The organism is Bacteroides sp. MSK.20.82 (assembly GCF_019052485.1).
Lineage (GTDB): Bacteria > Bacteroidota > Bacteroidia > Bacteroidales > Bacteroidaceae > Bacteroides > Bacteroides thetaiotaomicron.
In genome coordinates this window covers 1-56,885 of the sequence record NZ_JAHQUN010000003.1, presented here as the reverse complement: position 1 = coordinate 56,885, position 56,885 = coordinate 1, and the positions used below count along the sequence as shown (strand labels likewise).

Annotated in this window: 60 protein-coding genes, 1 pseudogene and 1 riboswitch (1 of these 62 running past the window's edge); of the genes and pseudogenes, 38 read left to right on the top strand and 23 right to left on the bottom strand. The window is 49.5% G+C overall.

Translation table 11 applies throughout. The annotated features are described in order from the left end of the window. The 7 genes in view from KTR07_RS04435 to KTR07_RS04405 are tightly spaced (at most 37 nt apart) and all read left to right on the top strand, a layout consistent with a single transcriptional unit that may run on beyond the window. Window positions 1–75, top strand: the 3' portion of a protein-coding gene (locus tag KTR07_RS04435; RefSeq protein ID WP_004320479.1) for a DNA N-6-adenine-methyltransferase. The gene continues 408 nt to the left of window position 1, outside the view; the window shows 75 of its 483 coding nt (coding positions 409–483); the start codon falls outside the window, past its left edge; its stop codon occupies window positions 73–75. A gap of 7 nt (window positions 76–82) precedes the next feature. Beyond that, window positions 83–1,234, top strand: a complete 1,152-nt coding sequence (traM, locus tag KTR07_RS04430) for a conjugative transposon protein TraM (protein WP_005680011.1) — start codon at window positions 83–85, stop codon at window positions 1,232–1,234. A gap of 11 nt (window positions 1,235–1,245) precedes the next feature. Beyond that, the gene (locus KTR07_RS04425; RefSeq protein ID WP_004320483.1) at window positions 1,246–2,031 is read left to right on the top strand and encodes a site-specific DNA-methyltransferase; all 786 of its coding nucleotides are present in this window, start codon (window positions 1,246–1,248) and stop codon (window positions 2,029–2,031) included. Window positions 2,032–2,068: 37 nt separating this feature from the next. Beyond that, window positions 2,069–2,920, top strand: coding sequence for a conjugative transposon protein TraN (gene traN / locus KTR07_RS04420; protein WP_004320485.1), 852 nt, complete (start codon window positions 2,069–2,071; stop codon window positions 2,918–2,920). After that, complete coding sequence (locus tag KTR07_RS04415; protein WP_004320486.1) at window positions 2,917–3,429, top strand: hypothetical protein; 513 nt, start codon at window positions 2,917–2,919, stop codon at window positions 3,427–3,429. Before traN ends, KTR07_RS04415 begins: the two co-directional genes overlap by 4 nt. A gap of 25 nt (window positions 3,430–3,454) precedes the next feature. Beyond that, window positions 3,455–4,111 carry a hypothetical protein gene (locus KTR07_RS04410; RefSeq protein ID WP_004320488.1) on the top strand — a complete coding sequence of 219 codons (657 nt, stop codon included), beginning with the start codon at window positions 3,455–3,457 and terminating at the stop codon, window positions 4,109–4,111. A 28-nt stretch (window positions 4,112–4,139) separates the two neighbouring features. Then, window positions 4,140–6,326 (top strand): type IV secretory system conjugative DNA transfer family protein, encoded by a 2,187-nt coding sequence (locus KTR07_RS04405; RefSeq protein ID WP_004320491.1) that lies wholly within the window; start codon window positions 4,140–4,142, stop codon window positions 6,324–6,326. Between the two features lie 87 nt (window positions 6,327–6,413). Here the strand turns inward: KTR07_RS04405 and KTR07_RS04400 are convergent, their stop codons facing one another. Then, window positions 6,414–7,628 carry a PDDEXK nuclease domain-containing protein gene (locus KTR07_RS04400; protein WP_004320495.1) on the bottom strand — a complete coding sequence of 405 codons (1,215 nt, stop codon included), beginning with the start codon at window positions 7,626–7,628 and terminating at the stop codon, window positions 6,414–6,416. Window positions 7,629–7,776: 148 nt separating this feature from the next. Between KTR07_RS04400 and KTR07_RS04395 the strand changes: the two genes are divergently transcribed. Then, complete coding sequence (locus tag KTR07_RS04395; protein WP_008782490.1) at window positions 7,777–7,959, top strand: hypothetical protein; 183 nt, start codon at window positions 7,777–7,779, stop codon at window positions 7,957–7,959. Window positions 7,960–8,048: 89 nt separating this feature from the next. Then, a complete protein-coding gene (locus tag KTR07_RS28610) occupies window positions 8,049–8,171 on the top strand; it encodes a Fic family protein (RefSeq protein WP_004320497.1) in 123 nt (40 codons plus the stop codon). Between the two features lie 102 nt (window positions 8,172–8,273). Here KTR07_RS28610 and KTR07_RS04385 read toward each other — a convergent pair whose 3' ends face one another. The 8 genes from KTR07_RS04385 to KTR07_RS04350 form a co-directional block, all read right to left on the bottom strand. Next, the gene (locus tag KTR07_RS04385; RefSeq protein ID WP_004320499.1) at window positions 8,274–8,654 is read right to left on the bottom strand and encodes a hypothetical protein; all 381 of its coding nucleotides are present in this window, start codon (window positions 8,652–8,654) and stop codon (window positions 8,274–8,276) included. Window positions 8,655–8,687: 33 nt separating this feature from the next. Beyond that, window positions 8,688–8,960 (bottom strand): hypothetical protein, encoded by a 273-nt coding sequence (locus KTR07_RS04380; RefSeq protein ID WP_004320500.1) that lies wholly within the window; start codon window positions 8,958–8,960, stop codon window positions 8,688–8,690. 7 nt (window positions 8,961–8,967) lie between these two features. Then, the gene (locus KTR07_RS04375; RefSeq protein WP_004320502.1) at window positions 8,968–9,243 is read right to left on the bottom strand and encodes a hypothetical protein; all 276 of its coding nucleotides are present in this window, start codon (window positions 9,241–9,243) and stop codon (window positions 8,968–8,970) included. A gap of 442 nt (window positions 9,244–9,685) precedes the next feature. Next, window positions 9,686–11,413 carry a ParB/RepB/Spo0J family partition protein gene (locus tag KTR07_RS04370; RefSeq protein ID WP_004320504.1) on the bottom strand — a complete coding sequence of 576 codons (1,728 nt, stop codon included), beginning with the start codon at window positions 11,411–11,413 and terminating at the stop codon, window positions 9,686–9,688. A 437-nt stretch (window positions 11,414–11,850) separates the two neighbouring features. Then, entirely contained in the window at window positions 11,851–12,105 is a 255-nt protein-coding gene (locus KTR07_RS04365; protein ID WP_004320506.1) for a hypothetical protein, read from the bottom strand. A gap of 7 nt (window positions 12,106–12,112) precedes the next feature. Next, a complete protein-coding gene (locus KTR07_RS04360) occupies window positions 12,113–12,868 on the bottom strand; it encodes a ParA family protein (RefSeq protein ID WP_004320508.1) in 756 nt (251 codons plus the stop codon). 280 nt (window positions 12,869–13,148) lie between these two features. Further along, the gene (locus KTR07_RS04355) at window positions 13,149–13,511 is read right to left on the bottom strand and encodes a hypothetical protein (RefSeq protein ID WP_004320510.1); all 363 of its coding nucleotides are present in this window, start codon (window positions 13,509–13,511) and stop codon (window positions 13,149–13,151) included. A gap of 10 nt (window positions 13,512–13,521) precedes the next feature. Further along, window positions 13,522–13,863, bottom strand: a complete 342-nt coding sequence (locus KTR07_RS04350; RefSeq protein ID WP_004320512.1) for a hypothetical protein — start codon at window positions 13,861–13,863, stop codon at window positions 13,522–13,524. Window positions 13,864–13,888: 25 nt separating this feature from the next. On the opposite strand from KTR07_RS04350, the gene KTR07_RS04345 reads away from it, so the two are divergent. Beyond that, window positions 13,889–14,107 carry a hypothetical protein gene (locus KTR07_RS04345; RefSeq protein WP_004320514.1) on the top strand — a complete coding sequence of 73 codons (219 nt, stop codon included), beginning with the start codon at window positions 13,889–13,891 and terminating at the stop codon, window positions 14,105–14,107. Between the two features lie 356 nt (window positions 14,108–14,463). On the opposite strand, the gene KTR07_RS04340 is transcribed toward KTR07_RS04345, so the two are convergent. Further along, the gene (locus KTR07_RS04340; RefSeq protein WP_004320516.1) at window positions 14,464–15,096 is read right to left on the bottom strand and encodes a hypothetical protein; all 633 of its coding nucleotides are present in this window, start codon (window positions 15,094–15,096) and stop codon (window positions 14,464–14,466) included. Window positions 15,097–15,143: 47 nt separating this feature from the next. Continuing rightward, a complete protein-coding gene (locus KTR07_RS04335; RefSeq protein WP_004320520.1) occupies window positions 15,144–15,368 on the bottom strand; it encodes a hypothetical protein in 225 nt (74 codons plus the stop codon). Between the two features lie 284 nt (window positions 15,369–15,652). Between KTR07_RS04335 and KTR07_RS04330 the strand changes: the two genes are divergently transcribed. Then, the gene (locus KTR07_RS04330) at window positions 15,653–16,927 is read left to right on the top strand and encodes an ATP-binding protein (RefSeq protein ID WP_004320523.1); all 1,275 of its coding nucleotides are present in this window, start codon (window positions 15,653–15,655) and stop codon (window positions 16,925–16,927) included. Window positions 16,928–16,932: 5 nt separating this feature from the next. Here the strand turns inward: KTR07_RS04330 and KTR07_RS04325 are convergent, their stop codons facing one another. Beyond that, window positions 16,933–17,586 carry a M23 family metallopeptidase gene (locus tag KTR07_RS04325; RefSeq protein ID WP_004320525.1) on the bottom strand — a complete coding sequence of 218 codons (654 nt, stop codon included), beginning with the start codon at window positions 17,584–17,586 and terminating at the stop codon, window positions 16,933–16,935. 219 nt (window positions 17,587–17,805) lie between these two features. Between KTR07_RS04325 and KTR07_RS04320 the strand changes: the two genes are divergently transcribed. From KTR07_RS04320 to KTR07_RS04250, 15 genes are all read left to right on the top strand, one after another. Then, window positions 17,806–18,564, top strand: a complete 759-nt coding sequence (locus KTR07_RS04320) for a DUF4099 domain-containing protein (protein WP_004320528.1) — start codon at window positions 17,806–17,808, stop codon at window positions 18,562–18,564. Window positions 18,565–18,582: 18 nt separating this feature from the next. Further along, the gene (locus KTR07_RS04315; RefSeq protein WP_004320530.1) at window positions 18,583–18,807 is read left to right on the top strand and encodes a hypothetical protein; all 225 of its coding nucleotides are present in this window, start codon (window positions 18,583–18,585) and stop codon (window positions 18,805–18,807) included. A 16-nt stretch (window positions 18,808–18,823) separates the two neighbouring features. Beyond that, a complete protein-coding gene (locus tag KTR07_RS04310; protein WP_004320531.1) occupies window positions 18,824–20,401 on the top strand; it encodes a hypothetical protein in 1,578 nt (525 codons plus the stop codon). Between the two features lie 3 nt (window positions 20,402–20,404). Continuing rightward, complete coding sequence (locus KTR07_RS04305; RefSeq protein WP_004320533.1) at window positions 20,405–21,793, top strand: toprim domain-containing protein; 1,389 nt, start codon at window positions 20,405–20,407, stop codon at window positions 21,791–21,793. Beyond that, window positions 21,790–22,287, top strand: coding sequence for a PH domain-containing protein (locus KTR07_RS04300; protein ID WP_004320535.1), 498 nt, complete (start codon window positions 21,790–21,792; stop codon window positions 22,285–22,287). Before KTR07_RS04305 ends, KTR07_RS04300 begins: the two co-directional genes overlap by 4 nt. Further along, window positions 22,268–22,957, top strand: coding sequence for a hypothetical protein (locus tag KTR07_RS04295; RefSeq protein ID WP_004320537.1), 690 nt, complete (start codon window positions 22,268–22,270; stop codon window positions 22,955–22,957). Before KTR07_RS04300 ends, KTR07_RS04295 begins: the two co-directional genes overlap by 20 nt. A gap of 13 nt (window positions 22,958–22,970) precedes the next feature. Then, on the top strand, window positions 22,971–23,654 hold the full coding sequence (locus KTR07_RS04290; protein ID WP_004320540.1) for a hypothetical protein: 684 nt from the start codon (window positions 22,971–22,973) through the stop codon (window positions 23,652–23,654). A gap of 13 nt (window positions 23,655–23,667) precedes the next feature. Beyond that, a complete protein-coding gene (locus KTR07_RS04285; protein ID WP_004320541.1) occupies window positions 23,668–24,333 on the top strand; it encodes a hypothetical protein in 666 nt (221 codons plus the stop codon). A gap of 25 nt (window positions 24,334–24,358) precedes the next feature. Then, window positions 24,359–25,189, top strand: coding sequence for a M23 family metallopeptidase (locus KTR07_RS04280; protein ID WP_004320543.1), 831 nt, complete (start codon window positions 24,359–24,361; stop codon window positions 25,187–25,189). A gap of 23 nt (window positions 25,190–25,212) precedes the next feature. After that, window positions 25,213–25,494: a hypothetical protein gene (locus KTR07_RS04275; RefSeq protein WP_004301295.1), complete on the top strand. Its 282-nt coding sequence runs from the start codon at window positions 25,213–25,215 to the stop codon at window positions 25,492–25,494. 8 nt (window positions 25,495–25,502) lie between these two features. After that, entirely contained in the window at window positions 25,503–27,302 is a 1,800-nt protein-coding gene (locus KTR07_RS04270; protein ID WP_004320545.1) for a hypothetical protein, read from the top strand. A gap of 27 nt (window positions 27,303–27,329) precedes the next feature. Continuing rightward, on the top strand, window positions 27,330–29,591 hold the full coding sequence (locus tag KTR07_RS04265; RefSeq protein WP_004320548.1) for a zincin-like metallopeptidase domain-containing protein: 2,262 nt from the start codon (window positions 27,330–27,332) through the stop codon (window positions 29,589–29,591). A 12-nt stretch (window positions 29,592–29,603) separates the two neighbouring features. Next, window positions 29,604–31,160 carry a glucosaminidase domain-containing protein gene (locus KTR07_RS04260; RefSeq protein ID WP_004320549.1) on the top strand — a complete coding sequence of 519 codons (1,557 nt, stop codon included), beginning with the start codon at window positions 29,604–29,606 and terminating at the stop codon, window positions 31,158–31,160. A 272-nt stretch (window positions 31,161–31,432) separates the two neighbouring features. Further along, window positions 31,433–32,041 (top strand): hypothetical protein, encoded by a 609-nt coding sequence (locus KTR07_RS04255; protein WP_004320554.1) that lies wholly within the window; start codon window positions 31,433–31,435, stop codon window positions 32,039–32,041. 5 nt (window positions 32,042–32,046) lie between these two features. Then, entirely contained in the window at window positions 32,047–33,735 is a 1,689-nt protein-coding gene (locus KTR07_RS04250) for a zincin-like metallopeptidase domain-containing protein (protein ID WP_005680013.1), read from the top strand. 52 nt (window positions 33,736–33,787) lie between these two features. Here the strand turns inward: KTR07_RS04250 and KTR07_RS04245 are convergent, their stop codons facing one another. From KTR07_RS04245 to KTR07_RS04230, 4 genes and pseudogenes are all read right to left on the bottom strand, one after another. After that, on the bottom strand, window positions 33,788–34,162 hold the full coding sequence (locus tag KTR07_RS04245) for a hypothetical protein (RefSeq protein ID WP_004320558.1): 375 nt from the start codon (window positions 34,160–34,162) through the stop codon (window positions 33,788–33,790). A gap of 14 nt (window positions 34,163–34,176) precedes the next feature. Then, window positions 34,177–34,431, bottom strand: a complete 255-nt coding sequence (locus KTR07_RS04240) for a hypothetical protein (RefSeq protein WP_004320560.1) — start codon at window positions 34,429–34,431, stop codon at window positions 34,177–34,179. Then, window positions 34,428–34,895: a hypothetical protein gene (locus KTR07_RS04235; protein WP_004320562.1), complete on the bottom strand. Its 468-nt coding sequence runs from the start codon at window positions 34,893–34,895 to the stop codon at window positions 34,428–34,430. Before KTR07_RS04235 ends, KTR07_RS04240 begins: the two co-directional genes overlap by 4 nt. A gap of 426 nt (window positions 34,896–35,321) precedes the next feature. Next, window positions 35,322–35,803: pseudogene (locus tag KTR07_RS04230) on the bottom strand (hypothetical protein). A gap of 515 nt (window positions 35,804–36,318) precedes the next feature. Next, window positions 36,319–36,511: riboswitch (cobalamin riboswitch) on the top strand. A 156-nt stretch (window positions 36,512–36,667) separates the two neighbouring features. Here KTR07_RS04230 and KTR07_RS04225 point away from each other — a divergent pair. The 10 genes from KTR07_RS04225 (at window position 36,668) to KTR07_RS04180 (ending at window position 48,811) form a co-directional block, all read left to right on the top strand. Beyond that, the gene (locus tag KTR07_RS04225) at window positions 36,668–37,636 is read left to right on the top strand and encodes a DUF4465 domain-containing protein (RefSeq protein ID WP_004320565.1); all 969 of its coding nucleotides are present in this window, start codon (window positions 36,668–36,670) and stop codon (window positions 37,634–37,636) included. Between the two features lies 1 nt (window position 37,637). Continuing rightward, entirely contained in the window at window positions 37,638–39,539 is a 1,902-nt protein-coding gene (locus KTR07_RS04220; protein WP_004320567.1) for a PKD-like domain-containing protein, read from the top strand. Between the two features lie 8 nt (window positions 39,540–39,547). Then, entirely contained in the window at window positions 39,548–41,602 is a 2,055-nt protein-coding gene (locus KTR07_RS04215; protein ID WP_004320569.1) for a DUF4971 domain-containing protein, read from the top strand. 84 nt (window positions 41,603–41,686) lie between these two features. Beyond that, window positions 41,687–42,766 (top strand): glutaminyl-peptide cyclotransferase, encoded by a 1,080-nt coding sequence (locus KTR07_RS04210; protein WP_004320571.1) that lies wholly within the window; start codon window positions 41,687–41,689, stop codon window positions 42,764–42,766. After that, window positions 42,763–43,263 (top strand): transposase, encoded by a 501-nt coding sequence (locus KTR07_RS04205; RefSeq protein ID WP_004320573.1) that lies wholly within the window; start codon window positions 42,763–42,765, stop codon window positions 43,261–43,263. Before KTR07_RS04210 ends, KTR07_RS04205 begins: the two co-directional genes overlap by 4 nt. After that, entirely contained in the window at window positions 43,260–45,338 is a 2,079-nt protein-coding gene (locus tag KTR07_RS04200; protein WP_004320575.1) for a TonB-dependent receptor, read from the top strand. Before KTR07_RS04205 ends, KTR07_RS04200 begins: the two co-directional genes overlap by 4 nt. A 4-nt stretch (window positions 45,339–45,342) precedes the next feature. Then, window positions 45,343–46,482, top strand: a complete 1,140-nt coding sequence (locus tag KTR07_RS04195; protein ID WP_004320576.1) for an ABC transporter substrate-binding protein — start codon at window positions 45,343–45,345, stop codon at window positions 46,480–46,482. After that, complete coding sequence (locus KTR07_RS04190; RefSeq protein WP_004320577.1) at window positions 46,483–47,463, top strand: iron ABC transporter permease; 981 nt, start codon at window positions 46,483–46,485, stop codon at window positions 47,461–47,463. Then, on the top strand, window positions 47,460–48,218 hold the full coding sequence (locus KTR07_RS04185) for an ABC transporter ATP-binding protein (RefSeq protein ID WP_004320578.1): 759 nt from the start codon (window positions 47,460–47,462) through the stop codon (window positions 48,216–48,218). Before KTR07_RS04190 ends, KTR07_RS04185 begins: the two co-directional genes overlap by 4 nt. Further along, entirely contained in the window at window positions 48,215–48,811 is a 597-nt protein-coding gene (locus KTR07_RS04180) for a DUF2284 domain-containing protein (protein WP_008765501.1), read from the top strand. The genes KTR07_RS04185 and KTR07_RS04180 overlap by 4 nt, the downstream gene beginning before the upstream one ends. Window positions 48,812–48,891: 80 nt before the next feature. Here the strand turns inward: KTR07_RS04180 and KTR07_RS04175 are convergent, their stop codons facing one another. The 7 genes from KTR07_RS04175 to KTR07_RS04145 all read right to left on the bottom strand — a co-directional run bounded on the left by KTR07_RS04175 (window position 48,892) and on the right by KTR07_RS04145 (window position 55,359). After that, complete coding sequence (locus KTR07_RS04175) at window positions 48,892–50,292, bottom strand: OmpA family protein (RefSeq protein ID WP_005680020.1); 1,401 nt, start codon at window positions 50,290–50,292, stop codon at window positions 48,892–48,894. A 54-nt stretch (window positions 50,293–50,346) separates the two neighbouring features. Further along, a complete protein-coding gene (gene mobV / locus KTR07_RS04170) occupies window positions 50,347–51,804 on the bottom strand; it encodes a MobV family relaxase (protein ID WP_007482776.1) in 1,458 nt (485 codons plus the stop codon). A 217-nt stretch (window positions 51,805–52,021) separates the two neighbouring features. Next, window positions 52,022–52,867, bottom strand: a complete 846-nt coding sequence (locus KTR07_RS04165; protein WP_005680022.1) for a hypothetical protein — start codon at window positions 52,865–52,867, stop codon at window positions 52,022–52,024. Further along, window positions 52,857–53,447 (bottom strand): hypothetical protein, encoded by a 591-nt coding sequence (locus tag KTR07_RS04160; RefSeq protein WP_005680023.1) that lies wholly within the window; start codon window positions 53,445–53,447, stop codon window positions 52,857–52,859. Before KTR07_RS04160 ends, KTR07_RS04165 begins: the two co-directional genes overlap by 11 nt. After that, on the bottom strand, window positions 53,438–53,839 hold the full coding sequence (locus tag KTR07_RS04155; RefSeq protein WP_005680024.1) for a hypothetical protein: 402 nt from the start codon (window positions 53,837–53,839) through the stop codon (window positions 53,438–53,440). Before KTR07_RS04155 ends, KTR07_RS04160 begins: the two co-directional genes overlap by 10 nt. Then, a complete protein-coding gene (locus KTR07_RS04150) occupies window positions 53,836–54,282 on the bottom strand; it encodes a hypothetical protein (protein WP_005680025.1) in 447 nt (148 codons plus the stop codon). Before KTR07_RS04150 ends, KTR07_RS04155 begins: the two co-directional genes overlap by 4 nt. 27 nt (window positions 54,283–54,309) lie before the next feature. Continuing rightward, entirely contained in the window at window positions 54,310–55,359 is a 1,050-nt protein-coding gene (locus tag KTR07_RS04145) for a hypothetical protein (protein WP_005680026.1), read from the bottom strand. 238 nt (window positions 55,360–55,597) lie between these two features. Here KTR07_RS04145 and KTR07_RS04140 point away from each other — a divergent pair, with 238 nt between their 5' ends. Both KTR07_RS04140 and KTR07_RS04135 read left to right on the top strand, forming a co-directional pair. Then, window positions 55,598–56,209, top strand: a complete 612-nt coding sequence (locus KTR07_RS04140) for a recombinase family protein (protein WP_005680028.1) — start codon at window positions 55,598–55,600, stop codon at window positions 56,207–56,209. A gap of 263 nt (window positions 56,210–56,472) precedes the next feature. Then, the gene (locus KTR07_RS04135) at window positions 56,473–56,766 is read left to right on the top strand and encodes an HU family DNA-binding protein (RefSeq protein WP_255204174.1); all 294 of its coding nucleotides are present in this window, start codon (window positions 56,473–56,475) and stop codon (window positions 56,764–56,766) included. Window positions 56,767–56,885 lie beyond the last annotated feature (119 nt).

The following is a 56,885-nucleotide window of genomic DNA, read 5'->3' as shown; positions in this document are numbered from 1 at the left end:
ATCGCATTCGGAGTGGAAAACGCAGAAGTGCTGAAAAACTGCAGCATTGAAGGCAAGTATGTACAACTCAATTAAAAGATGTATGATGAAGATATTTGATAAAATCAATTTCAGGGAGCCGAAGTATATGCTTCCGGCTGTCCTGTATATCCCGCTTCTGGTTGCATCGTACTTCATCTTCGACCTGTTTCATACCGAAACGGCGGAGATTCCGGACAAGACGCTGCAGACAACGGAGTTTTTGAACCCCGATTTGCCGGATGCCCGGCTTAAAGGCGGTGACGGCATAGGCAGCAAGTACGAGAACATGGCCAAATCATGGGGTAAGATACAGGATTACTCCGCAGTGGATAACATAGAACGAGATGAACCCGATGACAACAAGGAAGAATATGAATCGCAATACACGGTGGACGACATCGCCTTGCTCGATGAGCAACAGCAGGAAAAGGCTGCGGCAGCGCAAATTGCCGATGCCAAGACACGCGAGCAAGAAGCTCTCGCGGAACTGGAGAAAGCCCTTGCCGAAGCAAGGTTGAGAGGACGCAATGAGGTATTACCGGCGACCGATACGGACAGTACCGCATCGGCGCAACCCCCGACGGCAACCATAGAGGTCAAGGGAAAAATAGAGGAAGAGAGCCGTTCGGTAAAAGCCCCGTCAGAGAACGAACCGCCCAGCGAAGTGGTACGCAAGGTAAAGACGGCTTCGGATTACTTCAATACGCTTGCGGTCAATGCCCGTGAACCGAAACTGATAAAGGCCATTATCGACGAGGACATCAAGGCGGTGGACGGCTCGCGTGTGCGGTTGCGTCTGCTCGACGACGTGGAGATCAACGAGTGCGTGGTCAAACGAGGGTCGTATCTGTATGCCACCATGAGCGGCTTCTCGTCGGGGCGTGTGAAGGGGAACATCACCAGCATTCTCATCGAGGACGAACTGGTGAAGGTCAGCCTGTCCCTTTACGACACGGACGGCATGGAAGGGCTTTATGTACCGAACAGCCAGTTCCGGGAAACGAGCAAGGATGTGGCAAGCGGTGCGGTGTCGGGGAATCTGAACATGAATACCGGCAGTTACGGCAACAGTCTCTCGCAATGGGGAATGCAAGCCGCTACGAATGCCTACCAGAAAACGAGCAATGCCATCGGCAAAGCTATCAAAAAAAATAAGGTAAAGCTGAAATACGGCACTTTCGTCTATCTGGTGAACGGACGTGAGAAACAGTAAAAACGGAAGCCATGATAGAGATTGACAACATATATAATATGGACTGTATCGAGGGTATGAAGCTCATGGCGAACGGCAGTGTCGATGCCGTGATAGCGGATTTGCCTTACGGCGTGTTGAACCGTAGCAACAAGGCGGCACACTGGGACAGGCAGATACCGCTCGAAGCGTTGTGGAAACAGTACCGCAGGATCACCAAGCCGGGAAGCCCCGTTATCCTCTTTGCGCAGGGCATTTTCTCGGCGCAACTCATGCTCTCGCAACCCCGGATGTGGCGGTATAACCTCGTGTGGCGGAAAGACCGGGTAACGGGTCACCTGAATGCCAACCGGATGCCGCTACGCCAGCATGAGGACATCATCGTGTTCTACGACCGTCAGCCGGTATATCATCCTCAAATGACGCCGTGTCCACCGGAACGGAGGAATCATGGACGCCGCAAGACGGACGGTTTCACGAACCGCTGTTACGGTGAAATGAAACTGGCTCCGGTGCGTGTTGCCGAAGACAAGTACCCGACCTCTGTCATTTCCATACCCAAGGAACACAAGACAGGAGCATTCTATCATCCGACACAGAAGCCGGTAGCCTTGATAGAGTACCTGATACGTACCTATACCAACGAGGGCGATGTGGTGCTGGACAACTGCATCGGTTCGGGTACGACCGCCATTGCCGCCATCCGCACGGGGCGGCATTACATCGGATTCGAGATTGAACCGACGTATTGCGAAATTGTCGGACGACGGATTCGGGAGGAACTGGAACGTGGTCATGGATTAAAGAAAGCGAAATAAGGGAAATAAAGAAATAAACAATATCAACAGAAACGATATGAACAAGAAAATAATTGTAACTGCATTTCTTCTGGCGGCAGGACTTTTTGCCACACGGAACGCACAGGCTCAGCGTACATACGAAGAGATGGAACGGCTGACTGTCAATGAACAGGTAACGACCGTCATCACAGCCACGGAACCGGTCCGCTTCGTGGATATTTCCACAGACAAGGTGGCGGGCGACCAACCCATTGAGAACATCATCCGGTTGAAGCCCAAAGAGACGGGACACGAGGACGGTGAAGTGCTGGCCATCGTCACCATCGTAACGGAACGCTATCGCACGCAGTATGCACTCATCTACACCACGCGGATAAGCGAGGCGGTGGCAGACAAGGAAATTCAGCTACAGGAACGGGATGCCTACAACAATCCTACGGTCTCGATGTCCACAGCCGACATGGTGCGTTTTGCAAGACGGGTGTGGAACTCGCCCGCGAAAATCCGCAACGTGGCGACCAAGGCGCACCGAATGGTAATGCGCCTGAACAATATTTACTCGGTGGGCGACTATTTCTTCATCGACTTTTCCATCGAGAACAAAACGAACATCCGTTTCGACATCGACGAGATACGGGTGAAACTGTCGGACAAGAAACTTTCGAAGGCAACCAACGCGCAGACCATCGAGCTGACGCCTGCCCTGGTATTGGAACACGGCAAGACGTTCAAGCACGGCTACCGGAACGTGATTGTCGTGAAAAAGATGACCTTTCCGAACGACAAGCTGCTGACCATCGAAATGACGGAACAACAAATCAGCGGGCGCAATATCAGCCTGAACATTGACTACGAGGATGTGCTGTCGGCCGATTCATTTAACACCGCTTTATTGGAGGAGGAATGACGATGAAAAAGACGATAATACTGATGCTTGCCTGCATGTGCGTCTTCATGAATGCAAGTGCGCAGCGTAACAGCGGCCGCCTCTCGCTTGGAGTGGGATTGCTGTATGAGAACGGCATGGACGTAACGCTTGCTTACGAACATGAAATGAACTACCGCCATGCGTGGGAGTTTTTCGCCAACGGCTATCTGAAATGGACGGAATGTAAATCTTGCGGTCATATTTGTCCGGAATCCTTCTGGCGCAACTATCGCACTTACGGTTTCGGTGTGGCGTACAAACCTTGTGTGGTGCGTGGACGCAACCATTACGGCAACTTGCGTATCGGAGCTTCGGCAGGGAGCGACACGAACAAGTTTCTTGCCGGAATCCATGTGGGTTACGAGCACAATTATGTGCTGCGGTCGGGATGCACACTGTTCTGGCAGGTAAAGAGTGACATGATGATAAAAGGGGCGGATTTGCTGCGGACAGGTATCGTGCTGGGGGTGAAACTGCCGATAAAATAAAGGAAAAACAAAAAACGAAAATAACATGATACGAAAGATTCAATGGTTTGCAATGGCAGTGACGGCGGTATTGTGCGCTGCCTGTGACGCCCATATCGACGTACCTGATACGGCGGTACGTCCGGGACATATTCTCTGCGAGGACGGTACGGCTTTATCCTACGTACAGTATGAACAGTCGGGAAAACGGGCAATAGCGGTTGTCTTCGATACCGAACACCGTGAAGGTACGGAAGGGAACGGCTATGCGGTTTACCTGTGGGACATTGCTCCGGCAGCTTTTGCCGACAGCCTCGGTGTCGCACAAGGGACGTCGGCCGACATCGAGGCTTTGGACGGGAACATGAACACCTTTGCGCTGTACGACACACGGGAGACGGCTTCGCCTATGGCGGAAGCGGTCTTTGACCTGTGGCGGTACGGACAGAGTGCCTATATCCCGTCGGTGGCACAGATGCGGCTGCTGTATGCCGTCCGGGAAACCGTCAATCCTGTCATCGAACGGTGTGGCGGCCATCCGCTGCCGTTGGATGAAAACGACTGCTGGTACTGGACATCGACGGAGGTAACCGGACAGGAAACGGCGAAAGCGTGGCTTTACTCGACAGGAAGCGGTGCGATGCAGGAGACCCCGAAGACACAGGCGCACAAGGTGCGGCCGATTATCACACTGAACAGGTAGGAACGAAAAGAGGGAAAGGACAAAGACAATGGAAGAAAGCAAGGAACTACAAGGATTTTACAAAATATTCCGTGCGGTCATCTATATCTCCGTGCTGATGGAGTTCTTCGAGTATGCCATAGACCTTGCCATGCTCGACCACTGGGGCGGCATATTGATTGATATACACGGGCGCATCAAGCGATGGATGATCTATAACGACGGCAACCTCGTGTATAGTAAGATAGCGACCTTCCTACTCATCTGCATCACTTGTATCGGCACACGCAACAAAAAACACTTGGAGTTTGACGCACGCAGGCAAGTGTTATATCCACTTATCTGCGGATTGTTCTTGATTGTGTTCTCCGTGTGGCTGTACCATCATACGATGGAAACGAGGCTCTACACCCTGCCGCTGAACATCATCTTCTATATGGCGGCTACGCTGGTCGGTGTGATATTGGTGCATATCGCATTGGATAACATCTCGAAGTTCATCAAGGAGGGACTGGGTAAAGACCGGTTTAACTTCGAGAATGAAAGTTTCGAGCAGAGCGAAGAGAAGGATGAGAACCAGTATAGCGTGAATATACCGATGCGGTACTATTACAAAGGTAAATTTCGCAAGGGATGGGTGTCGATAAGCAACTGTTTCAGAGGAACATGGGTGGTTGGAACTCCAGGTAGCGGTAAGACGTTCAGTATCATAGAACCGTTCATCCGCCAACATAGTGCCAAGGGCTTCGCGATGGTGGTCTATGACTACAAATTTCCGACACTTGCCACTAAACTTTACTATCATTACAAGAAAAACCAGAAGCTCGGCAAAGTGCCAAAAGGATGCAAGTTCAACATCATCAACTTCGTGGATGTGGAGTACAGCAAACGGGTGAACCCCATTCAGGCAAAGTACATCAATAATCTTGCGGCGGCGAGCGAAACGGCGGAAACCCTGTTGGAATCCCTGCAGAAAGGCAAGAAAGAGGGAGGCGGAGGCAGTGACCAGTTCTTTCAGACTTCTGCCGTGAACTTTCTTGCCGCCTGTATCTACTTTTTCGTGAACTACGAGCGGGAACCCTACGATGCAAACGGAAAGAAACTGTATGCGGAGAAACGGCAAGATCCGCAGACGAAGTTCTGGAAGCCGACGGGTGTCGTTCGTGACCGTGAGGGTGGCAGCATCGTGGAACCTGCCTATTGGCTTGGAAAATACTCGGATATGCCGCATATCCTTTCATTTCTCAATGAGAGCTACCAGACTATTTTTGAGGTACTTGAGACGGACAACGAGGTCGCGCCGTTGCTCGGCCCGTTCCAAACGGCCTTCAAAAACAAGGCGATGGAACAGTTGGAAGGTATGATAGGTACGCTGCGTGTCTATACCAGCCGTTTGGCTACAAAGGAATCTTACTGGATATTCCACAAGGATGGGGACGATTTCGACCTGAAAGTTAGTGACCCCAAGTCACCCAGTTATCTGCTGATAGCCAACGATCCGGAAATGGAAAGTATCATCGGAGCGTTGAACGCTCTGATATTGAACCGTCTCGTTACCCGTGTGAACACCGGGCAGGGGAAAAATATTCCGGTCAGCATCATCGTGGATGAGCTACCGACACTGTATTTCCACAAGATAGACCGACTGATAGGTACGGCGAGAAGCAACAAGGTAAGCGTAACGCTGGGTTTTCAGGAGTTGCCGCAGTTGGAGGCTGACTACGGAAAAGTGGGAATGCAAAAAATCATCACGACAGTGGGCAACGTGGTAAGCGGTTCAGCTCGCGCAAAAGAGACACTGGAATGGTTGTCGAATGACATTTTCGGCAAGGTGGTACAGGTCAAAAAGGGCGTGACGATCGACCGGGACAAAACGAGTATCAATCTCAATGAGAACATGGACAGTCTTGTACCCGCCTCGAAAATTTCGGATATGGCGACGGGATGGATTTGCGGACAGACGGCACGTGATTTCGTGAAGACGAAAACCGGTACGGGAGGCTCGATGAACATTCAGGAGTCGGAAGAGTTCAAGACTACAAAGTTCTTCTGCAAGACGGATTTCGATATGAGGGAGATAAAAGCGGAGGAAGCGGCCTATGTACCGCTACCGAAGTTCTACACTTTCAAGTCGAGGGAGGAACGGGAACGCATCTTGTATAAAAATTTCATACAAGTCGGACAGGATGTAAAAGACATGATAGCGGATGTACTGAACAAGCGTGGGGCGAAATAAATCAAAATCCCTGCAATAATTTACGTGGTTATTGCAGGGATTTTTGTATTCCATTCAGCTACCCGAAATCTTGCGGACATAAATGAATCATCTGACAGTTTCCGATTTGGAATCGTTTTCCGACAGCAGATTTTGTAATTTGTCGATGTCCGGTAGAGTCTTGCGCAAATTTTCCGGCATTTCTTGGGCTGTGCGGTATGTCGCCACGCCCATAGGCTTATCATAGTCGCGCACCATGATTTCGACAAATTGGCGGTTGGCATCCTGACATAGGACAATACCGATTGAAGGGTTCTCGTGCGGTTTCTTGTCGGTCATATCATATACAGTCAGATAACCGCTAAGCTGTCCGAGATAATTCGGGCGGAACTTGCCCCGTTTCAATTCCACGATTACGCTGGCATTCAGTTCTCTGTTGAAGAATACAAGGTCAGCAAACATTTCCTCTCCGGCAACTATCAGGCGATGCTGACTGTCGATAAAAGTGAAGTCGTTTCCAAAACGGAGAATGAACTGCTTGATATTGGTTACGATTTGGTTTTCGATGACCTTTTCGTTCCAGTCCTGTTCGCGTTCTCCCACATTCTCCAGATTAACCATTTCGAGCATATACTCATCCTTGAACGCCAATGTCGCTTTTACGGCATAAATGGCTTCGGGCAGCACTTGAAGGAAGTTGCTCGGCAAAGATCCGCGATTTGAATAGATGTCTTCTTTCAAGTAATTTTTGAGAGAGGATAGCGACCACGCATTTTGAGCGGCACAATGGATATAGAACAATCGTTCTGCGATGTCTTTTGAACGAGTCAGGATTTCAATATGATGTGAAAAGCTAATCTTGACAAAATCGTCCCAGGTAAATTCGGTATTGACCGGTTGCCCGATAAGTTGCAGCAGTAGATGCTCGTCAATATCCAATTCGCCCAACGCTGTTGGATGAATTAAAGCCGTACCCTTTTCCGACGAATGGTTTTCCAATTCGCCCAACACTGTTGGACGAATTAAAAACGTCCTCCATTCCTCATAGAATGAGCGCATCCGTTTCAACCCCGATTCAGAAAAGCCGTGCAGACCGGGCAACTCCCGTTGAAGGAGCTTTGATATGGTAGGCAATGCTTTAGTACCCCAACAGCCGATGCGGGAATTTTCAGACACGAATTTCCCCACTCCAAAATACAACGAGAGAGTTTCTTTGTTGACCGCAGCCGCACTTCTATACCGGCAGCGTTCGATGGCATGTTTGATTATCTCTACTGCCTCTGCATATTGTGTATAATCCGATGGGATAACTTGTTGTTCCATATACATACGTTTTTGTGCCGCAAAGGTACGAAAAATACGGGATATACAGGGCAGAATGCCAACATATTATAGTGCCGTGTGGGTCTTATTCGGTATTTTTAGCGTTCCGGTTTCCTGCACTCGCTTTGCTGCCAATCTACTCACTTAGATGTTCATGTGTCTGGGGCGTGCCGAGAAAGCCGGTAGCGGTGTGGATAAGATTGTGAGCGGTTGGCAGTCTTTGGGTTGGCCGCTTCCTACTGTAGCCGAGGAAACACGTCCGGACTATGTTGTGCTGACCTTGCAGTTAGGGATGAAAACCCGACAAGAAAACCTCGCAAGCAGGATTTGAGAAAAGAGCAAATCTTGGAGTTCTGTGTTGAGCCGCAATCCCTATCTGATATTTTGCAACATTTAGGATTGAAAGATAGGGAAAATCTTATGGAGGTCTATATCAATCCGATGATTGGTGCAGGGGTATTGGAAATGACGGAGCCGGACAATCCCACAAGCCGTAACCAGATGTATGTAACGGTAAAAGTGGAACAAGAATTTCAAAAGTAAGTTTATAATAGGATATTGCGGCTTGGACGCATCCAACCTCATACAAATAACACTGCCCGCGTGAAAATGGGGGCAGTGTTATTTATATGGTAGTTCGCTTATTTAAGCTCGTGTACCGCTTAAAAGTTCGGCAAGTTGCCGGTCGCAGAATTTATCGTATTCCTCCTTGTCTGTACCGCTTTCGATAGCCCGGTCGATAACATCGCCCAGTTCGTCGAAGCAGACTTCTTCATTGACACACTTTGCATTGCTATCATCTTCTTTCAGTAGATAGACCTCGTAGTAATCAGAGCCGTTGAGAGCGATAACGACATATCCGGCGTGTAACCGTCCGTTTACTTTCAGCCGCAGTGCCGGTAATTCTTGGAATACCGTAGCGACAAATTCGCTGACTCCCCACGACATAAAGACGGGTATGGGGGTAAATGACAGTAATTGTTCTTTGATGGTCTGTGCGATGTGCATTACATACTCTTTATCCATAACTTTGATTTTTAATATGATTATTGATTTATGTTAGTTGAACCATTCGGGGTTATCCTCTTTTAATTCCGTGATGAGTTCATCGTCCGGTAATTTGAGGGTCTTCGCATCGGCGAAAAAGAAAACCTCGTCATATATTTGTTCGGCTTCCTTACTTGCAAAACCTTCGCTCTCGTCCTCGAAACTGCCCGGATGAAGTGCATCGAGCAGAGCGGTAGAGCCGATAAGTAGTTCTTCACCTTCGTTGGATTTCACGATACGGCAGATGTAGATATTGCCGTCAAATTGTAGTTCTTTCGTTTTCATACGCCTGTTATCTTAATGGGATATGTCTCCCGTTTGCCTTGAGGTATTCCATGATACACTTCGCTTCTTCGTGCGATGCACGGTTGCGGTCATCGTAATTGCGTGTCTCGTCTGCCATGACCACGATACACTCCTTTACCAACCTGTAAAGGCTTTGCTGCAGCGTGGGGTGCATTTCGGGGATAGCGGCTGCAAACCGTTTGGGATTGAAGCCGTAATCGTTCACTGCTCTTTCCCAGTCTTTGGCGAGCTGGTACTCCTTGCTTTCCTTGATGTTGTCCATAATCTTGAATTTTAATGATTTGTTTTTTATTCCCTCCGTTCGATTCCTTTCTGTCGGAACCGCTTTGGGATTTTATAGATGCGGTAAACGGTTGTCGGTACAGCTTCATACGGGAGGCTTTTCCTGCCAATTACTCTTTCTGAGGGAAGGAAGAATTTGCAGGAAATACATTTCAAGCCGCCGGATCAAGCGCGACGGCCGACCTTTGCATCTGATAAAACCAAACCGGGGCTGACAGGGAATGAAGCTGGGGAAACGCTATAAAAGGGAAGTTGAAAATGGTAAAAAAGAGAGGAAACGAAAGCTATGAATGGAGGAAGGGTGGGTGGTGACGGGTTCGTCAGAAAGTTAAAAGAGGTACTTGGGTCCTTTGTCCGGAGCATACAAAAATGAATAGAGGGCGGATTTCCCCCCCCCCTATTCGTTATGACAACAACATTTGTCAGGCAGCTATTTCTTCCGTTTGCGGTTCGGTCTGTGCTTCCGCTTCGGGTTGCGGTTCATCGGGTTGTTCCGCTTCCTGCGTGGCTTGTTCCTGCAAAGCGGCTTTTTTTTCCTTAATGCGTTGGTGCCGCTTTTCGTACACTTCATTATATCCGTCTTGGATATTGGCAAGTTCTTCGGGCATATGCTTTTGGGCGAAGCCAAGCAACAGGGAGGCTGTGGCGTTGTTACCGAATGCGTCCTTGAAATTGGCAATCAGATAATCCCTGCGGATAACGGCTTTCTGCTTGGCGGTAAGGTTCTCGATGATGCGCATTTTGTCCTCGCTCGTAAGGTAGTAATAAGAACCTTTATCTTCAATTCCCACCTCATTGAAATGCTCTTTGCGGAGTGAGGAGAGCAGGAAGAAATACACCATTTTCTCCTCGTCCTGTCCAAATTTGCGCTCTGACATATCGACCTCTAAAATCCGCTTTTTGGTGTCTTCAACGGTCTTTTCGAGGGCAATCTCCTTGTTGCGTTTGTCCTGCTTTTCCAACTTCTCGATAGGTGAAAGCGGCATTTCGGTTGCTGTACCGTTTACGGTGGTAGCGGTATTTGCAACATAGCACAGTGTAATGTCGTTGCTCTCAATACGGAGATAGAGGGAGATTTCTCCTGCTTCGCTTCGGGTGCGGATTGCTTCGCATTTTTCGGTGTAACCGTTCAATTCCTGCCCGTAATCCTTTTCTGCATCCTCGTATTCCTCGGTGGTATCATAATCCTCTTTTTGAGGTGCTTGGGGGCTTTCGGGGTATTTCGTTGCATAGGTTTTAAGGCTTTCCACTTCGTAGCCCATAGCGGTAAGTCGGTCGATGACAGCTTCATTGTAATTGTAGCTTTCGTGGCAGAGGGGAACGGCAGGGTGCTGTTCCATGAGCCGCATAGCCTTTTCGGTAAGGTGCGATGTGTTCATTTCCACCAAGCAAGCGCGGTTGGCGCAATTTCCGCAACCACCCTCACAGAACAACATCATATTATTGGTATTGTGAGGGCATGAAAGACAAAGGGTTTTGTCGAATGAATAGCGATTGAGGTCTGCGGTGTATTGCCGTTCGATGCTTTGTGCCACCTCGGAAGCTTTCATGCCTCGCCAACTATTGTACTGCACCCCCTCTTTCAGATGTTGGTCGTACACCTCACGCTGTATCTCTTCCCCATAACGGCAGATTTCACTTGCCACGCTGATTGTGATTTCGTCCTGCTCCAACAGCAAAGCGATTTCGGGTATCAAGGAAACGAATTTAAGTCGTGTACGGATATATGCCTCCGTCTTGCCGAACTGCACGGTCAAGGACTGTACATCGTGGCGACCGCTGTCTATGAGCTTTTGGTAGGCGTTGGCTTCCTCAATCGGGGTCACATCCTTACGCTGCAGGTTCTCGGTAATCGCCATTTCCTCGGCTGTCTCGTCTGAAATTTCCATGACGATAGCCGGAATTTCCGCCAATTCAGCCATGAGGGAAGCACGGTATCTGCGTTCTCCGAATACAATCTCGAAACGGTTGTCCGCAATAGGGCGCACACCGATAGGCTGAAGCACTCCCTGCTGACGGATGCTCTCGGCAAGTTCCGCAAGGCTTGTCTCGTCAAAGTTCTTACGTGGGTTGTAGTTACTCGGCTGAATGTCTGCCAATGCTACCGATGTGATGTTCTTCTCTACTGCTTGAACTGCTGTTGTTGCCATAATCATAAAATTTAATTGGTTGATATTTGATTTTTTTATTTTCCCTTTTTTCGGTTCTTTTCTCTGCCTGAACCGCTTGGGATTTACAGATGCTTCAAGGGACTGACGAACAAGCTATTTTCAACGCTTTTTCCGGAAAATTACTCTTTCGCAGGAAGGAAGAATTTTACGAGAAATGCACTTCAAAGCGGTGAAATCAAGCGCGGCAGTCCAAATTTGCGTCTGGAAAACCAACCGGCGATGGCAGGAACGAGGCCGGACAAGCGGCAAGTGGAATAAATAAAAAAGTAATACAACCATGCGGTTATAAGAGGTAATAGAACAGGAGAACACCCAGGAGGGTATAAACAGGAAAAACGCTACCTTGTGGACGTGCCCATAAGATAGCGGTATGCTATAAAAGGTATATCGGATGGGGACTACAACCGCCGTACCGGTTATTTCTCGTGCTTTTCCAAATACTCTTTCATCGCCTCGTTCACGATGTCCCGTAGAGACATATTCTTTTCGATGGCGAGGTACTTCATCCGGGTATGAATACTTTTGTTTATGACAAAGTTGCAATGTACAGCAGGCTCTTTTTCCGTTTTGACCGGTGCAGGTTCTTTCTTTTGCGTGGACTTCCCGGTGGATGACAGCAAGCCGTCCAGTCCGCTTCTCATGCCGTTTTTCAATGAATCACTTTTGCCCATATCGTTTTTATTTTAATTTCAACACTTCTTTTGCTAACTCCATGTAGTCCTTTGCCCCGTTGCTGTTCTTGTTATACTCAAAGATATTCATGCCTTTTATCGGAGCTTCGGCCAATGATACATTGTCCCGGATGACGGTCTTGAATACCTTGTCGCAGAACGATTCGCTGATTAGTTCCGCCACACTTTTGTTGAGCGTCTTGCGCTTGTCAAACTGGGTGATGACAATGCCGCCGATATTTAGGTTTGGGTTCAAACGTTCCTTGACAATCCCGACCACATTTGTAATCTTTGCCATTCCGCGCATGGCGAGGAACTGCGCCTGTACCGGGATAATCAGGAAATCCGCCGATGTGAGGGCGTTCAGTGTCAGCAAACCCAGCGAGGGCGGACAGTCAATCAGGATATAGTCGAATTTACGGGTTTCAAGCAATTTTGCAATCAGCCCTTTTAGTATTAATTCCCGCCCCGGCTCGTTGATAAGCTCGGATTCTGTCGCCGACAAATCGAGGCAGGACGGTACAACGGAAAGACCGTTTTCCAACTCGAATACCGGTAAGGTATATTCGCCTTTCATCGCTCCGTACACCGTCCGTTCCTCTTCGATGGAGAGACCGCAGGATTCCGTGAGGTTTGCCTGACCGTCCATGTCGATGAGCAGTACACGCTTTTTCTTCTGCTGCAATGCGGCAGCAAGATTGATGGTGGTAGTTGTCTTTCCGACACCGCCCTTGTGGTTCAAAACTGCGATTATTTTTGTCATAATTTCGTGTCTTTATATCTGATACAAAGATAATACTATTTTTAGTATTTACTATTATTAGTGTATACTATTTTACTACTTTTGTATATTTTAGTATTATAGCATCTACTACTATACTAAAATACTGATTGACTAAATGTAGTGCATTCTATCATTTCTGATGGGATATTTCCTAATATCCTACTTTACTAACCTTAGTATATACTACATTTAGTATTTGTTGTATAACAGCAAAATAAGCTCATTTTGGAATTAGTCTTATAAATCATCATCATGCGCATTAGATAAATTCTGTCTCAAGTGCTTCCAACAAGTCGTGTATTTGTTTTTCCGCTTCCTCCATATCCGATACAATGTCCTTGATGTGGTAAGGTGCGCCATTTTTACCGTGCCCATCATTTCCAATCCATAGATAGGCTTCGTAATCCGGGTCAAAACCCTCGAAATATTGTTCCATGTCAGCAATGAGGGTATCAATGTCCTCACATTTCATTTCGGCACTGAAATTAAAATCCTGCCCATAGTTGGTATAGCGTTGGAAGTCGAACTGAATATTTGATTTATTTTTGTCATCCACACTTATACTCCAGCCTTTGCTTTGGGATATTTCCGTTACTTTTTGTATCTTTTCTTGAGCGGTCATAGTTTTGAGTTTATAGTGGGGAGACTTCACACCGTCCTACCGATTGCTTTAATCCGTTATTTGAAAGTAATACTCCTGCAGCTCGTCTGGCCATTCGGCGGTCATAGAGCGTGGCTTTCTGGTTGTCCCGCTCGTGCCATTGCCAAATTTTGTGATTAAGTACAAGGCACAGCTCTGTCCAATGCTTGTAGTTATCTTTCCATTCTGCCTTAACCTTTCTGTATGTGTCAGCTATGGCTTCATTCCCGAACTTGTCTGCCATAGAGAAGTCCTGCCAAAAGGTTGTCATCGGGTCATAGCCAGTAATTTCCGCTATATTCCACTTGGGAATTACTATTTTTAATATTTCCATACTTATTATTGTTTTTGTAATACTCATGAATCAAGATTACTATTTCCCTTTGTTCGGTCTGTTTGCGACCGCCGGGAAGATTTTTCTGCTTTCAGAAGGTGGCGGGGAACAATCGGACAAGGCTGATCCGGAAAAATACGCTCGACAGCGGAGAGGAAGATTTTTACGTGTCATTTGCGGCAGTATGCCGGCATTGGCAGGATTGGAGCCGCCGGTTACCTTTGCGGAAAATTCTGTTCCGTAGGTCGCACGGCAGCGGACTTGGGTTTAATGGGAATCCGTTAGAAAAGGAAAGATTTATGAATAAAAGAGTGAGGCGGCCAGCCGGGACGGACTTTCCGATGGACTGTCTTGGGACTACAGAGGGCAGGATTTATCCCGCCCCCTGTAATGCCAAGTCTGTCCGTGTCCGTCCTTTTGCAAAAAGGGGCTTCACGCACTTTATGTAACGTGTTACACAAAATGCGTGAGGCTGCTTGAAGCAAACTGGCCGCAGGATGTAAGGCTATATGAGGGAGAAAGGAATTTTATAAAAGGCCGTTGGTCGATCGGAACAACAAACCGTACCGAGACTTTGCCCGATACGGTCTTGCATATAACTCAGTCTATGTCATAGCCTATCATGTATTCATCGTTGATAAGCAGATAATAGTAGCCGTTGCCACAATTCCTGTATTCTTTGCTGAATCCAGCCGCCATATCTCCATTTTCGCGTGGCTCACACCATAACGTACCGTCATAGCCACAAAAGTCGAAGCGTCCGGTGGAAAACTTTTCGCCTTGCTTCAGTGCCGTTCTGAAACGAGCCATATCCCAACTGCTGCAATACTTCTCGATGGTGGCAAGTCCGATACACTTGCCGTCGATGCGTGTGCCGGTCGTGATGCGGTTCTCGTAGAGGGATTTATCCAAATCGGCATTAGCGATTTTGCGAAGCCAATCATTCGTATGCGTGGCAAGTCGGGCAAGTTTCTGGTATTTCAAGACCTGTTTCTTTCCTATGTCCGCTGCATCTTCGGGAGAGGATGACGGATAGTATATCTTCTCAATGCTTGCCCAATCCGTGAAGATGTACCCGCTTTTTCGTTTTCTTGGCGCAATAATGCCGATGACGTTTTCATTGCGGTTGATGAATAATCGCCTACGTTGTCCTGCAATCCTTACATATAAAGAGGTGGAATTCTGCTCGTTTCGGAGATAGGCTTCTGCCGGATGAATAGTTGTTGTTTCCATATTTGTATAAATTTTGATTTTTGCTGTTCCTATTTTGGTTTACCTGTTCAAAGTTCCGGGATTGTGCCGTTCTTATATAGAACACCGTCCCGATAATGGGACACGATGCCCGGCTTAAGTCCCATTTCCTCAAAGGCTATATGCCTGATATAGTCCTTGTATTCTTTGCCAATGAAATTCTTTCCACAAAGGTTGTTGAAAATCATAGGGACGGAAAAACCGTCTTCGCTCGATAATATCACTTTGTCGTCTTGTCTAATTTCTTCTACCATACTTGTTTACTTTTAATTGGTTGAACTATCATGCTGATTTTTCTTTTTCCCTGCTTTCGTTTGCCGTGCAGGTTTGTTTTCAGCTTTTTGAGGCAGCCAGAGGATGAAGCTGTGGCATCATAAGCCAAACCCGGATAGAAAACCGACCGTGTAACAGTCTGTTTTCGTCATCCGAATGCAATGCGGCTTGGCGATTATGCGCTTCGTCCTACATTCGCCGACGAAAAGAGTAAAGAATGACCTGCCGGTAAAAGCAAGGATTTTGTAAAAAAGAAGAGTCGTATATGATAGAAAAAACGGCTTGGGATGTGAGAAAATACCCTGAAAAATTTGCGGTGTATCGTATTTTATGTAATTTTGCAGTTGTATTTCAAAATTGCATAAACAGTATGGAGGCAAAATATATCCACAGGGAGCTATCCGCCGTGATAGAAGAGGCTTACCGCTATTTTTCAGTCATTACGGTAACAGGACCGCGCCAGTCCGGAAAGACGACGCTGCTCCGCAACTTGTTCTCATACCTACCGTATTACTCGTTGGAAAATCTTGATGTCCGGAGTTTCGCCGAAAACGACCCGGTCGCTTTTCTGAACCAGCACACGGAGGGCATGATTCTTGACGAGGTACACAACGCTCCGAACCTGCTGTCGTATATTCAGGGTATGGTGGACAATGATGCCGACCGGCGGTTTATCCTTTCGGGCAGTTCGCAGTTTGCCATGCTGAAAAAGGTTACACAGTCTTTGGCAGGACGTACCGCCGTTTTCGAGTTGCTCCCCCTGTCATACTCCGAAATACGGGAGCAGATCACCGATACGCCTCTTGACAACCTGCTGTTTAACGGGTTTTACCCTGCCATTTATTCGGGCCGTAACATACCCAAATTTCTTTATCCGGCGTACATGAAAACCTATCTGGACAAGGACGTGCGCGACCTGCTACAAATCAAGGACATGATGCAGTTCCACACATTCATCAGGCTTTGCGCCGGACGTATCGGATCGCTGTTCAAAGCCTCTGAACTGGCCAACGAAATCGGTGTCAGTTCACATACCGTTACGGCATGGCTGTCCGTCTTACAGGCATCTTATATTGTTTTCCTGCTACCTCCCTATTTCGAGAACACACGCAAACGGCTGACTAAAACTCCCAAGCTCTATTTTACGGATACAGGGCTTGCCTGTCACCTGCTCGGCATCGAATCGCCGGAACAGCTTGCACGGGACAAGATGCGTGGGGCGTTGTTCGAGAACTTCATCGTAACGGAAGCCTTGAAGCGGCGGTATAACCAAGGCAAGGAAAGCAACCTCTATTTTTACAGGGATTCGAACCAGAACGAGGTCGATTTGCTGTTGAAAAAACATTCGGGGCTATACGGTATTGAAATCAAGTCGGCGATGACCTACCATGCGGACTTCGAGAAGGCGTTGAAACAAATGGACGGCTGGGTCAAAGAAACCATACTGGGTAAGGCGGTGGCCTATGCGGGTACACTCGAAAATACTGCTGGAGAAATCAAACTTCTGAATTACAGTCACCTGGATGAGGTGTTGGCTTAACAGCCCTATAACAGTCCAGCTAATGCCGACACACACTCCTGCTGCATGGATTTGATGTAATCGAAGAGAACCGAGGGATTGATATTCTTGCCATTTAGCTTGCAGGTGACGTGCAAGTGCTCGCCTGTACTTCGTCCGGTCGAGCCGGTAATACCGACGGCATCGCGGGGACGGACTACCGTACCCTTGGCGGCCAGCACCCGTGAAAGGTGGCAATAGCTGACGGTGTAATTTCCGTGCCGCAGTGTCACATACTTGCCGGACGTCTTGTCTTGTCCCACTTTGACGACCACCCCCTCCATCATGGCCAATACCTGCTCGCCCCGTGCGTGCAGGTCGATACCCCCGTGAAACTTCCTCTTCCCGGTAAACGGGTCTTTCCGGTAGCCGTATGGCGATGTAATTCTGATGCGCTGCAATGGATAAGACACACTGAGATAACGGTCAATCCACAACTTCTTACTTTCATCGGCAGGTTTTGTCGAAGTCTCCTGTGCAGGAGCCATGCTTTCGGGTGTCGGCTCCGGCTTTTTCATACCCTCCTGCAAGGCTTCTACCTTGTATCTTTCTGGTGTCTTGGCAATCGTGTTGAACTGCGCCTGAACGGGCATCGTGCAGAATGAAATACCCGATATTGCTATCAGTAGAATTTTTCTCATTCGGCAAAGTTATAACGGGAATTTTCATGTCGGAAACAAACTACCGTCATTTCTTGTATTGGTTTGATATTTTGCGTCTATTAGTACGATTTTGATTAGATAATTGTACTAATGAAGATAAAAACAGCATATTACAACCATTTATATAGCTGTATTTTTGTCCGTCATAATAAGATGTCTCTATCTTTGTATAGTACAATTTTATAATATGAATATAGTATGAAAAAAGTTCAGATTGAATTTGATGAATTACCCTTTTCGACACTGGAACGATTCGGTCTTACAAGGGAAATGATCGAGGACTTGCCGATGCGTGTGTTGGAAGACATCTGCAACGGCCGGCATTCTCCCGTGCTTCCCGTGCGTGTCACTGACGAGCATGGCGGGCAAATCGAGAGCCGCAGCCGCTTTGCCTTTATCCGCATGGACGACGGTCAGGTGGATGTGGTGTTCTATCCGGCACTGAAATCCTCTCCACTGGAGCGGTATGACGAAGCACAGCAGAAACAGTTGCTCGACGGCAAGGCGATTGTCGCCGATGTGGAAATGTCGGACGGACGGAGCAGCAAGGCTTTCGTACAGATTGACGCCGAGACGAAACAGGTGATGTATGTCCCCACGCCCATCATCGCACGCAACCTGAAAGTGCTGGCCGAGGTCATGCGCCTCGGTACGGTGGAGGTAAACGGGATGCAGCACGGCGAGCCGCTGACGGTAGTCGTGGGCGGCGAGCCTGCCACAGTGGGCATCGACCTTCATGCCAAGACCGGCATCCGCATCTGTTCGGGCGACGCGCAGCAATGGCGCAACCAACCCAAGCGAGAGTGGGACAAATACACCTTCGGGTGCTACGGCTGCTGGGTCATGGACGATGACGGTAACCTTGACTACGTTTCGGAGGAAGACTACACCGAAGAGCTGTGGAACGAACAGAAGAAGAGCGGCGAGCGCAATCGTGCGACAGCTCTCCATAAGTAAAACATCAATCCGTACATTATGGCACAGAACGAATATTATCCCGAAGACGTACTTGTCGGGAAGATGCAGAGCGGCGAATACGGCTGGCTCGATTACGTCAATCATTTCTCCGCCGACTGGCAGGAGGAATACGCCCGTTACTGCGAGGAAAAAGGGCTTGCAGTCGGCAACGAATCCGCCGCCGAGTTCGTCCGCTTCAAGGACGAACAGTTGGAGGCAGCAATGGAAAGCGGAGACGCATAACGAAAACAATCAGACTATGGCGATACGAACGAATACCAATCCCCGGCAGATGGACTTGCAGCCCGAAATGCGCGATATGCTGATGCGCAACGGGCTTCAAGCCCATGTTGCACTTGACGATGCAGGGTATCGGCTGATCGTGCAGGGACATGACTCGCCCCTGCTGGTCTATCCGATCACCGAACGTCAGATGTTGGCACTCACGGACTGGGGAACGAACACTGCCAACAAGAAGGCCTACAACGTGCTGACGAGCATCGTGGGCAAGGACTTCTATATGCCCAAGAACTTCGTCCATGCCCGCAATGCCAACGGTCGTGTGGCTATGGGGCTGCACGGCTACCGCATCGTCATCGGCGAGTACGGGCGCATGGGGCGTATGGGAATGCCCCCGCCGTTCCTTGGCTGGACACCTCGCAACCAGTTGGGCTTCCACCTTCGCAGGGTCGGCGGCCAACTGTTCTTTCCGGGGCCGTCCATCGTACCCGAACGCCCCGACGGGCGCATGAAGCCCGGCGAACTGCAATCAGGCGGTTACGGCTTCTATTACAAGGGGCATCAACAGGAGCAGCCCGTACAGCAACGGGATGTGCTGCAGGACTTGCAGGCGGCTATCACGCCGATGGTCAGCCGTCCACGCAGCAAGGAACCGGCACGGCCGTACAAGGAGCTTATAGCCTCTCCGGTCTATTTCTCCAACGAGAAATGGGCGGAGTGCCTTGCCTCGCACGGTCTTGTCGTGGATGCGGAAAAGCAGACGCTGACCGTGCAGTCGGAAAGCGTCCAAGCCGATATGGTCTATGACCTGACGGAAGAGGAAGTGAGGACACTGGTTGCCGCACCCATCGAGGAGCAGCCCGTAGAGAAACGTCTGGAACTGCTGAACGGCATTATCGGGGCTGACTTTTCCGACAAAGTGACGATGGAGGCTCTCAACAGCGATCAACGCATCGCTATCGGTCTGCATCCCGAAGTACAGCAGGATTTGAAACAACGCCAACGGCAGGAGCAAGAGGCTTTTATGCCAGTGAAAACCTCGCTGCAACAGCAAGAGGAATCCGTACAGGGAAATATCGGTGCGGTAGTGGACGGGCGTGACCTCCAGTTTTTGAATGAAAACAAGGGATGGTATCGGGAAGAGAAACACGGGCGGGAAGTCGAAGTGAGCCAGATAGCCGTTCAACCGGCACAGACCGAGGGGAAATACAGGATGACCGCCGTTATCGACGGTCAGGCTATCAGCCATGAGATAACCCAACGGGACTACGACAAGTTCCTTGCTGTGGATGACTATCACCGGATGAAGCTCTTTTCCAAGATTTTCAGCGAAGTGGACATGAAAACACGCCCGGAAGCACAGCGGGGTCTCGGCACGAAAATCTTTGCCGCCCTCACCGCAGGTACGGTAGTCGCGGCGGGTGTCGCACACGGCATCCACCATCACTGCCATGCCCCGGAGTTCTACGGCGAGTGTTTCGGCGGTCCGCCACGCCCGTACTTCAAGCCGGGTGTCGATACGCCGAGGGATGTGGCCATCCGTTGTTTCGAGGCAGAGATGAACCGTGAAATCAATGATATGAGAATGGGGAGGTAAACCATGAGAGAGGGCGAACTGACTTATGACGATTTTCTGCGCAGGCTGAACATTCAGGACGTGCTTATCGACGCGGGCTATCACCTGAACCGGCGTGACGGCCTGCGCTATCCCTCGTATGTCCGGTTGGACAGCGAGGGGCGGCGCATCCGCAACGACAAATTCATTGTCACGCAGCAAGGGAAATGTTGTTTCAAACCGCAACAGCAGAAGTCGTATAACATCATTTCCTTTATCAAGGAGCATCCGCATTTTTTCGCGGAATACCATGCCGGTGTGTCTCCCGACCGACTGGTAAACCTTGTCTGCAACCGGTTGCTGAACCATCCCGTCGCTGACCGGGATACCCGGATTATCCAGCCTAAACGGGATGTGAAGCCGTTTGACATGGCGGATTACGACATTCACCAGTTCAATCCGCAGGATCGGGCGACACAAAAGAAGTTCTATCCGTTCTTCAAGCATCGGGGCATCGACCTTTACACGCAATACGCCTTCCACCGGAACTTTTGTCTGGCGACGAAACACCGTGAGGACGGCATGAAATACACCAACCTCGCCTTTCCGCTGACCGTTCCGAAAGATACGGGACAGGTTGTCGGTCTGGAAGAGCGAGGGCGCCCTCGCATGGATGGCAGCGGCAGTTATAAAGGGAAGGCGGAAGGGAGCAATTCGAGCCAAGGGCTATGGATTGCCAGCCCAGCCAAAACTACGCTTACCGAAGCCAAGCATATCTACTGGTTCGAGAGTGCATACGACGCGATGGCCTATTACCAGCTTCATCAGGCCAACGACAAGGATTTGCGGAAAGCGGTCTTCATATCTACCGGCGGTAACCCGACGGTGGAACAGATGCGGGGTGTCCTCACGCTCTCGCTTCCTGCCAAGCAACACATCTGTTTCGATACCGACCTTGCGGGAATCGAGTTTGCCAAGAACCTGCAACAGGAGATGTACCGGGCTGTCCGTTCCACCATCGAGGAGACACCGGAGCGGAAGCCTTATCTGGATTCCGTCGCTGACGGCAAGAACCTCGATGAAGGAGACATAGACCTGCTGCCCGACGCTTTGCGGTCGAGCTACGGGAAATATGAATCCGCATGGGAAGAAGCCATGTCGATGCGTTCGAGCGGCCTGTGCCATCCGGACGACATACGGGAACAGACGGATATCATGAACGGAAATTACAAGGAGTTCCGTGAAGGATTGCGGGAGTTCCTCGGTCTGGACAAGGCGAATGACGCCTCTTTTGTCCGTGAACAGCCTACCTATCCCAACAAGGACTGGAACGAACAGCTTTTGGCCGGGCAGAAACAGGAAGAGACGGTCGATGAGACACAGGCGAGAGAACAGTCACCGGAAGAGGAACAACAAACACACTTTCGCCGATGATGACCGATGCACCCACAGGACATTTCCAAAGCATCGTGCTGCAACCGCACGCCGGACAGTTCGTCATCGACGAGCTGCCCGCAATCGTATTGTGCTGTGCAGCATGGGTGTACGGTGGCATGGAGGGACTGCCTCTGACAGCTCTTGCCGTATCGGTTGCCGCATTGCTTTCTTTGGCATTGCTGTACCGTTTCATCTATCTGCGCCGGACACGCTACCACATCGGTAGCGAGCAGCTTATCAGCAGGCATGGGGTGCTGTCCCGGAAGACGGACTACATGGAACAATATCGTATCGTGGACTTTGTGGAACACCAAAGCCTCATGCAGCAGCTTTGCGGCCTAAAGACGGTACGCATCTTCTCGATGGACAGGAATACACCCCGGCTTGATTTGGTAGGCATCAGACACAACTTCGATGTGGTAACGCTTATCCGGGAACGGGTCGAGTATAACAAACGAAAAAAGGGAATATATGAAATCACGAATCATTAGTCTGGTCATTTTTGCCCTCTGCCTGATGCCACACTGGGCAAAAGCCCAAATCACGGCGTCCAATCCGTTGGAATGGATGGCGTTGGCCGAGGGCAACGAGGTTATCAATGACCAAATAGAGAAACAGATAAATGGTCAGACGAAGACAGCTATGCTGCAGAACAGCATCGCCGCCGAGTTTAACCGCATCCACAAATGGGAGAAGCAGTACAACAGTTATCTCAAGACGGTAAGCGGCTACGCTTCATCGCTGAAAGCCTGCACCCATCTCTACAACGACGGCGTGAGAATCTTTCTCACGTTAGGGAAATTGGGCAACGCCATCCGAAACAACCCGCAGGGCATCATCGCCTCCATGAGCATGAACAATCTGTATATCGAGACGGCAACGGAACTGGTATCGGTCTTCACGCTCCTGAATGACGCAGTGGCCAAGGGCGGCAAAGAGAATATGCTCACGGGTGCGGAACGCAGCAAGACCTTGTGGGCGTTGAACGACAAACTTTCGGTTTTCAGCCGGAAGCTGCACCTGCTCTACCTGAGCATACGGTACTATACCCTCAATGACGTGTGGAACAACGTGACGGCCGGGATGCTCGACCGCAACAACGGAGAGGCGGCACGGATGGCCATGTCCCGTTGGCGCAGGGCTGCCGTCCTTGCACGATAAAATCAGGTGAATGATGAAACGGACGATTTGGATAGGCATCTTATTGCTGTGCATCGGTATCGGCAAGGTTCGGGCACAGAACGACCCCGTGCTTGCCGGGATGATCCTGCTCTATACCGACAAGGCGGAAAAGGAGCTGAAGAACCAGGAGAAGGTCATGCTGATACAGACCACCGGACACCTGTGGACGAAAGAGGAAGTGAAAGCCACGACCGACCTGCAACGGGAGTTCAACAACTATTTGGACTCTTTCCGGTCGATAATCTGCTACGCAGCGCAGATATACGGTTTTTACCACGAAATATCAAGGCTGACGGACAATATGGGAGACTTTACCAGACAGGTAAGCCGCAATAGTCCCAACGCGCTGGCCGTTGCTCTCTCCACGCAACGGAACCGCATTTACCGGGAACTGATTATGAACAGCGTGGAGATTGTGAATGACATCCGCATGGCGTGCCTGTCAGACAACAAAATGACGGAGAAGGAGCGCATGGAAATCGTATTTGGCATCCGTCCGAAGCTCAAGATGATGAACAAGAAACTGCAACGGCTGACCAAGGCGGTGAAATACACGACGATGGGCGACATCTGGCGTGAAATCGACGAGGGGGCACGCCCGGCAGCCGACAAACGGGATATCGTGGAAGCCGCCAAAAGACGCTGGCGGCAGATAGGAAGAAATGTAAGACCTTAAAAACAGACAACGTATGGGCGTTTGGAGTACACTATTGAAATATGGCGGCAAGGCCATGAAAGGTGTCGGTACGGCTACAGCGACTACCGGCAAAAGTATGGGTAAGGCAGTGCTGCACCCTTCGCAGACCTTGCGTGGCGCGGGTCAGGCCGTCAAGACGGCGACCATCGGCGGTGCGGTCGGTTATGTGGGCTGGGAGAAGCTGACCACCGACAAAAGCGTGGTGCGTATCGTGAGCGATGCGGTCATCGGCGAACCGGCAACGAATACCCTCGCGGAGACGGCGGACGGAGTGCGTGAACTGACGGGCAAGGCCGGGGAAGCCGTCAGTTCGGTCAGCGGTGCGGTAACCGGCATCGACAACAAGCTGAACGGTGTGTCGAACTTTTTGCGCCAAGCCTCCGGTGGCGGAGGCCTTGATATGTTCGGCAACTTTTTCCGTAACCTCGGCAGCGGCAACGTGTCGGGGCTGAGTATTGCCGGGCTGGTTGCGGCGGCGTTCCTCATATTCGGACGCTTCGGCTGGCTGGGCAAGATTGCCGGCGCATTCCTCGGCATGATGCTCATCGGCAACAATGCGGGTGTCTTCCGAACGCCGGAGACAGAAAACGTGCAGCGCACCCGGACGCCCGAACTTCCGGCAGAGGAACAGACGCATGGCGGAGGGATGAGAAGATAGGGATATGAATCAATAGGTAAACAGCATGAAATATACAGAAGAAATGATCCTGCAATCCGATAGCGGTTATTGTATGCCTTTCGAGGAACAGCAGGGCAAAGACGTGGAGCTGTCGCTCGGCTACGGCGAACAGACCGACCCGGCGACGGGCGAGAAATTCTTTCATCACGGCATTGACTTCAACGTGCGGTGCTATATGCTTTCTGCCCTCGCCAGCGGCATTGTGTCGGGCGTGGGCAACGATTCCGGACACGGCATCTGCCAGACCATCCGCTACGGGGAGTATGAGGTGACATACGGAAATCTGTCCAATGTCTTCGCTCAATTCGGACAGCGTGTAAAGGCCGGACAGACGGTAGCTTTGAGCGGTGACAAACTGCACATGACCGTCCGCTTCAAGGGCGAGGAACTGAACCCGCTGGAGTTCCTGACGATGCTGTACGGGAACATACAGGCAATGCGTCAGGCCGGCGGACACGAGACAGACTATTTATCCGGCTTGGAGATGGAACTGAAAACCGATTATGAACGGGACAAAAGGGAGATAGAGGAACTGATGCTGCACTTCCTGCCGCACTATATGGAGGATTTGCGGCATGGAGCATACACCTTGCCCCGGAATACGGAGCAGTCGCTACGCCACATCTTCACGGTGGGCGCGATGAAGGAGTATTTCTACGAGAATATGCCGAGCATGGCCAATCCGCTCGGACTGGGACACAAGGCCATGCCGCTGGCCTGCAAGGTGCAGAACCTCCTTATTGCGGATTTCCTGCATTACCTCGCCCTGCGGCATGATGTGTACCTCTCCACTGCGAGCAGCGACATAAAAAAAAACTCCATGACGAAGCCCTGACCTATGGCGGCATCATAGACCCGTTGGCGGAACTGGACATCGACATACAGAGCTTCGACATACCGAGGCTTGTCACGGTCTATCCCGACCGGGCGGGTGTGCGCTGGTGGACCAAGGCATGGTTCAACAATCGGGAAGAGGGCGAGACATCCGTCGAAATCGAACGGGAGCAGGCGATACGGTTCATGCAGGACAACATCGAAAAGGACGCATGGCTGGAAGAGTTCTTTCCCCGGCAGATGGAGGTTTACCACAACGCCATCGAGCAGACGAAAGAACAGCTATTGAAACAGATAAATATATAATACACAACATGGATGGAATCAGACATAGCCGGCAATTCGCGGAAATAGAACGTCTTGTGAGCGATTATTTCCATTGCCATCTCGCTCCCGTCATGTCGAAAACGCAGGCTTTCCTCACGAAGAAGCAGGGCGAGGAAATGAGGGAGTATTCCACCTCATTGGGCGGCATACTCAGCGCAATGGCGTCTGCGGCACAGCCGATGGGCGACCCGTACCAGGTACTCAAGGTTACGGGCGAATGGAACTCGAAGACGACGGAGGACTACATCGGAATGTGCAAGGCGGAGATTACCGGCTCCAAGGAGATACAGCAAGACCTCGCATACATGGCCGGGCAATGGCGCGATACCGTCGTGCGGGAAATCGGGCGTGAACGGTACAACGAACTGTCGGAACAATTGGGCGGTGACCTTGCCTACGCCTATATGGACTACCGGGTAGAGGAACTGATGATCGACCGGCTGGTCAAGGAGCGAATGCCGAAATCGTCAGCCGACTACATCATCCGCAAAGCCGCAGAATCAAGCTTGCTCGGACTTTCGCAGACCTTGAACCGCTCGCCGCTTGCTGAGGAAATCGAGGCACGGGGCGAAGCGGCCTACCGTCCGAAAGGATGGGAAAAAGGTGCGGGTCGGGTATTGGGCGCAACGGCGGATGCCGTCATGATGGGTGGCGCAGGTTCGTGGGCGACATTGGCAAAGTTTGTCGGGGCGGACGTGGCTATCTCGGCAGTCGCCTCACGCTTCGAGCCTGAAAAGTCGCCCAAGCTCTCTGTGGAGCAATGTATCAGCAAAGGTGTGTTCGGTAGCGAACGGAACGTGTTTACGGACTTCCGTAAGGAGGCTGCAACAGTACAGACGGGTGATAGTGCGCTTATTGTGGCGGCCAACGAGCAGTTGAAGAAAAAAATACCTGTGATGAACTTTAATTTTTTGGAGTGGATGCAGACACCAAAGTTTACCCCTTTCCAAATGTCCGAAAAGCCCGGACACCCTGAAAAGAAAAATGAACGTGCCGAACGGTACAAGGATGTGCCGCTCATCGTCGCTCCCGGACAGGAAGAAGCCTATTTGAAGCATTTGGAGAAATATAAGAATGCAACGGCTGTAAAATCCACAAAGGAATCAACACAGCCGGAAATGGAACAGAGGGAAAAAGTGGAGAAAGAGGAACGGCAGGTGGTTATTCCACATGAGGAAGAAAAGCAAGAGAGAGAGGCTGTGCAGACCAACACGAACGGATGGAGCGGATTGCTCGGTACATTGGGATTAGAGGGATTGGGCGATATCACGGGCAACCTCGGATATGTCATGGCCATGCTGCCCGACATCCTGCTGGGAGCTTTTACCGGCAAGACGCAATCGTTGCGCTTTGGGGACAACCTGTTGCCGATAGCGAGTATTGTGGCCGGTCTGTTCGTGCGTAACCCGCTGCTGAAGATGCTCCTTGTCGGTCTGGGCGGCGCGAACTTGCTGAACAAGGCTGGACACGAGGCGTTGGGGCGTCCCATGCCGTCCGCCGACGTGCATACGGAAAACCAGTACCGCCGTTATCCCGACGAACCGCTCAATTCCCGTATCGTAAACCCTGTACTGCAAGGCAGCACGCTCATCGCCACGATAGACCGTGTGCCTTGTACCATCCAGCTCACGCCGACCGTCGCGGAGGCTTACCGTGCAGGGGCATTGCCGCTGAACACGCTGGCGAACGCCGTGCTTGCCAAGAGCGACCAGTTGCGCCATATTGCCTCGCAGAATTACGACGACGGACAGCGGGAGACGATTGTGCGCACACGGGGCATCCAATAAATCCATGAACAATAAAAGCATGATGATATGAAAGAAAAGTCGCAAATCGAAAAAAAAGCCGAAGAAAAGCAGACGGAACTGCTGTCTGCCGCACTGGGCGGGGCATCGAACGCCGGCGGCCATTGGCTCAACGTATCGGGCAAGGGATTTCCCCGGCTCTATCCGCAAGGGGTCTCGGCCAGCCCGTTCAATGCCCTCTTTATGGCCTTGCATTCGGACAATAACGGATGCAAGACCAACCTGTTCACGCTTTACAGTGAAACCAAGGCACGGGGGGCTGCGGTACGGGAGCATGAGCAGGGCGTACCGTTCCTGTTCTATAACTGGAACAAGTATGTCAACCGGAACAATCCGAATGAAACCATCGACCGTACCGCCTATCTCCAATTGGACGAAGAGCAGAAGGCACAGTTCAAGGGTGTCCACAACCGAGAAATCCGCACGCTTTTCAATATCGACCAGACGACGTTGCCCTACGTGGACAAGCCGGCTTACGAGGATGCGGTAAAGCAGGACGGCAGTGTTCAGGAAAGAGGATATGCCGAGGCGGACAACCGCAGGTTGCGCACTCGGTTCAACGACTTTCTATTGAAGATGCGGGACAACCTCGTTCCCGTGCGCTCGGACGGTAGCGGAGTTCCTCATTACGAGACGGACAAAGATGCGGTCTATATGCCGCGCCAAAAGGATTTTGAGCATTACCACGATTATGTGCAGGAAGCCTTGCGGCAGATCGTGAGTGCCACAGGACATCAACAACGACTTGCCCGTGAAGGCATGGTCATGAAGAATGGTGTGGCTCCGTCAGAGGATGCGGTAAAATATGAAAGGTTGGTTGTGGAACTGGCTTCGGGTATCAAGATGTTGGAACTGGGACTGCCCGCGCGTTTGTCCGATGCAAGCCTGAAGACGGTGGATTACTGGTGTCGGGAGTTCAAGGAAAACCCGTGTATAATGGACGCTCTCGAAAGCGACGTGAACAATGCGCTTGATGTTATCCGAAAAGCGGAACGGGGCGAGAAAATTGAGTACGCCACCCTGCGAAACAGACGGCAGACCACGACCATGCAGGAACAGATGCCCAAGCATTACTTTGTGGCGAATGAAATCCGCCAGCACCCGGACAAGGCGGCGAAAAGCATCGTCCTCGTCATCGACCGGGAGGCGAAATCGGCGGATGTCATTTTGCCGGCAGGAGCTTCGACCGAGGCGAACAACGAGATTCCCGGCATGAACAAGGGGCGTATCGAACGGGCATTGCAGAAAGAGGGTATCGAGCAGGTGCGTTTCTATAATACTGACGGTGCATTGGGTTACAGACCCGATGACAGCTATTTCAATGAAAAAATGGTGACACTGGCCCGGTTAAGGAACTACACGTTGGAAAAGCTCTCCACGCTGGACGTGTCGGAAGCTGTCAGACGGGCGAATGAGGTCGGGTTCGATGCCGTGCAGATGATTCAGGATGACAAGAACCGTTGGGCACTCTATATCAAGCCGGAAAACAAGGAGGGGTACAGCGTCTATCCCGACAAGGAGGATGTGAACCGTTTTTTCTCCACGCTCAAGCAGGCGATGGACAACATCGACAAGGTACGGATGGAGCTGGCGCACAAGTATTATGCACTGGCGGAGGTCAAACCCGACCTGAAAGTGGATTTGTTCGGCAGCGATACGCCGGAGATTGACCTGAACCGTATTCAGCGTGTTGCCATCTTCAAGACCAGGCAGGATGGAATCCAGTGTGTGGCAACCATCGACGGACAAAAGCTGCAGCCCCGCAGCGTCACTCCACAGCAGTGGCAACGGATGTGGGTGGCGGAAGACCGTGACGGCTACAAGCGGCATTTGGCGGCTACGCTGTTTGCCGATGTGCTGCAAAAGGGACAATCCGTCGGGGAACAGAAAGCGGAAGAGCAGGTACGGCAACAGAATGAGGTGGTGGCGGAAAATCGGTCGGAAGAGACGAATGATGAAAATATGTCTCCGAAACGGCAGTTTTGGGACAACCTCAAGGAAAAGCATCCCGACGCCCTGTATCTGATTCGTGCAGGAGAAGTCTATCGGCTTTATAATGAGGATGCGGCAAAGGGAGCTGATATATTGGGGATTACGATGAAGAAATATCCGGAACGTGGATTTTCGGCTTTCGCAGAGTTCCCAAGGACGCAACTGGACAGCTATCTGCCCAAACTTGTCCGTGCTGGTGAGCGTGTCGCCATCAGTGAGATAGAGCTACAGGATAAACGGCAGGACGAGCAGGAAACACATAGGGGTATTCATAGATAAGGAGTGACGATTATGACCAAGAATCAGGAATATGCACTGCAATACGCAGATTATGCGATGGCACAGATGCGAAGGTATGGCATCCCGGCTTCCGTCACATTGGCGCAAGGCATACTGGAAAGCAGCAACGGACAGAGCCGTCTGGCAAGGAACGAGAACAACCATTTCGGCATCAAGGCAACTTCCTCGTGGATTGCCGAAGGCGGCAAATACGGAATCTACACCGATGATAAGCCGAATGAAAAGTTCTGCAGCTATGACAGCGTGGGTGATTCATACGAGCATCATTCCCGCTTTTTGAAGGAGAACAGCCGCTATGCCGGTTGCTTCAAACTCTCCCCGGACGATTACAAGGGCTGGGCACAAAGCATTGAGAAAGCCGGTTACGCCACAGGCGGCAAGTATGCCGAGAACCTGCAGAAAATCATTGAGCAGAACGGCTTGCAGAAGTATGACAGACAGGTGATGCAGGAGATGACGGCACAAGGCCGGCAGTTCGGGGTGGAACACAATCCGCTCCAGACTTCCGAGAGTGCGGAACATGGAACGGGGTATTCGTTCCCGGTGGAACGGGAGGAATTTCTGTTCATTACCTCTCCGTTCGGAACACGGCAAGACCCGTTGGACAGCACAAAGCAACAGATGCACAAGGGCGTGGATATCCGTTGCAAAGCCGACGCGGTACTGGCTACGGAGAGCGGCGGCAAGGTCGTGGCGGTAAACCAGAACAAGAATACACCCGGCGGCAAGTCGCTGACGGTGGAATATGCTCGGACGGACGGCAGCAAGGTACAATGTACCTATATGCACCTCAAGGAGATTTCCGTCAAGGTCGGCGATACGGTACAGGCAGGCGGACGGCTTGGCACATCGGGCAATACGGGGACACGGACGACCGGGGAACATCTGCATTTCGGTGTGAAGAATATCTATGCCGACGGGACGAAACGGGATATAGACCCTGCGGCGTATCTGGCTGAAATCGCACAGAAAGGACATATCAAATTGCAAATGCTGCACAACGGAAATGACCTGCTCGTCAAATACAAGGCGGCGGAAGATACCGTGCCTGAAAAGAACCTTTCGCCAGACGGATGGATGAAAAAACTCCTTTCGTCGGAGGATAGCGGTGTGGGAATATCGGGATGCAACGACCCGATTGTGGAGATGGCGATGACCGCTTTCGCCTCCCTGATGCTTTTAGCCACACAGATTGATAACCGGGAGGAAGAGGAACAGAAGACGGCGATATCCGCCGCGATGGATCTTCGTACCATCGACCTGAAGCCGTTGTTGCCGAATATGAAGAACTGCGACCTGACTATCGGCGAGAACGGCAAGGCCATTCTGAAAGCGGACAACGGGGAACTGCATGTCTCGCGGGAGCTGACCGCTTCCGAGCTGAACCGGTTGTCTGCCACGTTGAACAACGGTACACTCACGGAAGAGGCCAAACAGATGCGTGTAACCGGTATGCTGAATACGGTTATCCTGTCGGAAGCGGCCTCACAGAATTTTGAGCAGGGGATGACCCGGCAACAGGGACAAACGGAAAACCTGCGAAGATAAAGGCATGGCGATATGATAAAATGCGTGATGATACAGCTATGCAAGTGTCTGGCGGGAGTTTCCCTCCTTGCGTTGCACCTCCGGTTCTGCTACCTGCTGTTGGGATGGATCGGGACGCTCGTTGTCGTGGGCGTGCAATTAGCCATCGCCGGATGGATGGTCTGGGCGATGATACGCGCACCCGACTGACCGCACTCTACAACAGTTCAACATCAATCAACCCATGTATCACTTGTCCGGATGATCCATGTATCATTAAAGACAAAAAACAGATGATTAAATGTAATGTTACGGTATGCGGCGTTATCGGCCGCGATGCGTCGGTTCGCAAGAATAAAGAAGAGAAAGAATTTCTGGTGTTTCCGCTCCGGGTACAGATTCCGGCGACGGGTGGCGGGCACACTATCGAGGTGGATGTCCGCAAGGAGGGCTGTCAGGAGGAAGCCGCCGGTTATCGGAACGGCTCCCGTGTAGAAGTGAGGGGTACGATGTATCTCAAACGCCGGGGCGACAAGCTATATTTCAACCTGTTCGCCGATGAAATCTGCAATGCCGCTACGGATGATGCGGATTGCGTCAAGGGCGAGCTGGTGTTTCGTGGTAAGGTCGGCCAGAACATCGAGGAAAAAAGGGATAAGAAAGACCAGCCTTATACGGTGTTCTCGGCGTTTAGCGCAGAGAAGGTCGATGACGGCTTCGAGTACCAGTGGGTGCGCTTCTTCTGTTTCGGTAAGGAGCGCGAAGCGTGGTTGCAGCCGGGTGTAAAGGTGGATGCCAAAGGTGAAATGAACCTGTCGGCACACAACGGGAAAATCAACCTTTCCTGCAAGATGGAGGAACTGACGCAATATGTGGCGGATTCGTCTAACTATAATCAATAAGGGTTATGGCCGGTTACAGAAAGAAGAATGCCGACGGACCGAACAGCGAGGACAAGGCTCTTGACCTGTTCGCCGAAATGATGATCGAGAAAATCGAGGGCATTCAAAAGGACTGGAAAAAGCCTTGGTTTACGGAGGGTACGCTACAGTGGCCCCGCAACCTTCACGGGCGCGAGTACAACGGGATGAATGCTTTTATGCTGCTTTTGCACTGCGAGAAAGAAGGGTACAAGATTCCCCGTTTCTGCACGTTCGATTGTGTTCAGAAGCTCAATAAGCCCGGAAAGGATGGAGAGGAACTGCCGCGTGTCTCCGTGCTTCGTGGTGAAAAATCCTTTCCGGTCATGCTCACCACGTTCACTTGTATCCATAAGGAGACTAAGGAGAAAATCAAGTATGACGATTACAAGAAACTCTCCGATGACGAAAAGGAACAATACAATGTCTATCCGAAGATGCAGGTGTTCCGGGTCTTCAATGTCGCGCAAACTAACTTGCAGGAAGCGAGACCGGAGCTGTGGCAAAAACTGGAGCGAGAAAATTCGCGTCCGGCAATCGAGGAGGGCGAGCATTTCAGTTTTGCCCCAGTCGATACGATGATAAGGGATAACCTGTGGATTTGTCCGATTACGCCGAAATATCAGAATGACGCCTACTATTCCATCACGAAGAACGAAATCATCGTACCCGAAAAGGAGCAGTTCAAATCGGGAGAATCGTTCTACGGGACACTGTTCCACGAGATGACGCACTCCACCGGAGCGGAAAACGTACTTGACAGGTTCAAGCCGACTACTTTCGGTTCTCCTGAATATGCCCGTGAGGAACTGGTGGCAGAGTTAGGCAGCGCACTGGTCGCACAGCGTTACGGCATGACCAAGCATATCAAGGAGGACAGTTGCGCGTATCTTAAAGGTTGGCTTGATGAGCTGAAGGAATCGCCACAGTTCATCAAGACAACGCTTCTGGACGTGAAAAGGGCAACCTCGATGATTACCCAGAAGGTGGATAAGATAGCGCAAGAACTGGAACAAAATGTCGGCGAGAAGCAGGAAAACGGAGCGGCAGCAAAGGAGAATACATTTTATTCTTCTGTTGCGTATCTCCAATTTTCGGATGACACGAGGCAGCTTGACGAACTTCGGGAGAAAGGCGATTACGAGGGATTGCTGACGCTTGCCAAGGAGTATTACGACGGCAATGGCATCAACGAACAGCATACTTATTTATCGGCCACGAACAACAAGGGTGACAGCCTTATTGCCGAGGATGAGAATTTCGCTGTCGTGTACAACGGGAGTGTCGGGGGAACCTACGAGGTGATGTTGAAATTCACGGAGCAGGAAATCCGAGACCATATCCGGCGTTACGGTGTCGATATCGCCGGAGATACAATAAAAGGGGTTGCCAGGGAGATGGCGGCGGAACAGTTCTCCGCTTTGGCGTATCAAAAGATTCCGGCCTTCGAGATGCCGAACGGTGAAGTGCTATATGTCGAATATAACAAGGAATCCGATACGCTTGATGTCGGGCAACCCACCAATGCCGGGCTGGTCGCGCAGCATCGTTTCCCTTACGACCACAATGTCGGGCTGGATGCCAATCTGCAAGCCGTGAACGAGAAGCTGAACGAGCTGGAAGAGTATCGGGCAGAACTACAAGAGGCAGAATACGGCAGCGGTATGCGCCGGTAAGGATGGAAAGAAAAAGATGCGGAACTGGTTGGCTCCGCATCTTTTTTGCAGTTTATTTCCCCAACAAACCGTCTATCATAGACTGTAAATTTGCTATGTCGCAATACTGGTTACATCCCCCTCGGTAGTCCTTTCCATTTTGAGCTGTCCGTATCAGAAACGAATCGAGTTCAATTCTTACGCCGCTGCCCATTCGTGACAGACCGGAAGAGTGGCTGATGTAAACGAACTTGCCGTTGCGCTCAATGAAGCAGGAGGTGTCATAATGCCCTTTTGAATTGGAAGCCACCTTTGCACCAACGGCTGCGGCATATTTGGAAATCTCACGCACCAATGCTGTCTGGAAACTGCGGTACTCTTTTGAAACATAGTCTCCTGCATCTGCAAGTATAGCGTCCTGCCATTTGGTATAAAAATTCTGTGCCATATTGATATTTATTATTATTCGTTCCGCAAATAACTTTTCCATTTCTCGCCGTCAATGGTCAGTTTGCCCATTTCCCAATCGTATTCCACTTCCGGTATATTGGTATAAGGGAAATGAACGGTGTAGCCTATCTGTCCGTAAGAGCAATGCAGAGGGGTAACGCAAATCTCCCAACCGAAGTAAGATTGCGGCGTGCAGTATTTTCGCCAGTTGAAACGACCTGCGGCAATATTGCCGCAAAGTCGTTTGAGTATGTCGTTTGTTGTCATTCTGTACCTCCTTTGCTGAGTATGGTGAGTTGTTCGGGACGGTCTGGAAACCAATAAGCATCACTGTCGATATATACGCATCTATAGCCATTCCAAGGTTTTCTGAAAGCTAATACTTCTTTGGGGCCAAATACCACCCCGTAGTCGTTTGTAAACGCCACCATATCGCCTACAGCCAAATCACTGTCTGTTTCCATGACTTCGGACAACCGGCTGAAAAACTCCATGCCCTCGGCTTCACGCTCTTTCTTCCAGCGCATAAACTCCTCTTTGTGGCTTCTTGATGAGCCAATAGGTAATAACTCCGATGCCAAAACCTCTGTCTCGGAAGAGCTTGTTGAGATTAAGATGATGCTGTCACTATCCACTTTTTCGGGAGTTGAGATAATTCGACATTCTATATCATTATCGGCAGTGTGCCAAAAAAGGAGGTTGCCTTGCTTGATGAAATCGTACTTGCTCATTGTCTTTTGATTTATTGTTTTTTTTATTTCCCTTTTCTTGAAGCCTTTTGACTTCGCCCAAAGGGGTTGTTTTCATGTGCGTCACAAACGGGGGGATGCAAGAACGATGAGCAAGGAACCTGCAATGAAATTTTATGAAATACCGTCATCTCCGATTACGGAAAGTTGTCGTCAAATTTTATTTCAGGTAGCGATAGCGGTACTTGGGCAATGTTCGTCCACCGTACCTTTGCACACGAAAACAGACCTGCGGCGTATGTCGGGGCTGTGAAGGGATTATACCCTTAAAACAGGAATATACCGGCTGTGAAACCGGTGGCGGAAGCTCTGCAGAGCATATTTATAAAAGTAACCGGGGAGCCTGTGCAAAAAAGAGAGCAACCACCCACTTTTGAGGCGGGTGGTTGCCAATGTTTCGGACAAACATCAGAAGTGGTAATCAACAACTCCTCCGATGTAGAGTATCGTTCCCGGTTCAAGCCTACAAACAAACTCCATAAACGTAAAGGACTGTTCGGCAAAAGACTGCAGCCATCGCCATCCAAATAGAAATGATAGGCGACATCCAACGGATTTTCCACTGCCTGTTTGAGATAATAGGTCGAACCCCATTCCAACATATTATCTGCCGTAAGAGCATTCGCTCTTTTTTTGATATTGGCGACATACTCCTCTTTCCATTGCTCTATTCCACCATTATAGCGCATGGTGTCATCGGATATAAGCTCGAACATTCCTTTGGGCAAGGCATGATTGACCAAATTGGCAATATCCTCTTTACGGTCTTCCTCGTCTATTTCTGAACAATAGTCATAGAAGCTCCCGTCTCCTTGCTGGAGTGTGTCCTCATTCAGATAGTTTTCTTTGTCTATCGGCTCCGTTGAAATTTGAAAAATCCTGCTGTGCATAATTGTAAATTTTAGATTGTCAAATATTTTCTTTTTTTCCTTTTCTTGAAACTCTTTTGGCTTCTCGTCGGGGAATGATTTTTATGCAGGACTGACAGCGGGAAAAGGACGGATAAGGCAAGTAAACAGTGTACGGGATGAAACGGAATACCCAACCGCCCAATGTAAGAGCACAGTCAGGCTCGTCCGACTATGCCCTGCAACGAGGTGGGGAGTGAAAGTCAATCTTCGATTTGTGGAAGGCTGCCGTGAAGAATATCCGGGAACCGTTAGTGAAAGCGATACTTGACGACCAGACGCACGCTGTACCTTTGCATATAAAATCTCTCCGAAGAGAATTGCCGACGTGAGATGAAAAGAGACCATAATTGAGAAACGCTATTATTCATAAGGGGAAAAGACTATTCGTGGTTGTTATAAATGCTTGATTAACATGAAAATACAATTCGCGCCATAAAATAATCCTTTCTTGAAATAAAAATCACAGAAAAAGAAACAAGATTAAAAAATAACCATTAACTTTGCACCAGTCAAGTTTCCAATCGAAGCGTCGAACGGAATTAAAAGGGAATCCCGGTGAAAATCCGGAGCTGTACTCGCAGCTGTAAGTCCTATTAAAGTTTATCGCACTCTTTGCCACTGGTGAAAGCTGGGAAGGCGCGATAAGCGGGATGAGCCAGAAGACCTGCTTGATGAGATAGATTTAGTGACCACGGGATAATTGGCATTAGATTAAAATGAACAGAGGCTCGTCCACAGGCACCTATATTCTTTTTGATAACCGATTTCTCATTCGTTGCAAATCTGTCGCAATAAAAACGAATGTGTGTTTAAACTTTTTGTTTAACTTTTAATAATTAAGTTATGAAAAAGAATTTTAGATTCTTGGCAATGGCTGTTGTAGCAATGGCCGCCGCAGTGTTCACGGGATGTTCATCCGACGATGACTTCCTTGCTCCGTATGAGGAGAGTGCGATTCAAACCCGCGCGATAAGTTCTACCAATGCGCTTATCGATTTTGATAACGTACCTTCCAGCGTAATGGCTTCTGACCAGTATGGAAACAATCTCTATTCTGCCACGGCCAACGGCAAGCAGGTAACGACCGGCTACATCACTCAAATCGGGCAAACCGGTACGTACATTCAGTTCCCGATTAACTATTTGGAACAAGAATGGGTAAGCGGACAGCCTTGGGAATATGAATTTTGGAATGGTGGTTTTGCCATCTCTAATTTCCATAATCTGACACAGGGGGATTATCAAAACCAATGTAGCGTGTACTGGCCCAACGGCGGTCATAGCGGTAAAAATTTTGCTGTAGCTTTCGGTTATAGCGATTCATACAATGATTCACAAGCAACCTATGACAAATGTGCGAAGATTTACCTGACCGATGCAACCGGCTACAGAGTCGTTACCACAAACACTCCTGTCAAGGGTACACCGAAATATGGTAAATTCAACAGCGTATGGGTTTGTAATACGACTTATACCTACTTAGTCATGAAGGATGGCAACTCGTTTACACAAGGCTCTTTGTCGGCACAAAAAGGATGGTTTAAGGTGGTATTTGTTGCGTTGGATGCGACGGGTAAACCTACAGGTAAGGAAGTAGAATACTATTTGGCAAACTTCGATTCCAGTAAAGATGCAGAATCAGGTTTGACCAATAAAATCCGTACCGGATGGAATCAAGTGGATTTAAGCGGTTTAGGTGACAGCGTATGTACTGTAGCTATCAATTTCGAAGGAAGCGATTCAAGCGCATACGGATTGAACACTCCTGCTTACGTTGCTATAGACGATATTGATGTAACCGTAAACGAATAACATGAATTTGGGGCAAATGCTTTTTAACGGCAAGTGCAAAGTATTTGCCCCTTTTTATTATATCCCAATGGAGATTGGAATCAAATACTTTCTTCAAGGGAATTTCAGCATTAAAATTATAAATATAATGAAGAAGTATTTGCTTTTATTCTCCTTGACGATATTTCTATTTGCATGCAACAAAGACGAAGAAATATCGCAGGACGTGATATTGCCTCCTGTCATTGAGTTGGATAGCGAGGACGGAATCTACGTTGTAAAGATAGGAAAAGAGGTCGTTATTGAGCCGACCTATCAGAATGTCGATTACGCCGTTTATTCATGGAAATGCAACGGTCGTATCATTTCCGACGAGCCTCAATTGAAATACATTTTCAACGAATGCGGTTCGTATTACGTTACCCTGCGTGTGGATACGAGGGATGCCAGCACAGAGGAAGAAATTCGTGTGGATGTCAATGAATTGGCTCCGCCCGTTATTTCATTGGTAACCCCCTCTATAGGGCTTAAAGTTGTCGCAGGACGTGAGTATATCCTTACACCCGACATTCAAAATGCAGAAGGAGCTACTTATTTGTGGACTCTTAACGGAAACGAAGTCGGAACGGAAAATACTTATACATTCAAGCAAGATGAGTTGGGAACTTATGAACTGACCTTAACCGTAACAAATGAAGACGGACAATCAAAGAAGACAGTTTCTATTGAGGTTGTCGATAAACTTCCGATTGAAATCGTAGTTCCGTCATCTTTATATTTTACCGAGAATAATACCAAATACGTAGAATTAGGACGTACTTTGTTTGTCCGCCCCTTTGTATCAATAAGTGCCGAGCCTTCTTATCAATGGAGTTTGGACGGGCAACCGATTGAGGGAGCCAATTCTTTGGTTTACGGTTTCAAACCCGCTAAAACCGGAGAACACACGCTTACCTTTACTGTGAAATACGACAATCAAGATACAAAAGCAGTGCTCACCCGTAATATTTCGGTCTCCGGTGTCGATGAAGTCAGTGTCAATATTCCGGTGAAATGTTGTGAAGCGGCCGGAAAAAGACCTTTTGCTGCCGGAAATTCCATTTACAGCAATAAAGTATATGAATTTGTTCCGGCTCCGGGACAATTTGTAAACGAAACGAATACAGCAGGTTTCAATGGGGAAAGCACGCACGAAGCAGCCTGTGCTTACGCACAAAAACGTCTTGATAATGAACAATATGTTTCTCTCGGAGGTTGGGGAGGATATATTGTAGTAGGATTCGACCACAGTATCGAAAACAAAGGCGGTTATGATTTTTCCATCAAAGGAAATGCCTTTGATTCGTCAAATGAACCGGGCATTGTATGGGTAATGCAAGATGTCAATGGAGACGGCTTGCCCAACGATGAATGGTATGAACTGAAGGGTTCTGAATATGGAAAACCCGAAACCATTCAGGACTATGCCGTAACTTATTTCCGTCCCGGTCCCAACATGGACACCCAATGGCAAGACAACAAGGGAAATAAAGGGGCGATTGACCGTCTCGGCAACTATCACCCGCAAGAGTTTTATTATCCTTTGTGGATTGAAGAGGATTCCTATACGTTATACGGCACATGCCTGAAAGCACGTACCGAACAAAGCCCGTCGACAGGCATGTGGTCCAATAATCCGTTCGGGTGGGGATATGCCGATAATATTGGTGATGATATGCCCAATAAAGACAATCCTAACGCGGGAGCACTTGGAAACTATTTTAAGATTTCCGATGCGCTCAATATCGACGGCACGTCTGCAAACCTTTCCCATATCGACTTTATCAAGGTGCAGACCGGAGTCAATGTAAAAGCCGGATGGTTAGGGGAAAATTCCACGGAAGTTTTCAAGTTCTGTGATGAAAACAACAATAACGACAAATAAAATTCATTATGAACAAAATATATCATTTCATCCTATTCTGTTTCGCTACGCTCTGCCTTGCTGCATGTAGTGATGACGACCCTGAAGTAAGCGGAATAGACGGCAAGGATCACTTCATCTCCGAGTTTGCTCTAACTGTAGATGGCATTACCTATCAAGCCATGATAGTCGGGGACAAGATTACAGTTGAGATACCTTATAATACCAGTCTGAAAGGGGCTACCGTAGAGTATGCCCTTTGCGAGGGAGCCTCTATTAACCCGAATCCATCGACCATAGAGGATTGGGAGAATGAATGGAAATTCGTAGTTACCTCCAAAATGCAGGATAGCAAAGTATATTCCTATACTTATCAATATACAGACATCGAACAGAGCGGCAGCGTAGTACTTGCCACGCAAGCCGAGGTTGATAATTTTGCAAAGACAGGAATAAACAAAATCGAAGGCAGCCTGACCATCGGAACGGCAGACGGAGAAGAAATCACCAATCTGGACGGACTTGCCAACCTGAAACAAATCAGTAACTCCCTTGTCATCAATCCGTCTTACAAAGGAACGGATTTGACCGGGTTGGATAATCTGGAACAACTCGGAAGTTTCAAATTAGGTTCGACAACTTCTGCCAGTAAAAACATAATGCTCAAAACGGTTAATCTGCCCTCTTTGCTTGGAGTGACCGGTGATTTTGTCGTTAACAGTTCTGTCATTGAAAAAATATCTATACCCAAAGTCGAGTTCATTGGTGAGGATATGTATATAACTTCCGATGCTTTACTTGATTTGGATGCAAATGCCGTTGAATCTGTCGGAGCTTCCTTAATTGTCAAAGGTTCGGTAGCACAAAAAGAATCAGCGACAACCGAAGCCATTGTTTTCTCAGCGCTCAAACAGGTCGGGAATGAACTTACAATCCAATATTTTCCCAAACTGCAAGGAATTTATCTACCGGCATTGGAAAGTGTGGCCGGTACTGCCTCATTCTCCGATATGTCCTCCATCGGAAGTCTTGCAATGACCGAATTACATTCGGTTGGAGGACTAACTATAAAAAATTGCAAAGAAATTTCCATTGTTGAACTTCCCGGTCTTATTTCCTGCGGAGAGACCAGTGTGGATGCGAATAAAGTCAATAAACTCAATATAGCTTCTTTGAAAGATGTACTCGGTGATATGACTTTAACTAATCTGCTCATAGAAGAACTGGATTTGTCCCAGATAAATTTTAACGGAAATACACTTACCCTACAATGTAAGCAACTAAATAAAATCGTAGGATCGGAAACATTTAACGGTAGCCTTTTTCTACTTCCTAAAGATTGTCGATTGACAGAATTTACGTTGGAAGGAATCTCAAATATACAGGGTGACTTCCAATGCATAGATTATTTTTATGTAAAAGAATTTGTTATGCCATTTATTCGTGTGGCAGGAGATATGACTATTGCATTGAATTCGGGAAGTGTTAATACGGCGGCGGAAATCGAATTTCCTAAATTGCAGGAAATTGGAGGGACCTTAACATTAGGGACAAATAGGAATGCAAATAATATTACCTTCCCGTTATTGAAAAAAATTCTCGGTTCATGTTCAGTTACGACTTACAAACTTAAGAATGATATTGAGTTTACCAATCTGGAAAGCATTGGAACGGATGGAGCTGATGCACAAATTAAGTTTGAGATTGAGGCTACTAATATTCTATGTCCCAAATTAAAAACGATAAATGGGAAGTTTGATATTGCAACATCTTCTTTTATGTTTGATATGGAAGTAGATAAAGTATCTTATCCTAACGTAGAATCAATATCCGAAAATCTTTCAATAACATGCCCGTATTCTGATTTTGGTTCTAATGGTATTTTGTCCATTGATTTTTCAGGTCTCAAATCAGCAAAAGGGATTAGTATAAGCGGGCAAGGAGATGTTACTGATTTCAGTTCTTTCAAATACCTGTTTGAAAACAATGTTCTAACAGGAGAATCTCAATGGTCTGTCAAAGAATGTGGTTACAACCCCACTTTCCAAGAGATGAAAGACGGGAAGTACAAGCTTGCCGAATAGATAACGAAACAATAAATTTTCTGCCAATCCTCGGTATGCTTACCGTAAGGTAAGCTGCCGGGGATTAACTATAAAAATAACGGTATGACCTATCACCAATTGAAATATCTGCTATGGAGCGTAGTTGTCGGAGTGACACTATCCTTGACATCCTGCATGAAGTGGGACTACGGCGATGCCGTGGAAGATTTCAACGCCACGGGAGCCGGACTGTTCATCACCAACGAGGGCAACTTCCAGTACGGCAATGCTACCTTGTCCTATTACGACCCGGCAACCAAACAGGTGCAGAACGAAATCTTCTTCCGTGCCAACGGCATGAAACTCGGCGACGTGGCACAGTCGATGACCATCTACGACAACAAGGGCTGGGTCGTGGTGAACAACTCCCACGTGATTTTCGCCATCGACCTGAACACCTTCAAGGAGGTAGGACGCATCGAGAACCTGACCTCACCGCGCTACATTCATTTCCTAAGCGACGAAAAAGCATACGTCACCCAATTGTGGGACAACCGCATCTTCATCATCAACCCGAAGAAATACGAAATTACCGGCTATATTCAAGTGCCGGACATGACGATGGAAAGCGGCTCGACGGAGCAAATGGTGCAGTACGGCAAATACGTCTATTGCAACTGCTGGAGTTACCAGAACCGCATCATCAAAATCGACACCGAAACCGATCAAGTAGTCGATGAACTGAAGGTCGGCATACAACCGACATCGCTGGTCATGGACAAGTACAACAAAATGTGGACGGTGACCGACGGCGGTTATGAGGGCAGCCCCTACGGTTACGAAGCCCCGTCGCTCTACCGCATCGATGCCGAGACCTTCACCGTGGAGAAGCAGTTCAAGTTCAAGTTGGGCGACTGGCCCTCGGAGGTGCAGCTCAATGGCGACAGGGACAAACTCTACTGGATCAACAAGGCCATTTGGAGCATGGACGTGACAGCCAGCCATGTGCCGGTACGTCCGTTCCTCGAATACAGCGGCACGATTTATTACGGACTGACGGTAAACCCCGCCAACGGAGAAGTGTACATCGCCGATGCCATCGATTACCAGCAGCAGGGCATGATATACCGCTACTCGCCCGAAGGGAAATTGATAGATGAATTTTATGTCGGGATTATCCCCGGTGCATTTTGTTGGAAATGAAGAATAAATTGCGGCATATATACCATATTATTTTCATCACGAAAAGACAGGAGATGACGATTCCAATGACAACCAAAGGAATGATTCTCGATCAGATGGTACAAATTTTCACAAGGAAAGGCTGTCATGTCTATGCCTGCAATGCTTTTCTCAATCATGTTCATATACTTGTAGAGATACCATCTCCCACGGACTTCGCAAAGATTATCAATAAAGTAAAAAGTTCTACAGGCGTTGTCTATCGAAAATATCCGGAATATGCGGATTTTTCAGGATGGGCAGCCGGATTTGATTCGTTTAGCGTGTCATTCAATGATCTGAATCGGGTAAAACACCACATTGAGAAACAAGAGACGGTTCATCAGGAACTTTCATTCGAGGACGAATACGACCAACTGCTTGAAGAAAACGGATTCAATGCCTATCAAGATTTTATGCGGGCATCATTCTCTGCATATGCTGCGGTAAATAACCATATTAAAAACAAAAGGAAATGACATATACAAAATATTTACTTTTCTCAATATTGGTTGTCTGTCCATCCGTGCTGTCTGCGCAGGGAATCACCCGGCGTATTCACCAGATAGACGAGGTGACCGTATGGGGCAAACGGCCGATGAAGGAAATCGGCGTGCAGAAGACGAAGTTCGATTCACTCGCACTGAAAGAAAATATCGCCCTCTCGATGGCGGACATCCTGACGTTCAACTCGTCCGTGTTTGTCAAGAGCTACGGCCGCGCCACGCTCTCGACCGTCGCCTTCCGAGGCACGTCGCCCAGCCATACGCAGGTGACGTGGAACGGGATGCGCATCAACAACCCCATGCTCGGCATGACCGACTTCTCCACCATTCCGTCCTACTTCATCGACCAGGCATCGCTGCTGCACGGTACTTCATCGGTGAACGAAACGGGCGGTGGACTGGGCGGTCTGGTCAAACTCGGCACGGCTCCTGAAGTCGCTGAAGGGTTCAACGCCCAGTACGTGCAGGGCATCGGCTCGTTCAAGACCTTCGATGAGTTCGCCCGCTTCACCTACGGAAGTGAGCGGTGGCACGTCTCCACCCGTGCGGTCTATTCTTCCTCGCCTAACGATTACAAGTACACCAACCACGACAAAAAGATAAACATCTACGACGAGGATAAGAACATCGTCGGACAGTATCACCCGAAAGAGCGCAACCGCTCCGGGGCGTTCAAGGACCTGCATTTGCTTCAGGAAGTGTATTACAATACCGGGAAAGGCGACCGTTTCGGGCTGAACGCCTGGTATATCAACTCCAACCGGGAACTTCCGATGTTGACGACCGACTATGGAGATGCAACCGACTTCGAGAACCGCCAGCGAGAACAGACGTTCCGCAGCGTCTTGTCCTGGGATCACATGAAAAGCAACTGGAAACTCGGCGTGAAAGGCGGTTACATACACACATGGATGGCCTACGACTACAAGCGTGAGGTCGCACCTGACAACTGGGCGTCGATGACCCGCTCCCGCAGCAAGGTAAACACGTTTTACGGTCAGGCGGAGGGAGAGTATTCTTTGGATAAAAAATGGTTTTTCACCGCCAATGTATCGGCACACCAGCATTTGGTACGGAGCGAGGACAAGAACATCATCTTGCAGGACGGTGGCAAGGCCATCGTGGGCTATGACAAGGGGCGCGTGGAACTCTCCGGCTCCGTATCCGCCAAGTGGCAGCCGATAGACCGCTTGGGTATGTCGGTGGTACTGCGGGAAGAGATGTATGGTTCCGATTGGATTCCACTCATTCCGGCTTTCTTCATTGACGGTATCATTTCCCCGAAAGGAAATGTGATGCTGAAAGCATCCATATCGCGTAACTACCGTTTCCCAACTCTGAACGACCTATACTTTTTGCCGGGAGGTAATCCCAACCTGAAAAACGAACAAGGTTTCAGTTATGATGCCGGGGTGAGTTTCGATGTCGGCAAGAAAGGCATTTACAAGTTGAGCGGCGGTGCGAACTGGTTCGACTCCTACATCGACGACTGGATTATCTGGCTGCCCACCACCAAGGGCTTCTTCTCGCCCCGCAACGTAAAGAAGGTCCACGCCTACGGCGTCGAGGTCAAAGCGAACTTCGCCGTGCAGCCGGCGAAAGATTGGCTCATCGACTTGAACGGGTCCTATTCGTGGACACCCTCCATCAATGAAGGTGAGAAGATGTCGCCTGCTGACCAGTCAGTGGGCAAGCAGTTACCCTACGTGCCGAAGCACTCCGCATCGCTGACCGGACGGTTGTCGTGGCGGACTTGGGCGTTCCTTTACAAATGGGCGTTCTACTCGGAACGTTACACCATGTCGAGCAACGACTATACGCTGACAGGACACCTGCCCGAATATTTCATGAGCAATGTCTCGTTGGAGAAAAACCTGTTTTTCAAACCGGTGGACATCCAGTTAAAATTCGCCGTCAACAACCTCTTCAACGAGGACTACCTTTCGGTACTCTCGCGCCCCATGCCCGGCATCAACTTCGAGTTCTTCATCGGCATTACCCCGAAGTTCGGGAAAAACAAGAAAAAGTCCGAAAATACAAATATGTAACGATATGAAAGCATTAAAGAATTTAAGCCTGCTGTTGCTACTTGTATTGGCATTCACAGGCTGCCACAATAAAAGTTCAAAACTCGCCGATTTCAACCGAACGGTCTATACACCTGAATACGCTTCGGGGTTTGACATAAAAGGTGCAGACGGCAAAAAGAGCGTATTGGTTACCGTCACGAACCCTTGGCAGGGCGCCGACAGCATCACTACGAACCTGTTCATTGCCCGTGATGACGAAGAGGTTCCGGCGGATTTCACCGGTCAGATGCTCAAGGGGGATGCCGAGCGCATCGTCTGCATGTCCTCGACCCATATCGCCATGCTCGACGCAATCGGCGAAACGGGACGCGTAGTCGGCGTGTCAGGCATCGACTACATCTCCAATCCCGACATTCAGGCACGGCGGGACAGCGTTGGAGATGTGGGCTACGAAGGGAACATCAATTACGAACTGCTGCTCTCGCTTGACCCCGACCTCGTGTTGCTTTACGGCGTGAACGGGGCAAGCTCGATGGAGGGTAAGCTCAAAGAGTTGGATATCCCGTTCATGTATGTCGGCGATTACCTCGAAGAGTCTCCGCTGGGCAAAGCCGAATGGCTGGTGGCACTTTCGGAGGTTATCGGAAAACGGGCGGAGGGCGAAAAAGTATTCGCGGAAATCCCCGTCAGATACAATGTCCTGAAAAAGAAAGTAGCGGACAATATCCTCGACGCTCCGTCAGTCATGCTCAACACGCCTTACGGCGACAGCTGGTTCATGCCCTCGACCGAAAGCTATGTCGCCCGGTTAATCAAAGATGCCGGAGGCGATTACATCTACAAGAAGAACACAGGAAACGCTTCCGCGCCCATCGACCTCGAAGAGGCGTATCTGCTGGCCTCGCAAGCCGATATGTGGCTGCATGTGGGGATGGCGAACACGCTTGATGAACTGAAAGCCGCATGCCCGAAGTTCATCGACACCCGCTGTTTCCGTGGTGGACAGGTCTATAACAACAACGCCCGCACCAATGCTGCTGGCGGCAACGACTACTATGAGTCGGCGGTCGTAAATCCCGACCTCGTGCTGCGAGACCTCGTGAAGATATTCCACCCCGAACTGGTCGAGGAAGATTTCGTCTATTACAAGCAACTGAAATAGATGCGCTCCCGTTCCGCCATATTGTTTGCCATGCTGGCCGCCCTCACCCTTTTCCTGTTTCTGCTGGATTTGGCGGTGGGGGCAGTCGCCGTACCGCTCGGCGATGTATGGGCGGCTTTGACGGGCGGCGACTGCCCGCGGGCGACGGCGAAAATTATACTGAATATCCGACTGATTAAGGCGGTGGTCGCGTTGCTGGCCGGAGCAGCTCTGTCGGTCAGCGGTCTTCAGATGCAAACCCTCTTCCGCAATCCTCTTGCCGGCCCCTACGTGCTCGGCATCAGTTCGGGCGCGAGCCTCGGCGTGGCACTCGTCGTGCTTGCAGGCTTCGGTTCGTCGATAGGCATTGCCGGGGCGGCTTGGCTCGGAGCGGCGCTCGTGCTGGTCGTCATCGCCGCCGTCGGCCACCGCATCAAGGACATCATGGTGATTCTGATTCTCGGCATGATGTTCTCGTCGGGAGTCGGCGCGATTGTACAGATATTGCAATATCTCAGCAAGGAAGAATCCCTGAAAGCCTTTGTCATTTGGACGATGGGGTCGCTCGGCGACGTGACCTTCGACCAGCTTGCGGTACTCGTCCCGTCGATTATCGCCGGACTGTTGTTGGCGGTGGTGACGATCAAGCCGCTCAACTTACTGCTGTTCGGCGAGGAGTATGCCGTGACGATGGGGCTGAACATCCGACGCTCGCGCGGGCTGCTGTTCCTCTCCACGACGCTGCTTGCTGGTACGGTGACCGCCTTTTGCGGTCCGATAGGCTTCATCGGACTGGCCATGCCCCACGTCACGAGAATGCTGTTCCGCAACAGCGACCATCGGGTACTCGTACCGGGAACCGTTCTTTCGGGTGCGGCGGTGCTGCTTCTTTGCGACCTCGTTTCTAAAATGTTCACCCTGCCGATCAACGCCATCACCGCATTGCTGGGAATCCCCATCGTGGTGTGGGTGGTCTTGCGCAATAAATCCGTCACCGCATGATAAAGTTACACGATTTTTCCATAGGCTACGGCGAGCGCACCTTGCTCTGCGAGGTGGAAACCACCATAGAAAAGGGCAGGCTGACTGCCCTTATCGGGCGCAACGGCACGGGCAAATCGACACTGCTTCGAGCCATCGCCGGACTGAACCGCCGTTATACCGGCCGAATCCTGCTCGACGGGCATAACGCCGCCGATATGCGAGCAGCAGAAATGGCCAGAACGCTGGCATTCGTCACGACCGAGCGCACACGCATCGCCAATCTCAAATGCAAGGATGTCGTGGCTATCGGCCGCGCACCCTATACCAACTGGATTGGAAAGATGCAGGAGGTCGACAAGGAGATCGTCATGCGGTCGCTCGCCTCGGTGGGCATGGAGGCTTATGCGGAGCGCACGATGGACAAGATGTCGGACGGCGAGTGCCAGCGCATCATGATCGCACGGGCGTTGGCGCAGGATACGCCGATTATCCTGCTCGACGAACCCACCTCGTTTCTCGATATGCCCAACCGCTACGAATTGTGTACACTGCTGGCACGGCTGGCGCATGAAGAAAACAAGTGCATCCTTTTTTCCACGCACGAGCTGGATATCGCCCTCTCGCTTGCCGATGCGATAGCCCTTATCGACCCACCCCAGTTGTCGTATATGCCGACCGAAGAGATGCGCCGGAGCGGCTGCATCGAGCGGCTGTTCCGAAATAATTGTGTGACGTTCGATGCCACGACAGGATTCATAAAAGTGGGACAATGACTAAGGAATATATCATAGAGAATTTCACAGCAAATATCAGCGTGGACGAATATATTTCACGCTTCCGGGACGAAAAACGTTTTGTCGAATTTTGCAAACAATGCCCCAACTACGGTAATAGTTGGGGATGCCCGCCGTTCGATTTCGATACCGGAGAATTTCTGCGCCAATATGAATATGCCCACCTGATGGCCACGAAAATAATTCCGGTCGAGAAAAATATTCCGATAGACAGAACGCAGGAATTGATTAAACCGGAACGGCTCAGGATAGAAAGGGAATTGCTGGAAATGGAGCACAGATACGGAGGTCAGGCATTCGCCTATGTAGGAAAATGCCTATACTGTCCCGATTCCGAATGCGCCCGCAAATGCAACCGTCCTTGCCTGCATCCGGACAAAGTACGTCCCTCGCTTGAAGCATTCGGGTTCGATATGACACGAACACTCTCGGAACTTTTCGGGATAGAGCTGCTTTGGGGAAAGGATGGTATTCTACCGGAATATCTTGTGATTGTAAGCGGATTATTTCATAATTCGGCAGAAAATATTATCAGTCATACGAAGCGTAATCAGGATTCAGGAAACCTATAATCTTATTACCCTCATTGATAACAAAAGTCCCTGCAATCCGAATTATAGATTGAGGGACTCGATGAAAGTGAATGTAAAAACTAAAAGAACAACTCTACTTTCGTATGCCTGTTGACTTCGACCGGTACATGGTCGGCTATGCCGCCTCTGCTTACCTTGACGATGCGTTCGATCGGTATGCCACGCTTTTTCAATTCTGCAACGATATAATCCGCTCTCGATGTACTTAATGAACCATTAAGCACAGGAGTTCCAGTCGAACTGTCGGCCGCACCGGTTACTCTCAAGGATAATCCGTATTTCTTGGCCACGCGAGCCAGTTCATCAAGGTTAAGCATTTGGGAAGCATCCGTCAGGTGCGCCGTATTGAGGTTAAAAAAGAAATAGACAGGCGACCCGATGCAATTCCCGGCTTGTATGAGTTCCGTCCTTTCAGAGACGATTATGCCCGGTTTCTCGGCATCATCTCCGTTGTTGCCATATCCAATACTTGCAGAATCAAGCGGCGAGATTCCATCCCAATGCCGGTTTTTCAATCTTGCCCGTAGTGAGTTCAATCCGCTGTAATTATTTCTGGGATAACCTTGACGGCGGTCGGTCTCATCGTCATTAACCAGATGACCGTACTTGTCAAGCAATCCTTCTATTTCCAGAATTTTCTTCAATTCTGCGACCGTCCGTCGGTTGCGGTCGTACCAGTCTTTATAACGCTTGTTTTCTCCGGATAAGATATTGGCATGATCCACGAGCCACTCATTCTGACGAATGTAAGATGTCGCATCAACCGCGCGTTTCCAACCGACCTTTCCGAGATGAAACGTGAAACCGGCGGTCAGCGATACCATGTGGTCGCCGAGGCGGTTCGGGCGTCCGTAACCATCGAAGTCCTGAAAGGTGGTCGTGCCGGAGAGTTCCAACATGGCACTTACTCGTTTGGAAATCCGATATTCTCCCTGTACGCCATACGAAACAGTAAAGGGATTATTCCCGTTAGAGGCATTGTGCAACAGGCCGACACCGGCAAAGGGAGCAAGATTCCAGCGTACCTGTTCTTGCCGGGCATATCTGCAGCCAAGGACATTCCACAGCAGATCCGCATGGATATGGTGGTAGTCCTGATTGGACAATGTTCCATCTTTGAACTGCACACCGCTGTAATTGATACGTGCGCCGACGGACGGAGTGAACCATTTTCCGACTGCGAAACTGTACGAGGGTTTCAAGCGTCCGAAGAGGTCTTCGCAGCCGAGAGGTGTGCCGAGAAAGGCGGACGTACCCCCGGCAATACTGACAAACCAGTTGCCAGTCAGGGATGCCGGAAGTACCACTCCGTCAAGATAGACGGGCTGTATCGGTTGCAGTTCCTCCGAGACATTATAGTACGGTGTATGTTGTACAGTATCCACCTGTACGGGTTGTATACTTGCCTGTGCCTGCAACGTGCAAAGCACGGCCAATATAAAAAAGATTTGTTTCGTCATATTCCAATGATATTATTCGTTATACTTTTTGATTTGTCATGAGACGTATGCCACTTACCGTTTGGGTTTCTTGCCAATGGCCGGACGCATCATGCGGCTCGCCATCCTCATGCTGCGGAGTGCCCATGCACGGTTGTCCTCGTCCTCATCGCGCCCCCATTTCAGGTCGCTGCCGCCACCTCCGCCGCCACGAGTTTCGGCAAAAGTGGTGGCATCATCGACCATACCGAGAAACAGCATCGTCGCGCAGTGCATCACGTCTGTACCTTGTTCCGCTATGGACTGGACGAGCGAGCCGTCGAACAGTTGCCGTTCCGCCACGTCCATCTGTGCCGATACGTTCCTATACTCGCCGACCACATTTTCCAGCAGGACATCCTTGAGCAACGTGTCCACTTTGGAATGTATATCATGGGAGTATTTGTAGGCTTCCTCCTTGAGTTCCCCGGTACGTTCCTCAATGGCATCCATGTTCTCTTTCAGCTCGGCAAGCTGCCGGTCAGCCGTCTGTAACTTCTCCTGCTTGTCTGCCAGTTGCCTGTTGATGCCTGCCAGCTCTTTCTCCAGACTTTTAACTTGTGCGGCTAATTGTTCCGCATCGCCCTTGTTCGCTTTCAAATCCTGTTCGGCTGCCGATAGCAGAGCCTCTTTTTCGGCTTTCGACTTCTCAAGGTTATCGACCATTGTCGTAAGCCCCTTGACCCTGCGCTCTGCCAGACGGATGTCCGATTGAAGGGTTGCCAGCACCTTTTGGTGGCGGTCTATATTTTCCTCGATGGTCGTACATTCTTCCGATAGCATACGGCGGTATTCTTCGGTAGTCCTGTGCCGTGCGCCTGTTTCGGATATGCTTGTTCCTCTCGACATTCCCCACCTTGTATTGACTTCGGCGAAAAAGTCGGTATGAAGCTGTTTCATCCTTGCGCTGTATTCAAACTTGTCCTTTCCGGCGAATATTTCCTTGTACGCAAAGCGGCCGTCTTTGATTGGCAACAAAGTACAATGCACATGAGGGTTCAATTCGTCAAGGTGTACGATGAATGCGGCGATGTTCTGCTCGCCATATTTGCCACTCACGAATGAATAGACGTCTTTCGCCCAGCGTTCAATATCGCTCATTCTTTTGATACGGGTATTGTTCGCACCTTCATCAAAATCCACGTTCTGCGTGCCGAACGCGAGTTCGTGCATCCGCTTACGGGAACCGCCGAAAATGAAGTTCACCACCGTGCGGTACTTCGGTTCTGCCAGTCCTTCGTTGGGGTCTTTGATTCCACGCCTCTCCAATATGTCCGCCATCCGTTCGGGAATGTTGCGGCTCGTGTCAATGGGACGTACCTTGCCTCCGGGCGCAATCTCGAAGTTCAGGTGTTTGCGTGTGGGGTCGTAATTCCCCTTATTCATAGCGTACTTTTCCGCCCTTTCACTGCGGTCACGCAAATGTTCGTTGCTTTGGGCTGCGGTGATGCCTTTCGACACCTGCATATCAAGTACCTGTTTTTGATCTGCCATACTCTTTTCGTGTTGTTTGGACAATCCGTCCTGTCCCAGCTTGCTGCTTGCCCGGACAGCCTACCGACGGTCGGAGACCTATCGGGGTATTAGGCTCCCCCTTCCCTTTGTTTCGTGGCAGACGGGCAAGCCCGTGTGCCTCCTATAACCGGCAGGATAACCGTTAAGGGATGGAGGTGGATTGTTCGCGTTATACAATCTGTTTTCGACTCCCGGTTCAATCCACCATCGCCTGTGCCTTTGCCAGAAGCGATAAAAAAGGTTTGCGAAGCGATTTGAGGCGTTCTTGGTCTTCGTCCATGTCGAAGTCCGTCACTGATGCCTCGGTGTCGAGAATCAGCCCGGCGAGGTCTTTGGCGGACTCGATGAAAGCAGCCCATTCTTCACCGAGGTCAAACCGGAAGAAATCCACAAGCGGCGAACTGTCATCGAATCTCGACTTGTGCAGGATTTTTTGCAGGGCGGCGTGGGCGATGCAGCACAAGGCTGTTTCACGATGTTCCGTGACCAAAGTGCCGGAATGTGCGGAGGTCGTGTTGGAATGGGTGTCCAAACAGAGTCCGGTGTCACGGTCGGCAATTTCAGTCTTTGCCAGACTTACGAGTTGTCCACATATTACGCCAGTTTCGGCAGCGGTCGTTTTGCCGATTACCCAATCGGACAATACCTCACGGAGCTGTCTGGCAAAGTCCGGCTGCTCCTGTGCATTGCGGGGCTGTGCTGCCTGACCGGATTGTACGGTCATGGTAATGACCACGCTTTTGGGAAGCTGGATGCGGGTCAGCAAACCGAATGCCTCCATTGCACTCAAAAAAGAACGGACGGTAGCCCTGTGCCAATGCCACTCCGATGCGAGGTCGGAAACGGTCAGGTGGCACTGGTTGGGTTGCAGCACGTAGGCCTTCTTTCTTAAAAACGGAGAAACGAAACCTGCCAGTGATTTGTCCAACAGGTCACAGTACGCTTCGGTGCGTGTTTTGCGTTCATCCCCTTTCTCCTTGAGATATTCGAATACCTCCCTGTCTGCCAATATGGAAACAGGTATCTTTTGGTTATTTTTCATTTTCATTCGGTTTTAATGATTCATATTGTGCGGATATATCAGTGTTGCCGCTGTCCGCTTCATGCGGCAGATTTGCGTGATGATTCTCGTGATAGGATTCTGACAACATTCCGGGATGCTTTGCCCATCCGGAAAGTGTGTCCGTATCCTTGCATTCGGACATGACCCGAACGGAGGGATAGAACAGGGCTGCCAGAAGAAGATAGGCAATGGTTATCGCCAAGGTGTACAGATGCGGCACAAAGCCGATGACCAGTGCGCCCGATGCGAGTGTGACAAATGCACGGGGGCGGTCAAGCAACCTGCGTAACCAGTTGTCCGTCCGTCGGAACGAAAACATTGCGGCACAGACACCGGTAGAGAGTAGGATTCCAAACTCACCCATATGTCCACAGGCATATACATAATGGAAAAGAAGCAGGCATATCAGCCATACTTGCACATACAGTTTACGGGCGTTGCCGCTTCGTGCCATTGCCATGTAAAAGGGTGTCATGAACCGCTTGTTGTTCTTGTACAATGACATTGATACCCCGAAAGGTATCGCGCAGAAAATGAGTAGCAGGATATTCAGTAACATAAGTAATAGGGCTTTTCGGGTATGGGAGTGGGACGCACAATGAGTTCCAACTGGACAATACCGTATGTCGCCAGCCGGATAAGGGTTTCGGCATCCTTGGGCGAAAAGTACATGGCCGCTTTCTTGATGCGCTGCTTGAATGTAATGTCTTGCTTTCGGTAGATGGCCAAAGCCTTGTCCAGTTCGTGTTCGGGAATAGTCCATGTCGTACCCTCGGCGTGTATGCCGTTCGTCTTGAAGGCACGCAGTACCAATGTACGGGAAACGAGGTAGTCGGTGCGGTCGGTTCTTGAGATGATATGCTCCTTGTAGAGATTGTCATCGGCAACCTCTATCCACGTCCGGTAGGCATTGATGCAATAGACCATCTGTCGGTATAAGGTGTTTCTCATATAAAATTCATCAGCACGTCGGACTTGTCTTTCTTGTATTTCAGGAACCCGCTTTTGGAGTGTAGTTCCAAGTCGAGGCATAAGTCCCCGTACATCTGCTCCAAAGAATCATAGATGGTGACAAGGATGCTGTTTACATTGCCCTCCGTATCCGTCTTGGCGTTCATCTTGAACATCTGTCCGAAAGCGGGATTCGAGTATGCACAAGTGCTGTGACCGAATTTTTCCGTCCGCATCGGAATATGGTGGTAGAGCGTGATCAACTCCATGTCGTCCTCGAACATATCCATTACTTCGTCCAGTTCGTAAGGGGTGCGCAACGGAAACGTAAGCAGCACATAGTCGCCGTAGAACTGCGGTTCTTCCATCGTCGTCACATCGAGCAACTGCGGAAGTTGCAGGGGGACGAATGCCATGAAGTCATTATAAAAATGTCGTAACATATTCATATCTTTTTCTGTTGTTATATTTTACAGCGTGTGTATGAATGCCTCCATCAGCATTCCGGGCAGCTCGTCCAAGCGGTTGTCTCCGGGGTGCAGCATCCTGCCCAACTCCCTGAAAGCGTCGGGTGTCTGCGAGGCAAGCATATCGAGTTGCTCTCTTTCTTCGGCTGAAAGCAACGCCAGGCAGAAACCGTCCAACGACGAATAAGGCTGGAGAAGCATCCAGATGTAGGCTTGTGCCTGTGCCGGTGTCTTGACTTTTTTATTGCAGATGTCGTCGATACAGGTTCGGATATTCTGAATCAGCCTGCGGTTGGTGCGCATGGCCAGATAAATCATGGCATTGCGATAGGTGATGTCGTTCCGTTCGGCGGCAAGGAATATCTGTGCACAGCATCGTTCCGTGTCATGAGTGATGTCGGAAAGATTCTCGCCGTCGAAATCAGGCAGACGTGAAAGGAATGCCCGGTACACGGCATCCTCCTTTTCGATAAAGGTCGTCAGGTCTGCCATACAATGAATACCGTAATCAATCGTTTCAGCAAGGGTAGTTCGATAAGTGGCAAGAATGTGTTGTCGGTTTCTCTGACTGACGGGCCGGTTATCCAATGAGGCAAAGAACGGTCGGATTGTTTCAGCCGCACGATGCAACTCTTTGTCTTCAAGATGCGGTGAGATTTGTTCTTTTACCCACAGTATATCCTTATAAGTGCGTGTTTGAGACAGCACCATCCGTGAAAATTCCATGCGGATGGAATCATGTATCTGTTCACACTCTTCTCTTACAGTGGAATGAAGCCGGCCAAGCGTATCACATTCGAGATGCAGGAATACGGAATCCCTCAATGTTTGCCATTGCTTGAGGTGTCCGGCCAATTCTTTAATGGAGAGTTTTTTCTGCCTGCGTATGTCGGACAGGTATTCCCTGTATGTTCCGGCAGGGTCATTCTTGGCTTTCGCCAATCGTTTGCCATTGCCGTTGTCGCATGACGCGCATAGGAATATGGCAATCGAAACGGCAATTATTTTGGCAAAGATTATCGGCTGTTTTAAGTTCGATTTTAATGTTTTCATACTATATCATTTCGTACTATTTAGTGCAAAACTATATATTATTTTTGATACTTCGCATCCGAAAAACCGTATTTTGTGCATTTTTTAATATCGTACTTAATAGTATGATTACCAATGAAAACAAGTGAAGATAAAACACGTGGAAATGTACGATTTTCGTTTTTTAATATAGTATGATTCATATACTCGAATAAAACTTGTATATTTGCACTTGTTATCATGAATATTGTATATTGATATGGCAAAAGTCGGTTATATATTCGAGGCTAATTCCTACGATGCGTTTGATGCGGATAAGGAATGGATGCGCCAATATGGGTGTGTACAGGTGGTTGAAGAATCGGTCGGACACGAGACGCTTAGGCCGAGATGGAAACAACTGATGTCGAATCTTGAAAGAGGAGACGAATTGGTGATGTCAAAATTCAGCAATGCCGTTCGTGGTTTACGGGAACTATCGGCATTGATTGAGCTATGCCGCATCAAGGTCGTGCGTATTATCTCCATTCACGATAAAATTGACACCGACAACAAATTGTTTCCGGACACGACACCGGCGGAAGTATTGGCCATGTTCGGGGCATTACCGGAGGAAGTGGCTGTTTTGCGGAAGTCGTCGGATAAAATTATACGCCTGCAGCAGAGTATCAGTATTCCGATTTCCAAAAAAAGTATGAGTAAAACTGAACGGGACAAAAAAATCGTGGATATGTATAACAATGGGTATTCAATCCGTGATATTTGGAAAGAAAGCGGTGTCCAAAGTAAAAGCACCGTGTACAGCATTCTCAATAAATACAAGGTTCAGCTTAACCGAACACCGGGACGAGTGCCGGGCATCCGGAAATAGAACTTATAAATCAATATGGATATTGAAAATCAATAGATTGCTTGCGTAATTCATCGTTTTTTCGTATCTTTAAGTTGGATATAACTATATAAAAACAAGACCTATGGGAGATATTATAATTTTATTGCTGGTGTTCTTGGTAGTGGGCAGGCTTTTGAGGGGCGTGTTCGGAGGATTCAGCAAAAGCAGTTTTCGGGATGACAAATAACTCCGGATTGTTGTAACTGGCAGATATTTGTTAATTTTGCACCGTATTCATAAAAATCAAGAACAATATGACAAAAGCGGAAATTGTCGCTCAGATCTCACGGCAGAGCGGAATAGAGAAAACGGTGGTGATGACTGTGATAGAATCATTCATGGAAAATGTAAAAGAGTCGATGGTTGCGGGAAACGAGGTGTTCTTGCGCGGGTTCGGTAGCTTTATCATCAAACGGAGAGCTGAAAAGACGGCCCGGAACATTTCGAAGAATACGACAATTAAAATTCCCGCTCACAATATCCCTGCATTCAAACCTGCCAAAGCATTTCTGAATGCGGTAAAAGAGAACAAGTAGAGTATAAAAGTACAGATGGTGCAACAACACCGTAATGAGTAAAACAAAAGCGACCCGAAGGCCGCTTTTGTCGTGATAAGGCAAGGATTATTTCTTGCCTTTTTTCGCTGGTTTGGCCG

What these genes read in the sequence shown, in the direction of transcription:
- traM (WP_005680011.1), top strand. Translation starts at nt 83, where the DNA reads ATGATGAAGATATTTGATAAAATCAATTTCAGGGAGCCGAAGTATATG.
- KTR07_RS04425 (WP_004320483.1), top strand. Translation starts at nt 1,246, where the DNA reads ATGATAGAGATTGACAACATATATAATATGGACTGTATCGAGGGTATG.
- traN (WP_004320485.1), top strand. Translation starts at nt 2,069, where the DNA reads ATGAACAAGAAAATAATTGTAACTGCATTTCTTCTGGCGGCAGGACTT.
- KTR07_RS04415 (WP_004320486.1), top strand. Translation starts at nt 2,917, where the DNA reads ATGACGATGAAAAAGACGATAATACTGATGCTTGCCTGCATGTGCGTC.
- KTR07_RS04410 (WP_004320488.1), top strand. Translation starts at nt 3,455, where the DNA reads ATGATACGAAAGATTCAATGGTTTGCAATGGCAGTGACGGCGGTATTG.
- KTR07_RS04405 (WP_004320491.1), top strand. Translation starts at nt 4,140, where the DNA reads ATGGAAGAAAGCAAGGAACTACAAGGATTTTACAAAATATTCCGTGCG.
- KTR07_RS04400 (WP_004320495.1), bottom strand. Translation starts at nt 7,628, where the DNA reads ATGGAACAACAAGTTATCCCATCGGATTATACACAATATGCAGAGGCA.
- KTR07_RS04395 (WP_008782490.1), top strand. Translation starts at nt 7,777, where the DNA reads ATGTTCATGTGTCTGGGGCGTGCCGAGAAAGCCGGTAGCGGTGTGGAT.
- KTR07_RS28610 (WP_004320497.1), top strand. Translation starts at nt 8,049, where the DNA reads ATGGAGGTCTATATCAATCCGATGATTGGTGCAGGGGTATTGGAAATG.
- KTR07_RS04385 (WP_004320499.1), bottom strand. Translation starts at nt 8,654, where the DNA reads ATGGATAAAGAGTATGTAATGCACATCGCACAGACCATCAAAGAACAA.
- KTR07_RS04380 (WP_004320500.1), bottom strand. Translation starts at nt 8,960, where the DNA reads ATGAAAACGAAAGAACTACAATTTGACGGCAATATCTACATCTGCCGT.
- KTR07_RS04375 (WP_004320502.1), bottom strand. Translation starts at nt 9,243, where the DNA reads ATGGACAACATCAAGGAAAGCAAGGAGTACCAGCTCGCCAAAGACTGG.
- KTR07_RS04370 (WP_004320504.1), bottom strand. Translation starts at nt 11,413, where the DNA reads ATGGCAACAACAGCAGTTCAAGCAGTAGAGAAGAACATCACATCGGTA.
- KTR07_RS04365 (WP_004320506.1), bottom strand. Translation starts at nt 12,105, where the DNA reads ATGGGCAAAAGTGATTCATTGAAAAACGGCATGAGAAGCGGACTGGAC.
- KTR07_RS04360 (WP_004320508.1), bottom strand. Translation starts at nt 12,868, where the DNA reads ATGACAAAAATAATCGCAGTTTTGAACCACAAGGGCGGTGTCGGAAAG.
- KTR07_RS04355 (WP_004320510.1), bottom strand. Translation starts at nt 13,511, where the DNA reads ATGACCGCTCAAGAAAAGATACAAAAAGTAACGGAAATATCCCAAAGC.
- KTR07_RS04350 (WP_004320512.1), bottom strand. Translation starts at nt 13,863, where the DNA reads ATGGAAATATTAAAAATAGTAATTCCCAAGTGGAATATAGCGGAAATT.
- KTR07_RS04345 (WP_004320514.1), top strand. Translation starts at nt 13,889, where the DNA reads ATGAATCAAGATTACTATTTCCCTTTGTTCGGTCTGTTTGCGACCGCC.
- KTR07_RS04340 (WP_004320516.1), bottom strand. Translation starts at nt 15,096, where the DNA reads ATGGAAACAACAACTATTCATCCGGCAGAAGCCTATCTCCGAAACGAG.
- KTR07_RS04335 (WP_004320520.1), bottom strand. Translation starts at nt 15,368, where the DNA reads ATGGTAGAAGAAATTAGACAAGACGACAAAGTGATATTATCGAGCGAA.
- KTR07_RS04330 (WP_004320523.1), top strand. Translation starts at nt 15,653, where the DNA reads ATGATAGAAAAAACGGCTTGGGATGTGAGAAAATACCCTGAAAAATTT.
- KTR07_RS04325 (WP_004320525.1), bottom strand. Translation starts at nt 17,586, where the DNA reads ATGAGAAAAATTCTACTGATAGCAATATCGGGTATTTCATTCTGCACG.
- KTR07_RS04320 (WP_004320528.1), top strand. Translation starts at nt 17,806, where the DNA reads ATGAAAAAAGTTCAGATTGAATTTGATGAATTACCCTTTTCGACACTG.
- KTR07_RS04315 (WP_004320530.1), top strand. Translation starts at nt 18,583, where the DNA reads ATGGCACAGAACGAATATTATCCCGAAGACGTACTTGTCGGGAAGATG.
- KTR07_RS04310 (WP_004320531.1), top strand. Translation starts at nt 18,824, where the DNA reads ATGGCGATACGAACGAATACCAATCCCCGGCAGATGGACTTGCAGCCC.
- KTR07_RS04305 (WP_004320533.1), top strand. Translation starts at nt 20,405, where the DNA reads ATGAGAGAGGGCGAACTGACTTATGACGATTTTCTGCGCAGGCTGAAC.
- KTR07_RS04300 (WP_004320535.1), top strand. Translation starts at nt 21,790, where the DNA reads ATGATGACCGATGCACCCACAGGACATTTCCAAAGCATCGTGCTGCAA.
- KTR07_RS04295 (WP_004320537.1), top strand. Translation starts at nt 22,268, where the DNA reads ATGAAATCACGAATCATTAGTCTGGTCATTTTTGCCCTCTGCCTGATG.
- KTR07_RS04290 (WP_004320540.1), top strand. Translation starts at nt 22,971, where the DNA reads ATGAAACGGACGATTTGGATAGGCATCTTATTGCTGTGCATCGGTATC.
- KTR07_RS04285 (WP_004320541.1), top strand. Translation starts at nt 23,668, where the DNA reads ATGGGCGTTTGGAGTACACTATTGAAATATGGCGGCAAGGCCATGAAA.
- KTR07_RS04280 (WP_004320543.1), top strand. Translation starts at nt 24,359, where the DNA reads ATGAAATATACAGAAGAAATGATCCTGCAATCCGATAGCGGTTATTGT.
- KTR07_RS04270 (WP_004320545.1), top strand. Translation starts at nt 25,503, where the DNA reads ATGGATGGAATCAGACATAGCCGGCAATTCGCGGAAATAGAACGTCTT.
- KTR07_RS04265 (WP_004320548.1), top strand. Translation starts at nt 27,330, where the DNA reads ATGAAAGAAAAGTCGCAAATCGAAAAAAAAGCCGAAGAAAAGCAGACG.
- KTR07_RS04260 (WP_004320549.1), top strand. Translation starts at nt 29,604, where the DNA reads ATGACCAAGAATCAGGAATATGCACTGCAATACGCAGATTATGCGATG.
- KTR07_RS04255 (WP_004320554.1), top strand. Translation starts at nt 31,433, where the DNA reads ATGATTAAATGTAATGTTACGGTATGCGGCGTTATCGGCCGCGATGCG.
- KTR07_RS04250 (WP_005680013.1), top strand. Translation starts at nt 32,047, where the DNA reads ATGGCCGGTTACAGAAAGAAGAATGCCGACGGACCGAACAGCGAGGAC.
- KTR07_RS04245 (WP_004320558.1), bottom strand. Translation starts at nt 34,162, where the DNA reads ATGGCACAGAATTTTTATACCAAATGGCAGGACGCTATACTTGCAGAT.
- KTR07_RS04240 (WP_004320560.1), bottom strand. Translation starts at nt 34,431, where the DNA reads ATGACAACAAACGACATACTCAAACGACTTTGCGGCAATATTGCCGCA.
- KTR07_RS04235 (WP_004320562.1), bottom strand. Translation starts at nt 34,895, where the DNA reads ATGAGCAAGTACGATTTCATCAAGCAAGGCAACCTCCTTTTTTGGCAC.
- KTR07_RS04225 (WP_004320565.1), top strand. Translation starts at nt 36,668, where the DNA reads ATGAAAAAGAATTTTAGATTCTTGGCAATGGCTGTTGTAGCAATGGCC.
- KTR07_RS04220 (WP_004320567.1), top strand. Translation starts at nt 37,638, where the DNA reads ATGAATTTGGGGCAAATGCTTTTTAACGGCAAGTGCAAAGTATTTGCC.
- KTR07_RS04215 (WP_004320569.1), top strand. Translation starts at nt 39,548, where the DNA reads ATGAACAAAATATATCATTTCATCCTATTCTGTTTCGCTACGCTCTGC.
- KTR07_RS04210 (WP_004320571.1), top strand. Translation starts at nt 41,687, where the DNA reads ATGACCTATCACCAATTGAAATATCTGCTATGGAGCGTAGTTGTCGGA.
- KTR07_RS04205 (WP_004320573.1), top strand. Translation starts at nt 42,763, where the DNA reads ATGAAGAATAAATTGCGGCATATATACCATATTATTTTCATCACGAAA.
- KTR07_RS04200 (WP_004320575.1), top strand. Translation starts at nt 43,260, where the DNA reads ATGACATATACAAAATATTTACTTTTCTCAATATTGGTTGTCTGTCCA.
- KTR07_RS04195 (WP_004320576.1), top strand. Translation starts at nt 45,343, where the DNA reads ATGAAAGCATTAAAGAATTTAAGCCTGCTGTTGCTACTTGTATTGGCA.
- KTR07_RS04190 (WP_004320577.1), top strand. Translation starts at nt 46,483, where the DNA reads ATGCGCTCCCGTTCCGCCATATTGTTTGCCATGCTGGCCGCCCTCACC.
- KTR07_RS04185 (WP_004320578.1), top strand. Translation starts at nt 47,460, where the DNA reads ATGATAAAGTTACACGATTTTTCCATAGGCTACGGCGAGCGCACCTTG.
- KTR07_RS04180 (WP_008765501.1), top strand. Translation starts at nt 48,215, where the DNA reads ATGACTAAGGAATATATCATAGAGAATTTCACAGCAAATATCAGCGTG.
- KTR07_RS04175 (WP_005680020.1), bottom strand. Translation starts at nt 50,292, where the DNA reads ATGACGAAACAAATCTTTTTTATATTGGCCGTGCTTTGCACGTTGCAG.
- mobV (WP_007482776.1), bottom strand. Translation starts at nt 51,804, where the DNA reads ATGGCAGATCAAAAACAGGTACTTGATATGCAGGTGTCGAAAGGCATC.
- KTR07_RS04165 (WP_005680022.1), bottom strand. Translation starts at nt 52,867, where the DNA reads ATGAAAAATAACCAAAAGATACCTGTTTCCATATTGGCAGACAGGGAG.
- KTR07_RS04160 (WP_005680023.1), bottom strand. Translation starts at nt 53,447, where the DNA reads ATGTTACTGAATATCCTGCTACTCATTTTCTGCGCGATACCTTTCGGG.
- KTR07_RS04155 (WP_005680024.1), bottom strand. Translation starts at nt 53,839, where the DNA reads ATGAGAAACACCTTATACCGACAGATGGTCTATTGCATCAATGCCTAC.
- KTR07_RS04150 (WP_005680025.1), bottom strand. Translation starts at nt 54,282, where the DNA reads ATGTTACGACATTTTTATAATGACTTCATGGCATTCGTCCCCCTGCAA.
- KTR07_RS04145 (WP_005680026.1), bottom strand. Translation starts at nt 55,359, where the DNA reads ATGAAAACATTAAAATCGAACTTAAAACAGCCGATAATCTTTGCCAAA.
- KTR07_RS04140 (WP_005680028.1), top strand. Translation starts at nt 55,598, where the DNA reads ATGGCAAAAGTCGGTTATATATTCGAGGCTAATTCCTACGATGCGTTT.